The organism is Vibrio galatheae, from assembly GCF_000967545.1.
Taxonomy (GTDB): Bacteria; Pseudomonadota; Gammaproteobacteria; order Enterobacterales; family Vibrionaceae; genus Vibrio; species Vibrio galatheae.
Window position 1 is genome coordinate 173,015 of record NZ_JXXV01000011.1, and the last position, 54,946, is coordinate 227,960.

The 54,946-nt window shown below is 46.1% G+C and carries 69 protein-coding genes (2 of these 69 cut by a window edge); 54 read left to right on the forward strand and 15 right to left on the reverse strand.

The window, feature by feature from the left end; genetic code table 11:
* Positions 1-836: the 5' portion of an NAD(P)/FAD-dependent oxidoreductase gene (locus tag TW81_RS05325; RefSeq protein ID WP_045954682.1), read on the reverse strand. It extends 454 nt beyond the left edge of the window; only the first 836 of its 1,290 coding nucleotides appear in the window; its start codon is at positions 834-836; its stop codon lies off the left edge, out of view.
* Positions 837-1,324: 488 nt separating this feature from the next.
* Here TW81_RS05325 and TW81_RS05330 point away from each other — a divergent pair, with 488 nt between their 5' ends.
* From TW81_RS05330 to TW81_RS05345, 4 genes are all read left to right on the forward strand, one after another.
* Positions 1,325-2,539 carry an aspartate aminotransferase family protein gene (locus TW81_RS05330; protein WP_045954683.1) on the forward strand — a complete coding sequence of 405 codons (1,215 nt, stop codon included), beginning with the start codon at positions 1,325-1,327 and terminating at the stop codon, positions 2,537-2,539.
* A 217-nt stretch (positions 2,540-2,756) separates the two neighbouring features.
* Positions 2,757-3,776, forward strand: coding sequence for an arginine N-succinyltransferase (gene astA, locus TW81_RS05335; RefSeq protein ID WP_045954684.1), 1,020 nt, complete (start codon positions 2,757-2,759; stop codon positions 3,774-3,776).
* Positions 3,777-3,791: 15 nt separating this feature from the next.
* A complete protein-coding gene (gene astD / locus TW81_RS05340; RefSeq protein WP_045954685.1) occupies positions 3,792-5,249 on the forward strand; it encodes a succinylglutamate-semialdehyde dehydrogenase in 1,458 nt (485 codons plus the stop codon).
* Between the two features lie 156 nt (positions 5,250-5,405).
* Positions 5,406-6,197 (forward strand): DUF1338 domain-containing protein, encoded by a 792-nt coding sequence (locus TW81_RS05345; protein ID WP_045954686.1) that lies wholly within the window; start codon positions 5,406-5,408, stop codon positions 6,195-6,197.
* 165 nt (positions 6,198-6,362) lie between these two features.
* Here the strand turns inward: TW81_RS05345 and crp are convergent, their stop codons facing one another.
* From crp to TW81_RS05375, 6 genes are all read right to left on the reverse strand, one after another.
* Positions 6,363-6,995 carry a cAMP-activated global transcriptional regulator CRP gene (crp, locus tag TW81_RS05350; RefSeq protein WP_004410522.1) on the reverse strand — a complete coding sequence of 211 codons (633 nt, stop codon included), beginning with the start codon at positions 6,993-6,995 and terminating at the stop codon, positions 6,363-6,365.
* Between the two features lie 241 nt (positions 6,996-7,236).
* Positions 7,237-8,106, reverse strand: a complete 870-nt coding sequence (locus tag TW81_RS05355; RefSeq protein WP_045954687.1) for a phosphoribulokinase — start codon at positions 8,104-8,106, stop codon at positions 7,237-7,239.
* 90 nt (positions 8,107-8,196) lie between these two features.
* Positions 8,197-8,409, reverse strand: coding sequence for a YheU family protein (locus tag TW81_RS05360; RefSeq protein ID WP_045954688.1), 213 nt, complete (start codon positions 8,407-8,409; stop codon positions 8,197-8,199).
* A 36-nt stretch (positions 8,410-8,445) separates the two neighbouring features.
* Positions 8,446-9,423 carry a hydrolase gene (locus TW81_RS05365; RefSeq protein WP_045954689.1) on the reverse strand — a complete coding sequence of 326 codons (978 nt, stop codon included), beginning with the start codon at positions 9,421-9,423 and terminating at the stop codon, positions 8,446-8,448.
* A 14-nt stretch (positions 9,424-9,437) separates the two neighbouring features.
* Positions 9,438-9,917: a TIGR02444 family protein gene (locus TW81_RS05370; RefSeq protein ID WP_045954690.1), complete on the reverse strand. Its 480-nt coding sequence runs from the start codon at positions 9,915-9,917 to the stop codon at positions 9,438-9,440.
* Complete coding sequence (locus tag TW81_RS05375) at positions 9,914-11,836, reverse strand: ABC transporter ATP-binding protein (protein ID WP_045954691.1); 1,923 nt, start codon at positions 11,834-11,836, stop codon at positions 9,914-9,916. Before TW81_RS05375 ends, TW81_RS05370 begins: the two co-directional genes overlap by 4 nt.
* 188 nt (positions 11,837-12,024) lie before the next feature.
* Here TW81_RS05375 and kefG point away from each other — a divergent pair, with 188 nt between their 5' ends.
* The 38 genes from kefG (at position 12,025) to rplQ (ending at position 36,211) form a co-directional block, all read left to right on the forward strand.
* A complete protein-coding gene (kefG, locus tag TW81_RS05380; protein ID WP_045954692.1) occupies positions 12,025-12,612 on the forward strand; it encodes a glutathione-regulated potassium-efflux system ancillary protein KefG in 588 nt (195 codons plus the stop codon).
* The gene (gene kefB / locus TW81_RS05385; RefSeq protein WP_045954693.1) at positions 12,602-14,398 is read left to right on the forward strand and encodes a glutathione-regulated potassium-efflux system protein KefB; all 1,797 of its coding nucleotides are present in this window, start codon (positions 12,602-12,604) and stop codon (positions 14,396-14,398) included. Before kefG ends, kefB begins: the two co-directional genes overlap by 11 nt.
* A gap of 17 nt (positions 14,399-14,415) precedes the next feature.
* On the forward strand, positions 14,416-14,610 hold the full coding sequence (locus tag TW81_RS05390; protein ID WP_045954694.1) for a YheV family putative zinc ribbon protein: 195 nt from the start codon (positions 14,416-14,418) through the stop codon (positions 14,608-14,610).
* An 87-nt stretch (positions 14,611-14,697) separates the two neighbouring features.
* Positions 14,698-15,273, forward strand: coding sequence for a peptidylprolyl isomerase (gene slyD, locus TW81_RS05395; RefSeq protein WP_045954695.1), 576 nt, complete (start codon positions 14,698-14,700; stop codon positions 15,271-15,273).
* Between the two features lie 105 nt (positions 15,274-15,378).
* A complete protein-coding gene (locus tag TW81_RS05400) occupies positions 15,379-16,320 on the forward strand; it encodes an isoaspartyl peptidase/L-asparaginase family protein (RefSeq protein ID WP_045954696.1) in 942 nt (313 codons plus the stop codon).
* Between the two features lie 172 nt (positions 16,321-16,492).
* Positions 16,493-17,809 (forward strand): adenylosuccinate synthase, encoded by a 1,317-nt coding sequence (locus tag TW81_RS05405; RefSeq protein ID WP_045954697.1) that lies wholly within the window; start codon positions 16,493-16,495, stop codon positions 17,807-17,809.
* Positions 17,810-17,923: 114 nt separating this feature from the next.
* The gene (locus TW81_RS19225) at positions 17,924-18,112 is read left to right on the forward strand and encodes a hypothetical protein (RefSeq protein WP_156980918.1); all 189 of its coding nucleotides are present in this window, start codon (positions 17,924-17,926) and stop codon (positions 18,110-18,112) included.
* A complete protein-coding gene (gene motX / locus TW81_RS05410; protein WP_045954698.1) occupies positions 18,036-18,674 on the forward strand; it encodes a flagellar protein MotX in 639 nt (212 codons plus the stop codon). Before TW81_RS19225 ends, motX begins: the two co-directional genes overlap by 77 nt.
* Positions 18,675-18,899: 225 nt before the next feature.
* Entirely contained in the window at positions 18,900-21,362 is a 2,463-nt protein-coding gene (rnr, locus tag TW81_RS05415; RefSeq protein WP_045954699.1) for a ribonuclease R, read from the forward strand.
* A 23-nt stretch (positions 21,363-21,385) separates the two neighbouring features.
* A complete protein-coding gene (gene rlmB, locus TW81_RS05420; protein ID WP_045954700.1) occupies positions 21,386-22,126 on the forward strand; it encodes a 23S rRNA (guanosine(2251)-2'-O)-methyltransferase RlmB in 741 nt (246 codons plus the stop codon).
* 421 nt (positions 22,127-22,547) lie between these two features.
* Positions 22,548-22,859, forward strand: a complete 312-nt coding sequence (gene rpsJ / locus TW81_RS05425; protein ID WP_004410492.1) for a 30S ribosomal protein S10 — start codon at positions 22,548-22,550, stop codon at positions 22,857-22,859.
* 14 nt (positions 22,860-22,873) lie between these two features.
* The gene (gene rplC, locus TW81_RS05430; RefSeq protein ID WP_045954701.1) at positions 22,874-23,503 is read left to right on the forward strand and encodes a 50S ribosomal protein L3; all 630 of its coding nucleotides are present in this window, start codon (positions 22,874-22,876) and stop codon (positions 23,501-23,503) included.
* A gap of 17 nt (positions 23,504-23,520) precedes the next feature.
* Complete coding sequence (gene rplD / locus TW81_RS05435; RefSeq protein ID WP_038209089.1) at positions 23,521-24,123, forward strand: 50S ribosomal protein L4; 603 nt, start codon at positions 23,521-23,523, stop codon at positions 24,121-24,123.
* A complete protein-coding gene (gene rplW / locus TW81_RS05440; protein WP_031852906.1) occupies positions 24,120-24,422 on the forward strand; it encodes a 50S ribosomal protein L23 in 303 nt (100 codons plus the stop codon). Before rplD ends, rplW begins: the two co-directional genes overlap by 4 nt.
* 15 nt (positions 24,423-24,437) lie before the next feature.
* Entirely contained in the window at positions 24,438-25,262 is an 825-nt protein-coding gene (rplB, locus tag TW81_RS05445; RefSeq protein ID WP_004410474.1) for a 50S ribosomal protein L2, read from the forward strand.
* Between the two features lie 21 nt (positions 25,263-25,283).
* Entirely contained in the window at positions 25,284-25,562 is a 279-nt protein-coding gene (rpsS, locus tag TW81_RS05450) for a 30S ribosomal protein S19 (protein WP_004745876.1), read from the forward strand.
* A 10-nt stretch (positions 25,563-25,572) separates the two neighbouring features.
* A complete protein-coding gene (gene rplV / locus TW81_RS05455; RefSeq protein WP_004410462.1) occupies positions 25,573-25,905 on the forward strand; it encodes a 50S ribosomal protein L22 in 333 nt (110 codons plus the stop codon).
* Between the two features lie 19 nt (positions 25,906-25,924).
* Entirely contained in the window at positions 25,925-26,623 is a 699-nt protein-coding gene (rpsC, locus tag TW81_RS05460; protein WP_005471060.1) for a 30S ribosomal protein S3, read from the forward strand.
* An 11-nt stretch (positions 26,624-26,634) separates the two neighbouring features.
* A complete protein-coding gene (gene rplP / locus TW81_RS05465; protein WP_005379577.1) occupies positions 26,635-27,045 on the forward strand; it encodes a 50S ribosomal protein L16 in 411 nt (136 codons plus the stop codon).
* Positions 27,045-27,236 carry a 50S ribosomal protein L29 gene (rpmC, locus tag TW81_RS05470; protein ID WP_004410456.1) on the forward strand — a complete coding sequence of 64 codons (192 nt, stop codon included), beginning with the start codon at positions 27,045-27,047 and terminating at the stop codon, positions 27,234-27,236. The genes rplP and rpmC overlap by 1 nt, the downstream gene beginning before the upstream one ends.
* On the forward strand, positions 27,236-27,490 hold the full coding sequence (rpsQ, locus tag TW81_RS05475; RefSeq protein ID WP_006963213.1) for a 30S ribosomal protein S17: 255 nt from the start codon (positions 27,236-27,238) through the stop codon (positions 27,488-27,490). Before rpmC ends, rpsQ begins: the two co-directional genes overlap by 1 nt.
* Positions 27,491-27,656: 166 nt before the next feature.
* Positions 27,657-28,028, forward strand: a complete 372-nt coding sequence (gene rplN, locus TW81_RS05480) for a 50S ribosomal protein L14 (RefSeq protein ID WP_004745883.1) — start codon at positions 27,657-27,659, stop codon at positions 28,026-28,028.
* A 13-nt stretch (positions 28,029-28,041) separates the two neighbouring features.
* The gene (rplX, locus tag TW81_RS05485; protein WP_010445323.1) at positions 28,042-28,359 is read left to right on the forward strand and encodes a 50S ribosomal protein L24; all 318 of its coding nucleotides are present in this window, start codon (positions 28,042-28,044) and stop codon (positions 28,357-28,359) included.
* 23 nt (positions 28,360-28,382) lie between these two features.
* The gene (gene rplE / locus TW81_RS05490) at positions 28,383-28,922 is read left to right on the forward strand and encodes a 50S ribosomal protein L5 (protein ID WP_004410443.1); all 540 of its coding nucleotides are present in this window, start codon (positions 28,383-28,385) and stop codon (positions 28,920-28,922) included.
* 17 nt (positions 28,923-28,939) lie between these two features.
* Positions 28,940-29,245 (forward strand): 30S ribosomal protein S14, encoded by a 306-nt coding sequence (rpsN, locus tag TW81_RS05495; RefSeq protein WP_004745888.1) that lies wholly within the window; start codon positions 28,940-28,942, stop codon positions 29,243-29,245.
* Between the two features lie 29 nt (positions 29,246-29,274).
* A complete protein-coding gene (gene rpsH, locus TW81_RS05500; RefSeq protein ID WP_038209098.1) occupies positions 29,275-29,667 on the forward strand; it encodes a 30S ribosomal protein S8 in 393 nt (130 codons plus the stop codon).
* 12 nt (positions 29,668-29,679) lie between these two features.
* Positions 29,680-30,213, forward strand: coding sequence for a 50S ribosomal protein L6 (gene rplF, locus TW81_RS05505; protein WP_004745892.1), 534 nt, complete (start codon positions 29,680-29,682; stop codon positions 30,211-30,213).
* A 9-nt stretch (positions 30,214-30,222) separates the two neighbouring features.
* Positions 30,223-30,576 (forward strand): 50S ribosomal protein L18, encoded by a 354-nt coding sequence (rplR, locus tag TW81_RS05510; RefSeq protein ID WP_045954702.1) that lies wholly within the window; start codon positions 30,223-30,225, stop codon positions 30,574-30,576.
* 14 nt (positions 30,577-30,590) lie between these two features.
* Complete coding sequence (gene rpsE / locus TW81_RS05515) at positions 30,591-31,094, forward strand: 30S ribosomal protein S5 (RefSeq protein WP_004745894.1); 504 nt, start codon at positions 30,591-30,593, stop codon at positions 31,092-31,094.
* A 7-nt stretch (positions 31,095-31,101) separates the two neighbouring features.
* Entirely contained in the window at positions 31,102-31,278 is a 177-nt protein-coding gene (gene rpmD, locus TW81_RS05520; RefSeq protein ID WP_000201159.1) for a 50S ribosomal protein L30, read from the forward strand.
* 5 nt (positions 31,279-31,283) lie between these two features.
* Complete coding sequence (rplO, locus tag TW81_RS05525; protein WP_004410426.1) at positions 31,284-31,718, forward strand: 50S ribosomal protein L15; 435 nt, start codon at positions 31,284-31,286, stop codon at positions 31,716-31,718.
* A gap of 20 nt (positions 31,719-31,738) precedes the next feature.
* Positions 31,739-33,073, forward strand: coding sequence for a preprotein translocase subunit SecY (gene secY, locus TW81_RS05530; protein WP_045954703.1), 1,335 nt, complete (start codon positions 31,739-31,741; stop codon positions 33,071-33,073).
* Positions 33,074-33,112: 39 nt separating this feature from the next.
* Entirely contained in the window at positions 33,113-33,226 is a 114-nt protein-coding gene (rpmJ, locus tag TW81_RS05535; protein WP_000868186.1) for a 50S ribosomal protein L36, read from the forward strand.
* A gap of 148 nt (positions 33,227-33,374) precedes the next feature.
* The gene (gene rpsM, locus TW81_RS05540) at positions 33,375-33,731 is read left to right on the forward strand and encodes a 30S ribosomal protein S13 (protein ID WP_005435100.1); all 357 of its coding nucleotides are present in this window, start codon (positions 33,375-33,377) and stop codon (positions 33,729-33,731) included.
* Positions 33,732-33,749: 18 nt separating this feature from the next.
* Positions 33,750-34,139, forward strand: coding sequence for a 30S ribosomal protein S11 (gene rpsK, locus TW81_RS05545; RefSeq protein ID WP_001118870.1), 390 nt, complete (start codon positions 33,750-33,752; stop codon positions 34,137-34,139).
* 27 nt (positions 34,140-34,166) lie between these two features.
* A complete protein-coding gene (rpsD, locus tag TW81_RS05550) occupies positions 34,167-34,787 on the forward strand; it encodes a 30S ribosomal protein S4 (protein ID WP_045954704.1) in 621 nt (206 codons plus the stop codon).
* 24 nt (positions 34,788-34,811) lie between these two features.
* A complete protein-coding gene (locus tag TW81_RS05555) occupies positions 34,812-35,804 on the forward strand; it encodes a DNA-directed RNA polymerase subunit alpha (RefSeq protein ID WP_004410407.1) in 993 nt (330 codons plus the stop codon).
* 26 nt (positions 35,805-35,830) lie between these two features.
* Positions 35,831-36,211 carry a 50S ribosomal protein L17 gene (gene rplQ / locus TW81_RS05560; protein WP_004410405.1) on the forward strand — a complete coding sequence of 127 codons (381 nt, stop codon included), beginning with the start codon at positions 35,831-35,833 and terminating at the stop codon, positions 36,209-36,211.
* 132 nt (positions 36,212-36,343) lie between these two features.
* Here rplQ and TW81_RS05565 read toward each other — a convergent pair whose 3' ends face one another.
* Both TW81_RS05565 and TW81_RS05570 read right to left on the reverse strand, forming a co-directional pair.
* The gene (locus TW81_RS05565; RefSeq protein ID WP_045954705.1) at positions 36,344-36,841 is read right to left on the reverse strand and encodes a DUF2780 domain-containing protein; all 498 of its coding nucleotides are present in this window, start codon (positions 36,839-36,841) and stop codon (positions 36,344-36,346) included.
* A 104-nt stretch (positions 36,842-36,945) separates the two neighbouring features.
* Positions 36,946-37,566, reverse strand: coding sequence for a BamJ family beta-barrel-assembly machinery protein (locus TW81_RS05570; protein WP_045954706.1), 621 nt, complete (start codon positions 37,564-37,566; stop codon positions 36,946-36,948).
* Between the two features lie 233 nt (positions 37,567-37,799).
* Between TW81_RS05570 and TW81_RS05575 the strand changes: the two genes are divergently transcribed.
* Positions 37,800-38,372 (forward strand): LysM-like peptidoglycan-binding domain-containing protein, encoded by a 573-nt coding sequence (locus TW81_RS05575; protein ID WP_045954707.1) that lies wholly within the window; start codon positions 37,800-37,802, stop codon positions 38,370-38,372.
* On the opposite strand, the gene TW81_RS05580 is transcribed toward TW81_RS05575, so the two are convergent.
* The 4 genes from TW81_RS05580 to cpdB all read right to left on the reverse strand — a co-directional run bounded on the left by TW81_RS05580 (position 38,318) and on the right by cpdB (position 42,391).
* Positions 38,318-39,226, reverse strand: coding sequence for a DMT family transporter (locus TW81_RS05580; RefSeq protein ID WP_084715807.1), 909 nt, complete (start codon positions 39,224-39,226; stop codon positions 38,318-38,320). The genes TW81_RS05575 and TW81_RS05580 overlap by 55 nt on opposite strands.
* A gap of 2 nt (positions 39,227-39,228) precedes the next feature.
* Positions 39,229-39,681 (reverse strand): GNAT family N-acetyltransferase, encoded by a 453-nt coding sequence (locus tag TW81_RS05585; protein WP_045954708.1) that lies wholly within the window; start codon positions 39,679-39,681, stop codon positions 39,229-39,231.
* 71 nt (positions 39,682-39,752) lie between these two features.
* The gene (locus TW81_RS05590; RefSeq protein ID WP_045954709.1) at positions 39,753-40,316 is read right to left on the reverse strand and encodes a Crp/Fnr family transcriptional regulator; all 564 of its coding nucleotides are present in this window, start codon (positions 40,314-40,316) and stop codon (positions 39,753-39,755) included.
* 113 nt (positions 40,317-40,429) lie between these two features.
* Complete coding sequence (gene cpdB, locus TW81_RS05595; RefSeq protein ID WP_045954710.1) at positions 40,430-42,391, reverse strand: 2',3'-cyclic-nucleotide 2'-phosphodiesterase; 1,962 nt, start codon at positions 42,389-42,391, stop codon at positions 40,430-40,432.
* A 262-nt stretch (positions 42,392-42,653) separates the two neighbouring features.
* Between cpdB and cobA the strand changes: the two genes are divergently transcribed.
* The 5 genes from cobA to cysC are packed head-to-tail and all read left to right on the forward strand — an operon-like array spanning position 42,654 to position 48,314.
* Complete coding sequence (gene cobA / locus TW81_RS05600) at positions 42,654-43,523, forward strand: uroporphyrinogen-III C-methyltransferase (RefSeq protein WP_045954711.1); 870 nt, start codon at positions 42,654-42,656, stop codon at positions 43,521-43,523.
* 54 nt (positions 43,524-43,577) lie between these two features.
* Positions 43,578-44,486, forward strand: a complete 909-nt coding sequence (gene cysD / locus TW81_RS05605; RefSeq protein WP_045954712.1) for a sulfate adenylyltransferase subunit CysD — start codon at positions 43,578-43,580, stop codon at positions 44,484-44,486.
* 20 nt (positions 44,487-44,506) lie between these two features.
* Positions 44,507-45,934 (forward strand): sulfate adenylyltransferase subunit CysN, encoded by a 1,428-nt coding sequence (cysN, locus tag TW81_RS05610; RefSeq protein ID WP_045954713.1) that lies wholly within the window; start codon positions 44,507-44,509, stop codon positions 45,932-45,934.
* Positions 45,935-45,959: 25 nt separating this feature from the next.
* Positions 45,960-47,684: an SLC13 family permease gene (locus TW81_RS05615; RefSeq protein WP_045954714.1), complete on the forward strand. Its 1,725-nt coding sequence runs from the start codon at positions 45,960-45,962 to the stop codon at positions 47,682-47,684.
* A gap of 12 nt (positions 47,685-47,696) precedes the next feature.
* Positions 47,697-48,314: an adenylyl-sulfate kinase gene (gene cysC, locus TW81_RS05620; protein WP_045954715.1), complete on the forward strand. Its 618-nt coding sequence runs from the start codon at positions 47,697-47,699 to the stop codon at positions 48,312-48,314.
* A 61-nt stretch (positions 48,315-48,375) separates the two neighbouring features.
* Here the strand turns inward: cysC and TW81_RS05625 are convergent, their stop codons facing one another.
* Positions 48,376-48,837, reverse strand: coding sequence for a chemotaxis protein CheX (locus TW81_RS05625; RefSeq protein WP_045954716.1), 462 nt, complete (start codon positions 48,835-48,837; stop codon positions 48,376-48,378).
* Between the two features lie 17 nt (positions 48,838-48,854).
* Entirely contained in the window at positions 48,855-49,313 is a 459-nt protein-coding gene (gene zur, locus TW81_RS05630) for a zinc uptake transcriptional repressor Zur (protein ID WP_204243985.1), read from the reverse strand.
* A gap of 415 nt (positions 49,314-49,728) precedes the next feature.
* Between zur and dusA the strand changes: the two genes are divergently transcribed.
* The 6 genes from dusA to cysI form a co-directional block, all read left to right on the forward strand.
* Positions 49,729-50,733, forward strand: a complete 1,005-nt coding sequence (gene dusA / locus TW81_RS05635) for a tRNA dihydrouridine(20/20a) synthase DusA (protein ID WP_084715809.1) — start codon at positions 49,729-49,731, stop codon at positions 50,731-50,733.
* Between the two features lie 160 nt (positions 50,734-50,893).
* Positions 50,894-51,103 (forward strand): envelope stress response protein PspG, encoded by a 210-nt coding sequence (gene pspG, locus TW81_RS05640; protein WP_045954718.1) that lies wholly within the window; start codon positions 50,894-50,896, stop codon positions 51,101-51,103.
* A gap of 127 nt (positions 51,104-51,230) precedes the next feature.
* Positions 51,231-51,878, forward strand: a complete 648-nt coding sequence (locus tag TW81_RS05645; RefSeq protein ID WP_045954719.1) for a TIGR04219 family outer membrane beta-barrel protein — start codon at positions 51,231-51,233, stop codon at positions 51,876-51,878.
* Positions 51,879-52,029: 151 nt separating this feature from the next.
* Positions 52,030-52,260: a hypothetical protein gene (locus TW81_RS05650; RefSeq protein WP_045954720.1), complete on the forward strand. Its 231-nt coding sequence runs from the start codon at positions 52,030-52,032 to the stop codon at positions 52,258-52,260.
* 126 nt (positions 52,261-52,386) lie between these two features.
* Positions 52,387-54,240 carry an assimilatory sulfite reductase (NADPH) flavoprotein subunit gene (locus tag TW81_RS05655; RefSeq protein WP_045954721.1) on the forward strand — a complete coding sequence of 618 codons (1,854 nt, stop codon included), beginning with the start codon at positions 52,387-52,389 and terminating at the stop codon, positions 54,238-54,240.
* Positions 54,240-54,946, forward strand: partial view of an assimilatory sulfite reductase (NADPH) hemoprotein subunit gene (gene cysI / locus TW81_RS05660; RefSeq protein ID WP_045954722.1) — the 5' portion only. 1,030 nt of this gene lie beyond the right edge of the window; only the first 707 of its 1,737 coding nucleotides appear in the window; its start codon is at positions 54,240-54,242; its stop codon lies off the right edge, out of view. The genes TW81_RS05655 and cysI overlap by 1 nt, the downstream gene beginning before the upstream one ends.

Below are 54,946 nucleotides of genomic sequence, written 5' to 3' on the forward strand. Positions count from 1 at the left end.
TTCGGGTTACAAAGCTGCGGCACTTCAGCAATCGCAGCAGATCCTTTGAACGCTGGTAGGAACATCGCCATGCTGAATGGCAGTGTGTGTTCGAAATCGACCTCTTTTTTACGGTTGAGCTCTTGGATATACGCGTGGTCATTGTCAAACTTCTCAACTTGAGCATTACAGATCCACTTGATGCCGCGTTCGCGGAATTCATGCTCCATCAGCGCTTTTGAATCGCCTACACCGCCTAATCCCATGTGACCAATATAAGGTTCACTGGTGACGAAGGTGATCGGTACTTGGTCACGAATTTTGCGTTTTCTCAGTTGGCTTTCTAACGTTAAAACATACTCATAGGCGGGGCCAAAACAGCTTGCGCCTTGCATCGCCCCAACCAGTACTGGACCCGGTTGCTTAAGTAAATTCTGGTAGGCTTGAAACGCTTTTTCAGCATGAGAGACAGTACAAATTGATTGAGTAAATCCAGAGTCTGGCCCCGCGCCTTCAACGGCTTCAAAAGCCAGTTTTGGCCCGCTGCAGATGACGAGGTAGGTATACTCGTATTGCTGACCGTCGCTGGTGGTGACTTGTTTGTTGGTTGCATCGATATGGGTCACGCCGGTTGGGTTAAAGCTGACTTTAAACTTGTCTAAGTATGGGGTTAAATCAAGTACCACTTGCTCGCGAACTCGTTCACCCAGCGCAACCCAAGGGTTCGAGGGAATAAAGTGGAACTCGTGACTTTCATTGATTAATAAAACTTCATGCTGTGCTGGTAGTTTTTGCCGTAGCTCGTAAGCCACAGAGATTCCGCCCAGACCAGCGCCGATCACTATCGTCCTTTTCATGGTGTCTTCCTTTAATTAGCATTTGCTAATTTAATGCTAGTTAATTCCACGAAAAGTGCCACTTATTCAACCGACAAAGTTGCTACGCACACGTAAAGCGTAATTATCCGCCGCAATAAAGTCTGACGAAGATCACTTTTTTTAACATTTCTTTCATAATTCACGCGCTAGATATTATGTGAAAAAGTATGCGCAGAGTTTGGCTGGTCAACGCTTGAAGCCTTATTGATACTATGATTAACCACGGCTTATGTCAGCTATAAGAATATATTGCTTCATAAAAAGAGTGGCGTGATGCATAAATACTCATAGCTAGTAACGATTAGACTCCATAGTGATAAGTAAAAAGAATTAATCACTATTGAAATGGTTAATTAAATGTAAATACAATGCCGTGGTTGCTGAATGGCAAAACAATATCTTATTTCATCGAATCGAAGTAAGGACACCATATTCGCTAGGCATGCGGTATCGAGAGGGAATGTGCAATGACTGTAGAAAATAACGTAGAACGCGGTTGGTTTGATGAGGTAATGGTACCTTGTTACAACCCAATGGAAATGATCCCAGTGAAAGGCGAGGGCGCTCGTGTATGGGATCAGCAAGGTAACGAATACATCGACTTTGCGGGTGGTATTGCCGTGAGCTGTCTAGGTCATTGTCATCCTGCAATGGTGAAAGCGCTGACTGAGCAAGGTCAGAAGCTGTGGCACCTAAGTAACGTGATGACTAACGAACCAGCACTTCGTCTAGCGAAAAAGCTTACTGAAGTGAGCTTTGCTGAGAAAGTTTTCTTTGCTAACTCTGGCGCAGAAGCGAACGAAGCGGCACTTAAGCTTGCTCGTCGTTACGCAGCAGATAAGTTTGGCCCAGAGAAATCTGAAATCATCGCCTTCAAACAAGGTTTCCACGGTCGTACTTTCTTTACTGTGACTGTCGGTGGTCAAGCCGCTTATTCTGATGGTTTTGGCCCTAAACCAGGTGATGTGACTCATCTACCATACAATGATGTTGAAGCGCTACGTGAGCATATCTCGGATCGTACATGTGCCATCATGATGGAACCTCTGCAAGGTGAAGGCGGTATCATTTCTCCAACTGACGAGTTCGTGCAAACCGTGCGTGAGCTATGTGACAAACACAATGCACTGATGATTTTTGATGAAGTACAAACAGGCAACGGTCGTACGGGTAACTTCTATGCTTATCAAGGTCTAGGCGTGACGCCAGATATCTTAAGCACAGCAAAATCGCTCGGCGGTGGTTTCCCTATTGGCGCGATGCTAACGACGACTGAATTAGCTCAACACCTAAAAGTTGGCACACACGGCACGACTTACGGTGGTAACCCACTTGCGTGTGCGGTAGCTGAAGCTGTGGTTGATATCGTGAGTGCACCAGAAACACTCGCTGGTGTTGCTGAGCGCGAAGCACTGTTCCGTGACGGTTTAGCTAAACTGAATGATAAGTACAACATGTTTACAGAAGTTCGTGGTAAAGGTCTGTTACTTGGTGCTGCACTGAACGATGAATGGCAAGGCCGTGCGCGTGATGTACTTGTTGCTGCAGGTAAAGAAGGTCTAATGCTGCTTGTGGCAGGTGCAAACGTGGTTCGTTTCACGCCATCGCTCGTGATTAGCAAAGAAGAAATTACACAAGGACTGGCTCGACTAGACAAAGCTCTAGCGACGCTAGCTAAATAATAATTAAACCGGGAGCCTACTGTTCTGTAGGTCTCCCAATACCACTGCCCTCAGTCACATGTTCAGGTAGTTGCGCAGGAAATCGCTCAGACAAGGCGTCGCTTAGAGTGAGCTAGCTGGCCTAACTTCAAAAGCTACAACGCCTTTATTCGCGATTAAACCAGCAAACGAACAGAAGACTGGTGACAGTGGTATTCCGCATCTGGAGGGAGTATCGATGCTGGTTGTTCGCCCTATTGCAATGTCGGATTACGATGCGCTGCACACTTGTGCCGTCGAGTCGGGTCACGGATTCACATCTCTACCGGTTAACGAAGAACTGTTAACCAATCGAATTACACACTCAGAATACAGCTTCGCCAAGCCAGAAGTCACCGAACCGGGTGATGAAGGTTATCTTATGGTCGGTTTCGACAGCGAAACGGATGAAGTGGCAGGTTGTACAGGTATCGAAGCTTCCATCGGCTGGGATGTACCTTTTTACTCATATCACATTAGCACTGTGGTGCACTCTTCAAGAAAGTTGGGTGTCAACAACACAGTGAAGCTGCTGACCTTCGGCAATAACTACACAGGTTGTAGTGAAATTTGTACGCTGTTCTTGCGCCCATCTTTCCGTCAAGGTTTGAATGGTCGCTTGATGTCAAAGTGTCGCTTCTTAATGATGGCTGAGCATCCACACCGTTTCTCTAAAACGATTTTTGCTGAAATGCGTGGCGTGTCAGACGATGATGGCAACTCGCCTTTCTGGCAGTGGCTCCAAGAGCACTTTTTCTCAATCGACTTCACTATGGCCGATTATCTAACAGGTATTGGCGCAAAAGGCTTTATTGCTGATCTGATGCCAAAACTGCCTATTTACATCAACTTGCTGAGTAAAGAAGCGCAAGAAGTGATTGGCAAAGTACATGAAAATACTAAGCCAGCGCTACGTTTATTAGAGAAAGAAGGTTTCACTTGCCGCAATTATGTCGACATTTTTGATGGCGGCCCAACCGTTGAATGTGACCTGAGCAATATTGAGTCAGTGCGCCATTCTTTCCGTGGCAAGGTGACGGTTGCTGAGCATTCAAGCTCTCAAGATTACTTAATTTCGAACACTTCGTTTGAAAACTTCCGTGCAACCGCGGCAAAAGCTGCGTATGACAAAGAGTCTGACTCTGTGATTATTTCACCAGCTGTGGCGAAAGCGCTACAGGTTAATGACGGTGATTTTGTTCGTCTGTTGACGCAGTAAAAAAGGATATTAACTATGACACATTGGATTGCAGGAGAGTGGGTCGCTGGACAAGGCGAACCAATGAACTCAATCAGCCCATATAACAACGAAGTGATCTGGCAGGGCGAAAGCGCAACGCCAGAGCAAGTTGAGCAAGCGGTATCCGCTGCACGCAGTGCATTCGTTAGCTGGAAGAAAATGAGCTTTGCGCAGCGCGAAGCTGTGGTTGTGGCATTTGCTGAAAAAGTAAAACAGAACAGCGAACAGATCGCAGAGATTATCGCCAAAGAGACGGGTAAGCCAATTTGGGAAACTCGCACTGAAGCAGCGGCGATGGCAGGCAAGATTGCTATCTCCATTCGTGCTTACCACGATCGCACCGGTGAAGCGCAGCGTGAAGCCGCAGGCAACCAAATTGTACTGCGCCACCGCCCATTGGGTGTGATGGCAGTTTTCGGCCCGTATAACTTCCCAGGCCACTTACCAAATGGTCACATTGTTCCCGCTCTGCTAGCGGGTAATACTGTGGTATTCAAGCCTTCTGAACAAACGCCACTAACGGGTGAGTTTGCGATGAAACTATGGGAGCAAGCTGGCTTACCTAAAGGCGTGATCAACTTGGTACAAGGCGCTAAAGAAACCGGTATTGCCCTTGCTGACTCCAAAGGTCTTGATGGTGTGCTGTTTACGGGTAGTGCCAATACTGGTCATATCTTGCATAAGCAGTTTGCGGGTCAGCCGGGTAAGATGCTAGCGCTTGAAATGGGCGGCAACAACCCTATGGTGATTTCGGACAATTATGGTGACGTTGACGCAACGGTTTACACCATCATTCAATCCGCGTTTATCAGTGCTGGACAACGTTGTACCTGTGCGCGTCGTCTGTATGTTCCAGTTGGCGAAAAAGGTGATCAACTAGTGAGTAAGCTGGTTGAAGCGACTAACAAGATTCGAGTTGATCAGCCATTTGCTGAGCCTGCACCATTTATGGGGCCGCAGATCTCGAAAGCAGCGGCTGATTTTATTCTTGCTGCACAAGCGAATTTACACAACCTTGGTGGTGTCAGCCTAGTTGAAGCAAAAGCAGGTGAAGCGGCGTTTGTTACTCCGGGCATTATTGATGTTACTGCAATTGCCGAGCTACCAGACGAAGAGTACTTCGGCCCGCTATTGCAACTGGTTCGTTACCAAGGCCTAGAGCAGGCGGTAGAACTAGCCAATGATACGCGCTTTGGTTTGTCTGCCGGACTGGTTTCAACCGATGATGGCGAGTGGGAGTATTTTGTCGACCACATTCGCGCAGGTATTGTTAACCGCAACCGTCAATTAACCGGTGCCAGCGGTGACGCGCCATTCGGTGGCCCAGGTGCATCGGGTAACTTACGTCCAAGTGCGTATTACGCCGCAGACTACTGTGCTTACCCTATGGCTTCAATGGAAGGCGGAGAAACAGAGCTGCCGGCAACATTGAGCCCAGGTGTAGAACTATAAAAACCATTTCTGGCTTCGTCCTGCGATGAGGCCAGATAACGGTGACAAGCTGAAGGCTATCTGATCAGGGTTTCTGGACACTAGGATTGGGTAGCCTTTTTATAATAATAATCGCCCTAACCACAACGTAAACAACCCCCTATACAAGGAGGCGTTATGACGCCAGATGTTTTATTCCAACACCTATGGAATGACTATATTCAACGCTTATGTCCCTCTGCTGAAAAAGTTCATCAGTTGCTGAAAGAAGATGAAGCGCTGATCAACGATCACATTGCACTGCGCACGTTTAACGTCGAACCTCTTGGTATCGCGACGTTAGCGCAACCATTTTTGGATGTCGGTTATCAGCCTTGCGGTGACTATGTGTTTGAAAGTAAAAAGCTGGTTGCGAAACACTATGAACATCCAGATCCAAAACAACCAAAAGTGTTTATTAGCGAGTTAAAGGTTGAAGAGTGTTCTGCTGAGCTGCAAGCGATCGTCGCTAAGCTTGTTGAGCAATTAGACACCAGCAAGCTAAAAGGTCATGAATTCTTGTATGGCGGTCGTTTATGGGATCTGAGCTTTGACGATTTCCAAGCTTTGGCCCAAGAGAGTGAATACGCTTCTTGGCTTGCTGCTCACGGTTATGGGGCAAACCACTTTACAGTGAGTGTTAACCAATTGAAGGCATTTGACGAAGTGGTGGAAGTGAACAATCACTTGCGTCAGGCGGGTTTTACCATTAACGAGTTTGGCGGTGAAGTGAAAGGTACACCTGAGGTGTTACTGGAGCAATCTTCGACCATGGCTGATAAAGTTACTGTTCAGTTTAGCCAAGGCAGCGAAATCATCCCAGGCGGCTTCTATGAGTTTGCTAAGCGCTACCCTATGAGTAACGGCGAGCTTTACCCAGGGTTCGTCGCAGCATCTGCTGATAAGATTTTTGAAAGCACTAATGGCTAGTAAGTCTGCGGTTAGTGAGTGGTTACAGAATCTATTTCTCAGCTTAATTTAGTATAGATTCTAGATAGCTCGTTCCTCACTTCTGAAATGACAGAATGTAAAATAACAAAAAAGCCACCAATGTTCCCACTGGTGGCTTTTGAATTTTTATCTGTTAATCGAAAATTAACGCGTACCGTAAACTACGATAGTTTTGCCGTGCGCAGAAATTAGGTTCTGCTCTTCTAGCATCTTCAGGATACGACCAACAGTCTCTCGAGAACAGCCAACGATCTGACCAATCTCTTGACGAGTGATCTTAATCTGCATGCCGTCTGGGTGAGTCATTGCATCTGGTTGCTTCGCTAGGTTAAGTAGCGTTTGAGCAATACGACCTGTTACGTCTAAGAAGGCTAAGTCACCTACTTTTTGGCTAGTCACTTGTAGGCGGCTGGCCATTTGCGCAGAAAGGCGCATTAGGATGTCTGGGTTTACTTGGATTAGCTGACGGAATTTCTTAAACGAAATTTCTGCTACTTCACAAGGAGATTTAGCACGAACCCATGCGGTACGCTCTTGGTCTTCTTCGAATAGACCAAGTTCACCGATAAAGTCACCTTGGTTTAGGTAAGAAAGGATCATCTCCTTACCTTCTTCGTCTTTAATAAGAACCGCTACTGAACCTTTAACGATGTAGTACAAGGTTTCAGCTTTTTCGCCCGCGTGAATTAGCGTGCTTTTTGAAGGGTACTTATGAATATGACAATGTGAAAGAAACCACTCTAATGTAGGGTCGGTTTGAGGTTTACCTAGAACCATAATATCTCACTTCCTCTGCAGGGTACGCTTGCTGCTTTCCATATTTTAGCTAAGCCTGAATCAAGGCTTACTAGGATAAGAGCACTTTACTAATGCTGCAAGCAACTTATGTTTCGGTTTGAAATAGTATCCTTTTTCGAAAACGATTTCTTGATTTTAATCGGGTCGAATAGGGGTTTTACTACGCAAAACTGTGCACATGATCACGGTATGAAAAGTAATCGTGTTCTACCTGTGAGTCTTAGCCAATTTTTCCCATTTCAATCAACTGTTGAAGAATGGGGCGCATAATGAGTTCCATCGCAAAACTCATCTTTCCACCAGGGACTACAATCGTGTTATGGCGCGACATAAACGAGCCGTCAATCATTGCCAATAGGTAGGGATAATCGACGTTTTTAATCCCACGTAATCGGATCACGACAAAGCTTTCATCCAAGCTCGGGATGCCTTTGGCGTTAAGCGGGTTGGAGGTGTCTACGGTAGGAACACGCTGAAAGTTAATATGAGTGCGAGAAAATTGTGGTGTAATGTAGTTAAGGTAGTCATCCATCGAGCGTACGATAGAATCCATCACAGCCTCTCGCGAGTGACCGCGGTCGCGAGTATCGCGGACAAACTTTTGGATCCACTCTAAGTTAACAATCGGCACCATGCCGATGAGAAAATCGACATGTTGTGCGACGTTCACTTCACCATCGACAACGCCACCATGCAAACCTTCATAAAACAAGACATCGGAGTTTTCTGGTAGATCTTGCCACGGCGTAAAGGTCCCCGGCATTTGGTTATAGGGTACTGCTTCATCAAAGGTGTGTAGATAACGTCGAATCTGACCTGTACCATCTTGGCCGTACTTGCGGAAGAACTCTCCCAGACCATTAAAGTCGTTGGCTTGTGGGCCAAAATAACTGATGTGACGACCTTGCTCGCGTGCTTTGCGAATTTCGACATCCATTTCTGGACGAGTAAAACGGTGGAAGCTATCGCCTTCAACCCACGCGGGTTTGACATTCATCATGTTGAACATCTTGCGAAACGCTTCTGACGTTGTGGTGGTGCCTGCTCCTGATGAGCCGGTCACGGCAATAATTGGGTGTTTTGCTGACATGACAAACCTTGTCTGTGAATAACAATCCATTAATCGAACACCACTATAACATGCTTTAGTGGTGAGTCACTGTATGCTATTCGATATCTTTTAGAGCTGGCGTTTTAGTTGAATATCAACGGTTTCGTGTAATTCAGAGAACACGACAACAGCCTCACCGGACTCTAACTGAGTTCTTATTTGATCTATTTTGTCTTGCAAAGAGATTTCGACATCACCGTAGTCGGTCCCTTCACGCAGAACAAATTCACGAATTAGGTTTTCAAGCGTATCTGGCTCAATTTGTTGCCATGGAACGATCATAAATACCTCATTATTTTATGATTGAATCGCAGGGTGTTAGCGCGAAACGGCCAAGCTTTCGTAATAAGCTGGCAGGGCTTCTTCGAGCCAAAACCTCGGTTTGAGTGCACTGCCCGCGACAAAACCGACATGACCACCTTGGTCAAACAGGCGATAGTCAATATTGTCTGGCAGCACATACTTGGGTATCACATCATCGGTCATAAACGGGTCGTCTTTGGCGTGAATGATCTGAGTGGGCAGTGTGATCTCTTTTAGGCGATGGATACCGGAACAGCGCTGGTAATAATCTTGTGCATCTTTAAAACCATGCAAGGGCGCAGTGATGAGATCATCAAACTCATACAGCTTAGTTACGCGCTTAATGTGTTGGTAGCTAAGCCCTAACTCACCTTTGAGCAGGTGATGTTTCTGCAAGGCACTTTTCTTGAGAGAAGAGAGCAAGTAGGTTTTATACAGCTTGGAAAAACCTTGTTCGATGCGCTCTGAACAGGCCGAAAGGTCGAGTGGTGCCGAAACGATAGTGGCCGCATCAAGTAAAGGCGCTTGGTTATATTGAGCTAAGTAGTTGGCTAACATATTGCCGCCTAGTGAGATACCTACCGCGACTTTGGTCTGGTTTGGCAATCGCTTATCAAGCTGCTCTAGGAAAAAGCGTGCATCTTCGACCTCGCCAGAGTGGTAAGCGCGCGCAAGTTTGTTCGGTTTACCGCTGCAGCCGCGAAAGTGCATCATCACCGACAACCAGCCCTGTTTCGCAAAGGCGTTCATCAGGCCATTAGCATAAGGGCTGTAAAAGCAGCCTTCCAAACCATGAAAGAGAATAAAAATGGGTTTGCTTTGCGCTTCTTTGCTAGTGATATCTTCACTCCAAGCGATATCGAGGAAATCACTATCAGGGGTATCTAAGGTCTGCCAAATCGGCTCAAACAAGGCTTTTTTGCGAATAAAGCGCGGCGCAAGCGTTTGTAGATGCGGGTTGGCTAATCCTTTAGCGGCAACGAAATGAGTCATAGGCGTTCCAGGGCTTATTGATTGGCGATATTGTCGATAGGGTCAGAGAACGCCGTGTAGAGCTGTTCACCTCCTAACTGACGGCAGTATCTTAATGTCAGGGGTTCTGCATGATTGACGGTTAGTTCAATACTGTTAATGCAATCGACCAGATCGGACTGCTGCTGCTTTTCGAGCTGCAACTCAAATTGGAGTGATTCACGATAGACAGTGTCTGGGAGATGAAACTTGAGCTTGCGGCGTAATTCTCGGTAATCATGCAGCAGGGTTTCTGAACGACCAAGACACTCTTCGACCTTACGCCAGTCCTGCTCTTTAAAGCAGACCTGCTGCTCGTCAAGCCACTTGAGCAGCAGAAGAAGATTAACGTTGCCTTTGAAATGGTTTTGTAAGTGGAGGCACGCCTCTTTTACTTCTCGCACACTGTAGTATTGCAGGCTAAATTGCCACAAGCGCTCCAGCGTTAAAGAAATCGTGACGTGCTTTGAACTCATTGACTGTTGAACTCCTGCTCCATGTTCTCTAGCTCTTCCTGAAGAGCCATCCATTCCATTTCGATATCTTCTAGCGCACTCTTGCTGTCTGCCTGAACGGCTAATACTTGGTTAAGTTTAGCTTTATTTTCGGCATCATAAAGTGAGTTATCTGATAATTGGGTTTCTGCTTCCGCAAGTTTAGCGCCCAACTTATCCATTTTCTCTTCGAGTTTTGTCAGGTTTTTGCGAATTGGTGCCGTTTGTTTACGAAATTCTGCCTCACGACGTTTTTGGTCTTTTTTAGCCGCTGCGCTATTGAGCGAACTCTTTTCTGGTTGCTGAGCTTGAGCTTCACGACGCTCGGCTTTTTGCTGATCGGTCAGCCATTTGTAGTAATCGTTAAGATCACCATCAAACGGTGCCACCTGACGGTCATGGACTAAATAGAGGTCATCAGTGGTCGCACGCAGCAAGTAGCGGTCGTGGGAAACAATCACCATAGCACCTTCAAAAGTCTGCAGCGCCATCGTTAATGCTTGACGCATATCGAGGTCAAGGTGGTTGGTCGGCTCATCGAGTAACAATAGGTTGGGCTTTTGCCACACAATGAGTGCCAAAACTAGACGGGCCTTTTCGCCACCTGAGAACGGAGCGACTTTTTCGAGCGCTTTGTCACCTTGGAAGCCGAAGCTGCCAAGATAATTACGCAGCTCCAGTTCGTTTTTATCCGGTGCGATTTGCATCATGTGCTGTAGCGGCGTTTCTTCTGGGTGCAAAGTCTCTAACTGATGCTGAGCAAAGTAACCAATTTTGACCCCTTGTGAATAGGTTAGATCGCCCCCTTGAGGTTTTAGCTCACGCGAAAGCAGCTTGATCAAGGTTGATTTACCTGCGCCGTTACGACCGAGCAAACCAATGCGACTGCCTGGAACCAAATTGAGGCGAATTTTCTCAAGAATCAAATTGTCGTCGTAGCCTGCAGAAACCTCATCCATCATGATGATTGGGTTAGGCAAGGCGTTAGGCTCACGGAACTCGAAGCTGAAGGGGTTATCAAGCTGAGCAGGAAGTACTCTTTCCATTCGCTCTAAGGCTTTAATGCGACTTTGCGCCTGACGCGCTTTTGAGGCCTTGTAGCGGAAGCGATCGATGTAGCTTTGCATGTGCGACATCTGCTTCTGTTGCTTCTCATACTGCGCTTGTTGCAATATCAGTTTTTGTGCGCGCTGGTCTTCAAACGACGAGTAGTTGCCGGTGTATTCGTTGAGCTGCTGATTTTCAACGTGAATGATACGGCCAACGATCGGGTCTAAAAAGTCGCGGTCGTGCGAGATCAACACCAAAGTGCCCGGATAGTTTTGTAACCAACGTTCTAGCCACATCACCGCATCCAGGTCTAAGTGGTTGGTTGGCTCATCGAGCAGCAAAAGATCGGATCGACATAACAGTGCCTGAGCAAGATTAAGACGCATGCGCCAACCACCAGAGAATTGGGTTAGATTCCAGCTCATTTGCTCTTGACTAAAACCTAGACCATCAAGCAGTTCAGCTGCGCGAGCGCGAATGCTATAACCGCCAATGGTTTCTATTTTACCGTGGATTTCAGCAACCAGTGTGCCGTTGTCTTTTTGCTCTGCTGTCGCAAGATCAGCTTCAAGGCGGCGATATTCACGATCGCCATCAATGACGTATTCTATGGCACTGCGCTCTAATGCAGGCGTTTCCTGTGCAACCCAAGCCAACTCCCAATGTGCGGGTTTACTAAAGTTACCCGCATCGATGGAAAGCTCGTCTTTAATCAAGGCAAACAGGGTCGACTTACCACAGCCGTTTTTGCCGACTAAACCGACTTTATCGCCCGGATGAATGGTTGCAGAGGCTTGCTCAAGAAGTGGTTTTCCACCACGGAGAAGCTGAATGCCAGAGAAGGTAATCATAATCTTTTGCTTTGTCTTTACTCGTATTGCGACGAATAGTAGGGCACTTGATGGGCGATGTCGATCATTGCGTTATTGCCACTAACAACGTATAACAAACTGATAACGATATATAACCTTCATATCCAACTGTTTTTTTGGTTTAGCAATAAAATTAGATGCATGACATAAGGATTGGTGTCTAAGGAATGCAGACTTTATCATCCAACAAGCCCAAAGTGTTGGTGCTCTATTCCCACCCGGAGTCGCAGGCTTCTGTGGCAAATCAAATGATGATCAAGAAGATTGAGTCGCTTGATCACGTTACTGTGCATGATCTTTATGCGCACTACCCCGATTTTTTTATTGATGTTGCGGCTGAACAGAAATTGCTTAGCCAGCACGATGTGATTGTCTTTCATCATCCGCTGTATATGTATTCTTGTCCTGCTTTGCTTAAAGAGTGGTTAGACAGAGTACTCAGTAAAGGTTTTGCCTTCGGTAAAGGGGAGGCGATGAAAGGTAAGTATTGGCGCAGTGTGATTACCACCGGCGGTAAGCAAGAGGCGTTTGGTAAAACCGGCTACAACCGCTACCCACTTGATGAAATCCTTCAGCCATTTGAGTTAACCGCAGCCTTGTGCCAAATGCATTGGATTGAGCCTTTGGTGCTCTATTGGGCGCGTAACGTTAGTGAGATGGAGCGTTATCAACACGCCGAAGATTATCGCCAGTGGCTGACCAACCCTATCCCTCAAGATTTACAGCAAACCAGCGGAGGTGAGCATGGCGCTTGAGAGTGATTTCCTGCAAAGCAGTGTGATATTCCTTACCGCTGCTGTGGTAGCTGTCCCTTTGGCGCAGCGACTCGGCTTGGGCTCCGTTCTGGGCTACTTGTTAGCTGGGGTAGCGATTGGCCCGTGGGGATTAGGTTTAATCAGTGACGTTGAAGCTATTTTGCATTTTGCGGAATTTGGCGTGGTGTTGCTGCTGTTCTTAATTGGATTGGAACTGAATCCGAAAAAGCTGCTGCAAATGAAAGGGCCGATATTAGGTCTTGGTGGCGCGCAAGTGGTGGTTACGACCTTGGTCTTAGCCTGTGTTGCCTACACCGTTGGCTCCACGTGGCAAACCAGTTTGATCATAGGTATGGGGTTGGCGCTCTCCTCGACGGCGATAGCACTGCGGGTTATCGATGAGCAAGGACTCGCCGGCAGTGAAACCGGGCAGTCAGGCTTTGCAGTATTGCTCTTTCAAGACATCGCCGTGATCCCTATGTTAGCAATATTACCAGTACTGGCTGGTAATACCGCGGGAAACTGGTTTGATGCGTTGTGGATGCTCGCTGGAGTAGGTGGCTTGCTGGTCGGTGGCCACTTCTTGTTGCGGCCACTGTTTCGCTATGTCGTTCTTAGTGGCGTCAGAGAGCTGTTTACGGTAGCGGCCTTACTGCTCGTTATCGGTATCGCTTTGTTAATGAAGTACCTCGGACTGTCTATGGCGTTGGGCACCTTCTTAGCTGGCGTACTGTTGGCTGAAAGTGAATATCGCCATGAATTAGAAATCGCCATAGAGCCATTTAAAGGTCTGCTGCTTGGCTTGTTCTTTATTGCGGTGGGGATGGCGGTTAACCTAGGCTTAATTGCACTCGAACCTATTTTAGTGCTGTCGACCGTTATTGGCCTTGTGGTGGTTAAAGGGATTATCTTGTATTTGCTTGCACGTGTTGCAGGCAGCAGTGCTAAAGCGCGCAGTAAAATGGCGGCGATATTGAGCCAAGGCGGGGAGTTTGCCTTCGTTATCTTTACCGCGGCGAGCAGTGAAGGTCTGATTAATCAAGAACAAACCGCGTTTTTACTGGTGGTGGTCAGTTTATCTATGGTGACGACACCTTTGCTCTTGATGGCACAAAATAAATGGTACGCTCACGGTTTAAATGCCGAGACGAGTGAAGCGTTAAAAAGTGATGTGGTCAACAAGCAGCCACGCGTGATCATCGCGGGATTTGGTCGTTTTGGTCAAATTATCGGGCGCTTGATGTACGCCAACAAAATCAAGGTCACCGTACTGGAAAGCGATGCGAGCCAAATTCACCTGCTGCGCAAGTATGGCTATAAAGTGTTTTATGGTGATGCCACTCAGCTAGATTTATTGCGTGCCGCCGGCGCAGATAAAGCCGAAGCCATGATTATCTGTACCGATTCACCTGATGAGATCGTGAAAATCATCGAGCTGTGCCAAACTCACTTCCCCGATCTAAAACTGCTTGCTCGGGCGAGAAGTCGCGTCGAGGCCTATCAACTATTGAGCCATGGTGTCGACAGCTACTCGCGAGAAACTTTCCTTGGCGCCTTGGATCTTGGTCGTCAAACCTTAATTAAACTCGGCATGCACCCATATCAAGCCAAGCGAGCTGAGGCACATTTTAGAAAGCTTGATAATGCTATGCTCAAAGAGCTGCTTCCTCAGCACAATAATGACAAACAACTGGCCCAAAGAGCGAAAGAGGCCCGTAAAGAACTGGAAGAGATATTTGGTCGAGAGCTAGAAAGTGATCAACAAGCCAAAAACTTCTGGGAATAATTGAGTGAAATAAAGAAATGAAAAAAAGATTTATTGCTGGTGCTAGCTGTCCTAAGTGTTCTGCCCAAGACACGTTACGCTGGTGGATAGAGAATAATATTGAGTTAGTAGAGTGTGTTGAATGTGGTCATCAAGATCAACGTCAGCCTCAGTCTGTAGAAAAAACCGAACATAGCGGTCAAGAAATGATCGGCATTTTTAAGCCCGATTGATTGTGTTTCTATAAATGATCCCCATAATACCCCCAATAGTAAGTTTGCAGACCTTAACTCAGGTCTTTTGTTCTCCTTGGAGTAAATATGAAAATTGAAAAGAACGTAGTTGTAAGCCTTGCTTACCAAGTGAAGTTGGAAGACGGTGTTGTTGTTGATCAGTCTACAACTGATGCGCCACTAGATTACCTACACGGCAACAATAACCTAATCACTGGTCTGGAAACGGCACTAGAAGGTAAGGAAGCGGGCGCTAAGTTCTCAGTGACGGTTTCTCCAGAAGAAGCATACGGTGAACACAACGATGCACTTGTACAACGTGTTCCTGCCAATGTATTCCAAGGTGTAGAGCAAATTGAAGTGGGTATGCGCTTCCTAGCTGATACTGACCAAGGTCCTATTCCTGTTGAAGTTACAGAAGTGGATGGCGACGAAGTTGTTGTTGATGGCAACCATATGCTAGCTGGTCAAACACTGACTTTCGACGTGGAAGTAGTTGCCCTACGTGAAGCGACGGCAGAAGAAGTTGAGCACGGCCATGTTCACCAAGCGGGCGGTCACGACCACGATCACGAAGGTGGTTGTTGTGGTGGCGAAGGCCATGACCACGGTGATGAGAAAAAAGATGGCTGCTGCGGTGGCGGTAGCTGCGGATCTCACTAATTCCCCTCGCTATCTAACTAAATTAGAAAGGTGTTTCCTGCTGTACGGGAAACGCCTTTTTTGTTATTTAGTCGTTAGTTAACTTGCTGCTTGGAGAGCAATATCATGACCCAACCCTTTTCTATCGCGATACATGGTGGTGCGGGAACCATACTACGCGAGCAAATGAGCGACGCGCTCAAAGCGTCTATCTTGGCGGATTTAGAAAAATCAGTGCGTGCAGGACATCAGATTTTGGCGCAATCAGGGGATGCGCTAGATGCGGTGGTTGCAGCAGTTAAAGTATTGGAAGACTCGCCAAACTTTAATGCGGGTAAAGGCTCGGTGTTGACCAATAAAGAGATGGTCGAGATGGACGCCTCTGTTATGCATGGCAAAGAGAAAAACGCTGGCGCAGTGGCGGGTGTGCTTCATATTAAAAACCCTATCGAACTGGCGCGTGATGTGATGTACAAAAGCAATCATGTGTTGATGATTGGCGAAGGCGCGGAAGAGTTTGCTTTTGAGCAAGGTCACCAATACACCGAGCAAGATTATTTCTTTACCGAGCGTCGCTATGAGCAACTGCTGTCGATGAAAGAGAAAGGTTTGTTTGCTCTGTCTGAAGCAAAATACCCAGACGATAAGAAATACGGCACGGTTGGCGCAGTAGCGCTTGATCAACACGGCAATCTTGCGGCAGCGACCAGTACTGGTGGCGTAACTAACAAAAAGTATGGTCGTGTTGGTGATTCTTCAATTATTGGGGCGGGTACCTATGCTGACAATGGCACGGTCGCTGTTTCAACAACCGGAATGGGTGAGTACTTTATTCGCCAAACCGTTGCGGTAGATGTTGCTGCTCGCATGCGCTATTTGCACGAGGATCTATCGACTGCGTGTGACACCATCATCCAAGGTGAGCTCAAACAGATGGGCGGAGAAGGTGGGCTGATTGCGGTTGATGCAAAAGGTCAACTCCATTTTGCGATGAATAGCACGGGCATGTATCGAGCTGGAATCGATGTTAATGGTCACTTTAGCGTTAAAATTTACGCTGATGAGTAGCCTGACGAGACGAGTAATTGTCGGCTCGAGAATTAAGTTGCTGATATATTTCAGGGTTGTTTAATCACGGATTTAATTTAAACAGTATTGCACTCTGATGATTAAAAAATGACTGCAAGAAATGTGATTCAGTGCTAGAATCCATTTTTAACTAGCAACAGATACTGGAAAGATGGGAAATAACGTAGTCGTTCTGGGCACCCAATGGGGTGACGAAGGTAAAGGTAAAATCGTTGACCTTTTAACTGAAGATGCAAAGTATGTAGTTCGTTACCAAGGCGGACACAATGCAGGTCACACTCTTGTAATTGACGGTCAAAAAACCGTTCTTCACTTAATTCCATCAGGCATCCTACGCGATAACGTCAAATGTGTTATCGGTAATGGCGTTGTTCTTTCGCCTGACGCACTCCTTAAAGAAATGAAGCCTCTTGAAGAGCGCGGTATTCCGGTTCGTGAGCGTCTTTTCGTTTCTGAAGCTTGTCCTCTAATTCTTCCTTACCATATCGCTATTGATAACGCACGTGAGCTTGCGCGCGGTAAAAAAGCAATCGGTACGACTGGTCGTGGTATCGGTCCTGCGTATGAAGATAAAGTTGCTCGTCGCGGCCTACGCGTTGGCGACCTTTTCGATAAAGAGATGTTCGCAGAGAAGCTAAAAGAAGTGATGGAATTCCATAACTTCCAGCTAGAGCACTTCTACAAAGCAGACACAGTAAGCTATGACGAAGTTCTTGAGCAATGCATGAGCTATGCAGATCTACTGACTTCAATGGTGATTGACGTTACTGACGAACTAGACGCAGCACGTAAACGCGGCGATAAGATCATGTTCGAAGGTGCGCAAGGTACTCTACTTGATATCGACCACGGTACTTACCCGTACGTAACCTCTTCTAACACAACTGCTGGTGGTGTTGCTGCAGGTTCTGGTTTCGGTCCTCGTCACATCGGTTACATCCTTGGTATCACTAAAGCTTACTGTACTCGTGTTGGTTCTGGTCCATTCCCGACTGAGCTATATGACGGTCTAGACAAGCAAGACCCTGTTGGTAAACACCTAGGTGATGTTGGCCAAGAGTTTGGTGCAACAACAGGTCGTCTACGCCGTACAGGTTGGTTCGATGCGGTTGCGATGCGTCGTGCAGTTCAAATCAACTCTATCTCTGGTTTCTGTATTACTAAACTAGACGTACTAGACGGTCTTAAAGAGCTAAAAATCTGTACTGGTTACAAGATGAAAGATGGCTCTATCCTAGAAGTTTCACCAATGGCTGCTGAAGCGTTTGAAGAAGCAACACCAGTATACGAAACAATGCCTGGCTGGTCTGAAACTACATTTGGTGCTAAGTCTCTAGACGCGCTTCCACAAGCAGCTCTCGACTACATCAAACGTATCGAAGAGCTAACGGGTGTACCAGTTGATATTATCTCTACTGGTCCTGACCGTAACGAAACAATCATCAAGGTTCACCCATACGCAGGTTAATCTCTGATTGCACAGATATTTTTAAAAACCGGCGATTATCGCCGGTTTTTTTATGTCCAATTTTCCTTGCGAATCTCATCACTTACGGCAACAATTTGCCCAATAGCGGCAAATATGATTAAAGAGTCAGCTCTGATTGCCGATACTAATATCAAGCTTGCCGTGTGTGCGGCAAATCAGATGTTGACTGAAGAAACATCATTGATCGAAGTGAAGAGTGCAGAACATGAAGCTAAGAAAATTAGCGGCTTCGATGGTGTTGGCGTTAAGTGCCTCTGTGGTACAGGCAAATACATTGTCTGATATTGGAGAGCCGATACCTATTTATACTGAAGCTGAACTAATTAAACTGATTAATAACAACCAACATTTAGAGCGTGTTAAAGCCGATAACTGTCAGCTGGTTGAAGATATTGTTGCTCGTGCAACTCGCATCAGCTTGCCTGCGTATGAATTTTTGTACGGAGATATGTTGGCGTGGGGCGTGTGTGTTAACCAAGATGTCGAGCTTGGTCTTTACTATATGGAGAATGCCGCTCATCAAGGTTTACCTGCTGCGCTTGAGCAGATTGGTCGCTACTACTCGCGTGGGACATTGGTTCAGCAAGATAAAGAGCGCGCCATTCCTTACTTACGCGAAGCGGCAGCAATGGGTAACCTCAACGCTCGTATTCACCTAGCTGAGCTACTGCTACGAGATTATGGTAGCCCATTGGATTATGAAGATGCCTACCGTTGGCTCTACAACTCGGTTACGGCGGATCAGCGTGTCCACAAACGAATCAGTGTATTACGTCAAGGCCTAGAAAGGCGAATGCCACAGAATATTATCGCCAGAGCGAAAAAGCGCGAAACGTTTTGGTAATAAAGTCGACAACGCTCCTTACTGCACTCGGGGGCGGATGTATAACAAGAAATGCCCAGCAAACGCTGGGCATTTCTTGTTTAGGCGAGTCATTTTTGCCAGCAATATTGCATTCCAAGCTAAAGATATTGAAAAATAGCGAAATTAAAGCGACTTACCTGTAGCTTACTTCGGGACTCAGATATACTTGTGTTAAATCCCTTCCTTTGTGAATTAGGCGTGCCTATGTCAGACAATACCCATAATGACCCATTTGCTGCTCGTGAATCGGAAAATTATGAAAACCCGATCCCAAGCCGTGAGTTTATCTTAGAGTACCTCAGCCAAGCTGGTGTTCCGATGAATCGCAACGATCTCTTTGATGCATTAAAACTGCAAGGAGAGGACCAGTATGAAGGGCTGCGTCGTCGATTACGCGCTATGGAACGTGATGGCCAGTTAGTATTTACCCGCCGTCAGTGCTATGCATTGCCGGAAAAACTGGAAATGATCAAAGGCTATGTGATTGGGCACAAAGATGGGCACGGCTGGGTGCGCCCTGAAGGCAGTGTTGGTAAAGACAATGATATTGTCCTGCCTCATCATCAGATGAAGAACATCATCCATGGTGATTATGTATTGGTGCAGCCGACAGAAAACTCCAAGCGTGGCCGCAAAGAAGGGCGTTTGGTACGTGTACTTGAAGAGCGTCAAAGCCAGATTGTTGGCCGCTTCTTTATGGAATACGGTTACTCTTATGTGGTACCGGATGATTCACGTATCCATCAGGACATCCTAATTCCTAATGAGCTTAGAGCGGGTGCGCGAATGGGTAACGTGGTGGTTATTGAGATAACCGATCGCGGTTCACGCTCACGTGGAATGATGGGTAAAGTTATTGAAGTTCTTGGCGAAAATATGGCGCCTGGGATGGAAACGCAAATCGCTATTCGCACTCATCAGATCCCACACGACTGGCCAGAAGCGGTCAACAAGCAGATTGAAGGACTAGGGGAAGAAGTACCGGAAGAGGCTAAAGTTGGTCGGGTTGATCTGCGTCAGCTACCTTTGGTCACCATTGATGGCGAGGACGCGCGTGACTTCGATGATGCGGTTTTCTGTGAGAAGAAAAAAGGCGGCGGTTGGCGTTTATGGGTAGCAATTGCGGATGTGAGCTATTACGTTCGTCCAGAGTCAGCGTTAGATAAAGAAGCCATTAACCGTGGTAACTCGGTTTATTTCCCATCGCAAGTTGTGCCTATGTTGCCTGAAGTGCTTTCTAATGGCCTGTGTTCACTCAACCCACAAGTGGATCGCTTGTGTATGGTGTGTGAGATGACGATTTCAGAGACAGGAAAGTTGTCGGGATACAAACACTATGAAGCGGTGATGAATTCTCATGCTCGCTTAACCTATAATAAAGTCCACGATATTCTCGAAGGTGACGAAGAGCTACGCGAGCGCTATGAGCCAATCGTGCCGCATCTTGAAGAGCTGCACAGCATGTACAAAGTGCTCAAACATGCGCGCGATAATCGCGGGGCGATTGAGTTCGAAACCATAGAAACTAAATTCATCTTTAACGCTGAGCGTAAGATTGACAGCATTGAACCTGTGATTCGCAATGATGCGCACAAGATTATCGAAGAGTGTATGATTCTGGCCAATATCGCCTCGGCATCATTGGTGGAAAAAGCCAAAGAGCCAGCCTTATACCGTATTCACGAATCTCCGGGTGAACTTCGCCTACAAGGTTTCCGTGATTTCTTAGGTGAGCTGGGACTGCATCTCAACGGTGGTTTAGAGCCGTCACCAACCGATTATGCCGATTTGGTCAGACAAATTGGTGAGCGTGCGGATAAAGAACTGATCCAAACCATGCTACTGCGCTCGATGAAGCAGGCGGTATATAATGCTGATAACTGCGGGCACTTCGGCTTGGCACTAAAGCGCTACGCGCACTTTACTTCACCGATTCGTCGCTACCCAGACTTACTTCTTCATCGCGCAATCAAGTATCTGATCGCGAAAGAAAACGGAACTCTGCGTGACCGTTGGACTCCGACTGGCGGTTACCACTATTCGTTTGATGATATGGACTTCTATGGTGAGCAGTGCTCGATGACTGAGCGCCGTGCAGACGATGCCACCCGAGAAGTGTCTGATTGGCTTAAATGTGAGTACATGCAAGACCATGTCGGCGAAGAGTTGGATGGTGTCATTGCTAACGTGACCGGATTTGGTTTCTTCGTTCGCCTGACTGATCTGCACATAGATGGTTTGGTGCATATCTCAGCACTGGCTAACGACTACTATCAATTTGACCCGATTGGTCAAAGACTTATCGGTGAAAGCTTTGGTGCCATCTACCGCTTAGGTGACGCAGTGAAAGTCAAAGTGCTGTCGGTTAATCTTGATGATCGCCAAATAGACTTTGAATTAGTCGAAACAAGTCGTAAGCTACGCGGCGAAGGCAAAACGGCCAAGAAGCGCGCGGCGGAAGCGAAGCGTAAAGCCAAGGATAAAAAGCGCGCGGCAACCAAAGGTGAAAGATCAGAACGCAAGGCTGCGCCTGACATCGAGCCGACCAAGCGTCCGGAACGTGCCGAGTCTAATGCTAGCAAAAAGCCTAAAGTAACCAAGGCGCGCAAGAAGAAACCGGGTGCTAAACCAAAGAAAACCAAACGCGCTAAGAAACCAGCGCAGTAAAAATCAGACCAACAGGTTTTTAAATGAGTAACGAATTTATTTACGGTATTCACGCTGTAAAAGCAGTTTTAGAGCGTGAGCCAGAACGTTTTATTGAAGCGTTTGTCTTAAAAGGTCGTCAAGATGACCGCTTAATGCCTATTCTAAATGATCTGCAAATGTGTGGAGTGTCAATTCAACAGATGACACGTAAGACATTAGATGACAAGGCTCGTGGTGCCAACCACCAAGGTATCATGGCGCGCGTTAAGCCAGCTAAGCAACTTAACGAAAACGACCTCGATGACATCCTTGCTAAGCATGAATCGCCACTATTGCTGGTACTCGATGGTGTTACTGACCCACATAATTTGGGGGCGTGTTTACGTAACGCTGATGCAGCGGGTGTTGCGGCCGTGATTGTGCCAAAAGATAAGTCCGCTAATATCACTGCGACAGTTAGTAAAGTCGCTTGTGGCGCAGCAGAAACCGTGCCTTTGGTACGAGTCACCAATTTGGCTCGCACAATGCGCGCGCTACAAGAGCAAGGGATCTGGTTTGTCGGCACTGCGGGTGAAGCTACTCATGATATCTATCAAGCTAAACTGACTGGCCCATTGGCTATTGTGATGGGTGCAGAAGGGGATGGTATGCGTCGTTTAACTCGTGAAACATGTGACGATTTAATCAAAATACCAATGGCGGGCAGTGTCTCAAGCTTAAACGTATCAGTGGCTTCTGGTGTCTGTTTGTTTGAAGCTGTACGCCAAAGACTCTGTTGCTAGTTCCTACTTGCTAGTTCCTCTTTTCCGGGAACTAGCAACTCTCTCTTCTCTTCTTTCCCCTCTTTTTTATCCGACTATTTTTCAAACAAGCCTTGCAAGTGAAATTGTGATCTGTATAATGCAGCGCACTGGTTAAGCCAGTTGTGAACCAATGAGCGAAGAGGAGCTAATAAATCATCGATTTATTAGGTAATGTAGACTCAGCTTATGTTCGCGGTTAATACAATTAGCTACTTATTCTTCGGAATAACTATCCCCAGACGTGATTCTGGTACATAGGGGTAGTTAATCGAAAATTAACTGACAATACTTCCTAATCTTGGGAGTTACGGTTTCACATAAATCAATCGGCATTCTCTCGTCTTAACGAGTCTGAGTGGCGATATTGTTTGTGTAATTTTTAATATTGGAGCTCTGTCTCATGCAGAACCAACGTATCCGTATCCGCCTAAAAGCTTTCGATTACAAACTAATCGATGCTTCTACAGCGGAAATCGTTGAAACAGCTAAGCGCACTGGCGCACAGGTTCGTGGTCCAATCCCACTACCTACTCGTAAAGAGCGTTTCACAGTTCTTATCTCTCCACACGTTAACAAGAAAGCACGTGACCAGTACGAAATCCGTACTCACAAGCGTCTAATCGACATCGTTGAGCCAACAGACAAAACTGTTGATGCTCTAATGCGTCTAGACCTTGCTGCGGGCGTTGACGTTCAAATTAGCCTAGGTTAAGGGAGATTAGAAGAATGATTGGTCTAATCGGTCGTAAAGTGGGTATGACCCGCGTATTTACTGAAGAAGGCGTTTCTATCCCAGTAACTGTTGTTGAGGTTGAAGCTAACCGTGTTTCTCAAGTGAAAACTCTTGAAACTGACGGCTATGCAGCAATCCAGGTTACTACTGGTGCTAAGAAAGCTAACCGCGTATCTAAGCCAGAAGCAGGTCACTTTGCTAAAGCAGGTGTTGAAGCTGGTCGTGGTCTTTGGGAATTCCGTTTGGAAAACGATGAAGAGTTTGCAGTTGGCGCTGAGCTAACAGTTGAACTATTCAACGATACAAAGAAAGTAGACGTTACTGGTACATCTAAAGGTAAAGGTTTCCAAGGCGCTGTTAAGCGTTGGAATTTCCGCACTCAAGATGCTACTCACGGTAACTCATTGTCTCACCGTGCTCCTGGTTCTATCGGTCAATGTCAGACTCCAGGTCGCGTATTTAAAGGCAAGAAAATGGCAGGTCACATGGGTGCAGAGCGTGTAACGACTCAAAACCTAGAGATCGTACGTGTTGACGCTGAGCGCAATCTGCTTCTTATTAAAGGTGCAGTCCCAGGCGCAACTGGCGGCAACGTGATCGTTAAACCAGCTGTTAAAGCATAACGTCTCAGGAGTAAGTAATGGAACTAATGGTTAAAGGTGCTGATGCACTAACTGTTTCCGAAACTACTTTCGGACGTGAGTTTAACGAAGCTCTTGTACACCAAGTAGTTGTTGCATACGCAGCAGGTGCTCGTCAAGGTACTCGTGCTCAAAAAACACGTTCAGAAGTTTCTGGCGGTGGCGCTAAGCCATGGCGTCAAAAAGGTACTGGCCGTGCGCGTGCTGGTACAATCCGTAGCCCAATCTGGCGTACAGGTGGTGTTACTTTTGCTGCGAAACCTCAAGATCACAGCCAAAAAGTAAACAAAAAAATGTACCGTGGTGCTATGAAGAGCATTCTTTCTGAGCTTGTTCGTCAAGAGCGTCTAATCGTTGTTGATAACTTCTCAGTAGAAGCACCAAAGACTAAAGAACTAGTTGCTAAGCTTAAAGAGCTTGAGCTAACTGACGCTTTAATCGTGACTAGCGAAGTAGATGAGAACCTATTCTTAGCTGCTCGTAACCTATACAAAGTTGACGCACGTGACGTAGCTGGTATCGACCCAGTTTCTCTAATCGCGTTTGACAAAGTTGTAATTACTGCTGAAGCAGTTAAACAAGTAGAGGAGATGCTAGCATGATCACTGAAGAGCGTATCCTAAAAGTTCTACGTGCACCGCACATCTCTGAAAAAGCTACTATGGCAGCTGAGAAAGCGAACACTATCGTTTTCAAAGTAGCAAAAGATGCTACTAAAAAAGAGATCAAAGCAGCTGTAGAAAAGCTATTTGAAGTTGAAGTTAAGTCTGTAAATACTCTTATCACTAAGGGTAAGGCCAAACGTCAAGGTCTACGCCAAGGTCGCCGCAGCGACGTTAAGAAAGCGTACGTTACTTTGAAAGAAGGTCAAGATCTTGACTTCGTTGGCGGCGCGGAATAACAGGAGTAGTTAAGAATGGCTATTGTTAAATGTAAGCCGACTTCCCCTGGTCGTCGTCACGTTGTTAAAGTTGTTAACGCTGACCTACACAAGGGCAAGCCATACGCACCTCTTCTAGAGAAAAACTCTAAGAACGGTGGTCGTAACAACAACGGTCGTATCACAGTACGTCACATCGGCGGTGGTCACAAACACCACTACCGTGTAATTGACTTCAAACGTACTAAAGACGGTATCCCAGCGAAAGTTGAGCGTCTTGAATATGATCCAAACCGTAGCGCTAACATCGCTCTAGTTCTGTACGCAGACGGTGAGCGTCGTTACATCCTAGCACCTAAAGGTGTTAACGCTGGTGATGCTATCCAGTCTGGTGTTGATGCACCAATCAAAGCTGGTAACACGCTTCCAATGCGTAACATCCCAGTAGGTTCAACTGTACACAACGTTGAACTTAAGCCTGGTAAAGGTGGTCAGTTAGCTCGTTCGGCTGGTGCATATGCTCAAATCGTTGCTCGCGACGGTGCATACGTAACTATCCGTCTACGTTCTGGCGAAATGCGCAAAGTACTTTCTGAAGGCCGTGCAACAATCGGTGAAGTTGGTAACTCTGAGCACATGCTACGTGAACTTGGTAAAGCTGGTGCTAACCGCTGGCGCGGTGTTCGTCCTACCGTTCGCGGTGTGGTAATGAACCCAGTAGACCACCCACACGGTGGTGGTGAAGGTCGTACTTCTGGTGGCCGTCACCCAGTTTCACCATGGGGTCAGCCAACTAAAGGCTTCAAGACTCGTAAGAACAAACGCACTGACAAGTACATCGTACGTCGTCGTAACAAGTAATCTATTTAAAGAGGAATCGCCATGCCACGTTCTCTCAAGAAAGGTCCATTTATTGACCTACACTTGCTGAAGAAGGTAGAGAAAGCGGTGGAAAGCGGAGACAAAAAGCCTATTAAGACTTGGTCCCGTCGTTCAATGATCATCCCTACGATGATCGGTTTGACCATCGCTGTCCATAATGGTCGTCAGCACGTACCAGTATTCGTAACCGAAGAAATGATCGGTCACAAACTGGGCGAATTCGCACCAACACGTACTTACCGCGGCCATGTCGTGGATAAGAAAGCTAAGAAGCGTTAAGGAGTAGAAAATGGAAGCATTAGCTAAACATAACTTTGCTCGCATTTCGCCTCAGAAAGCTCGCTTAGTTGCGGATCAAATTCGTGGAAAATCTGTAGACCAAGCTCTAGAAATCTTGACTTTCAGCAACAAAAAAGCTGCTGAACTAATCAAGAAAGTTCTTGAGTCAGCTATCGCTAACGCGGAGCACAATGAAGGCGCAGATATTGACGATCTAAATGTCGCAAAAATCTTCGTAGATGAAGGCCCTATCATGAAGCGTATTATGCCTCGTGCTAAAGGTCGTGCGGATCGTATCTTGAAGCGTTCAAGCCACATCACTGTTGTTGTAGCAGATCGCTAAGAGACTAGGAGAGTAAGCAATGGGTCAAAAAGTACATCCTAATGGTATTCGTCTAGGCATCGTTAAGCCTTGGAATGCTACATGGTTTGCTAACACCAAAGATTTCGCTGACAACCTAGACGGCGACTTCAAGGTACGTCAGTTCCTTACAAGTGAACTGAAAAAAGCATCTCTTTCACGTATCGTTATCGAGCGTCCAGCTAAGAGCATCCGTGTGACTATTCACACTGCTCGTCCTGGCGTTGTAATCGGTAAGAAAGGTGAAGACGTAGAAAAACTACGCGCAGCTGTAGCTAAAATCGCAGGTGTACCAGCGCAAATTAACATCGCTGAAGTACGTAAGCCTGAGCTAGATGCACAGCTTGTAGGTGATAGCATCGCGTCTCAGCTAGAGCGTCGTGTTATGTTCCGTCGTGCTATGAAGCGCGCGGTACAAAACGCTATGCGTCTAGGCGCTAAAGGTATCAAAGTGGAAGTAAGCGGTCGTCTAGGCGGCGCTGAAATTGCACGTTCAGAGTGGTACCGTGAAGGCCGTGTGCCTCTACACACTCTACGTGCTGACATTGATTACGCAACTTCTTCGGCTCACACTCAATACGGTGTGATCGGCATTAAAGTTTGGATCTTCAAAGGTGAGATTCTAGGCGGTATGCCAGCAGCTAACGCTGTAGAGCCTAAAGGCGATAAGCCTAAGAAGCAGCGTAAAGGCCGTAAGTAAGGAGTCGACAGATGCTACAACCTAAACGTACTAAGTTCCGTAAGGTTCAGACTGGTCGTAACCGTGGTCTAGCTAAAGGTACTGATGTAAGCTTCGGCGAATTCGGTCTTAAAGCTGTTGGCCGTGGTCGTCTGACTGCTCGTCAAATCGAAGCGGCACGTCGTGCAATGACACGTCACGTTAAGCGTCAAGGTAAAATCTGGATCCGTGTGTTCCCAGACAAACCTATCACAGAAAAACCACTTGAAGTTCGTCAAGGTAAGGGTAAAGGTAACGTTGAGTACTGGGTAGCCCAAATCCAACCTGGTAAGGTTATGTACGAAATGGGTGGTGTACCTGAAGAATTGGCTCGTGAAGCGTTCCGTCTAGCGGCGCGTAAACTGCCATTCAAAACTACATTTGTAACTAAGCAGGTGATGTGATGAAAGCACAAGATCTACGCGAAAAAAGCGTTGAAGAGCTTAACGCTGAGCTTTTGAATTTGCTACGCGAACAGTTCAACTTGCGCATGCAAGCTGCGACTGGTCAACTACAGCAAACTCATACTCTGAAAGCTGTACGTCGTGATATCGCACGTGTGAAAACCGTATTGACTGAGAAGGCAGGCGCATAATGAGCGACAAAATTCGTACTTCATTTGGTCGTGTAGTTAGCAACAAGGCTGACAAGTCTATCACTGTTGCTATCGAGCGCATGGTTAAACACCCAATTTACGGCAAGTTCGTAAAGCGCACGACTAAAGTTCACGCACATGACGAGAACAACGAGTGTGGCCTAGGCGATACTGTTGAGATTCGTGAATGTCGTCCACTGTCTAAGACTAAGTCTTGGACTTTGGTAAAAGTTGTAGAAAAAGCTAAAGGTTAATCCCTTAGTTAATTCTATGAATTTAAACGGCTCCAAAATTATTTTGGGGCCGTTTATTTTTTGACTACCCAATCACAAAAAAGGGTGGTACAATTCGCGTCCCTTTTAAAGAGGCAGCCCGACCCGAGAGGGTCTAGTTTTTTTTATATTTAGCGGAGCACTAACAATGATCCAAATGCAAAGTACACTTGACGCAGCTGATAACTCAGGCGCGCGCAAGGTAATGTGTATTAAGGTCCTGGGTGGCTCACACCGCCGTTATGCACATATCGGTGACGTTATCAAAGTTACTGTGAAGGAAGCAATTCCTCGCGGTAAAGTTAAAAAAGGTGACGTTCTGAAGGCGGTTGTTGTGCGCACTCGCAAAGGCGTTCGTCGTCCAGACGGTTCTGTCATTCGCTTCGACCGTAATGCTTGTGTATTGCTTAACGACAATACTGAGCAACCAATCGGTACACGTATCTTTGGCCCTGTGACACGTGAGCTTCGTGGCGATAAGTTCATGAAGATCGTTTCACTGGCTCCAGAAGTTCTGTAAGGAGCACGAAGAAATGGCAGCTAAAATCCGTCGTAATGACGAAGTAATCGTTCTTGCTGGTAAAGACAAAGGCAAGAAAGGTAAAGTAACTAAGGTTCTAGCAACTGGTAAAGTTATCGTTGAAGGTATCAACCTTGTTAAGAAGCACCAAAAGCCTGTACCGGCTCTAGGTCAACAAGGTGGCATCGTTGAACAAGAAGCAGCAATTGATGTTTCTAACGTTGCAATCTTTAACGCAGCTACTGGTAAAGCTGACCGTATCGGTTTCCGTTTTGAAGATGGTAAGAAAGTTCGTTTCTTTAAATCTAACAACGAAATCGTTTCTAACTAATAGAAGTAATTTGGAGTTCTACTATGGCGAAACTGCATGATTACTACAAGTCGTCTGTAGTCGCTGAACTGACCAAACAGTTTAGCTACACAAGCGTCATGCAAGTCCCTAGAATCGAGAAAATCACCCTAAACATGGGTGTTGGTGAAGCAATTAACGATAAGAAACTGCTAGAAAACGCAGCAGCTGATATGGCAACGATCTCTGGTCAAAAGCCACTAATCACTAAAGCGCGTAAATCTGTTGCAGGTTTCAAAATCCGTGAAGGCTACCCTATCGGTTGTAAAGTAACCTTGCGTGGCGAACGTATGTGGGATTTTCTTGAGCGTTTAATTAACATCGCTCTTCCACGAGTACGTGACTTCCGTGGTGTTAGCGCTAAGTCTTTTGACGGACGCGGTAACTACAGCATGGGCGTTCGCGAGCAAATCATCTTCCCGGAAATCGACTTTGATAAAGTTGATAAAGTACGCGGTCTAGACATCACTATTACGACGTCTGCTGGTACTGATGAGGAAGGCCGTGCTCTGCTGGCTGCCTTTAACTTCCCATTCCGTAAGTAAGGTGAAGGGTTACTGTTATGGCTAAAAATTCAATGAAAGCACGTGAAGCAAAACGTGCGAAGCTAGTAGCTAAGTTCGCTGAAAAGCGTTCTGCGCTTAAAGCTATCATTAGCGATGTAAACGCATCAGAAGAAGATCGTTGGAATGCGGTTCTTAAACTGCAATCTCTTCCACGTGATTCAAGTGCATCACGTCAGCGCAACCGTTGCAACCAAACTGGTCGTCCACACGGTTACCTACGTAAGTTCGGTCTAAGCCGTATTAAGGTTCGTGAAGCTTGCATGAAAGGCGAGATTCCGGGTCTTCGTAAGGCTAGCTGGTAATTGCCACTTAATCATTTGGAGTAAATCATATGAGCATGCAAGATCCGATTTCGGATATGCTGACCCGCGTTCGTAACGGTCAGGCAGCAAACAAAGTTGCTGTTAAAATGCCTTCTTCAAAGCTTAAAGTTGCAATTGCTGCACTACTAAAAGCTGAAGGTTACATCACTGATTTCGCTGTTGAAGGCGAAGTTAAACCTGAGCTAGAAGTTACTCTTAAGTACTTCCAAGCTAAACCGGTAATTGAGCAACTTAAACGTGTTTCTCGTCCAGGTCTACGTGTTTACAAGAAGAAAGATGAACTTCCTTCTGTAATGGGTGGTCTTGGTGTTGCTATCGTTTCAACTTCCAAGGGTCTTATGTCAGACCGCGCTGCACGTAAAGCAGGTCTTGGTGGTGAAATCATCGCTTACGTAGCTTAATAGGAGTAGACTATGTCTCGTGTTGCTAAAGCACCTGTCGCTATTCCAGCTGGCGTAGAGGTGAAACTAAACGGCCAAGAAATCACTGTAAAAGGTGCTAAAGGCGAACTATCACGCGTTCTTAACGCAGCGGTAGTTGTTGCTCAGGAAGAAAACAATCTTACTTTCGGTCCACGCGAAGGTGTTGCTAACGCATGGGCACAAGCTGGTACAGCTCGCGCTCTAGTGAACAACATGGTTGTTGGCGTTACTGAAGGCTTTACTAAGAAGCTAACTCTTAAGGGTGTTGGTTACCGTGCTGCTATTAAAGGCAATGCAGTAGGCCTAACTCTTGGCTTCTCTCACCCAGTTGAGCATGAATTGCCAGCGGGTATTAAAGCTGAGTGTCCAAGCCAAACTGAAATCGTGATCACTGGTTGTGACAAACAACTTGTTGGTCAGGTTGCGGCTGACATTCGTTCTTACCGTGAGCCTGAGCCTTATAAAGGCAAAGGTGTTCGTTACGCAGATGAAAATGTGCGTACTAAAGAAGCTAAGAAGAAGTAAGGTAACACTATGGATAAGAAAGCATCTCGCATCCGTCGTGCTACACGCGCACGTCGTAAGATTGCAGAACTGGGTGCAACTCGCCTAGTAGTACACCGTACTCCTCGTCACGTGTACGCTCAGGTTATCGCATCAAACGGCTCTGAGGTTATCGCATCAGCTTCTACTGTAGAAAAAGCGATCCGTGAGCAAGTTAAGAACACTGGTAACATCGATGCAGCTAAAGCAGTAGGTAAAGCTGTTGCTGAGCGCGCTCTTGAAAAAGGCGTAGAGTCAGTTGCATTTGATCGTTCTGGTTTCCAATACCACGGTCGAGTGGCGGCGCTAGCAGAATCTGCTCGCGAAGCTGGTCTGAAATTCTAAGGTAGGGTTGGAAGATGGCTAAAGAACAACAAGTTCAAGCGAATGATTTGCAAGAAAAGCTAATCGCAGTTAACCGTGTATCTAAGACGGTTAAAGGTGGTCGAATCATGAGCTTTACTGCACTAACTGTAGTTGGTGACGGTAACGGTCGTGTAGGTTTCGGTTACGGCAAAGCTCGTGAAGTACCTGCAGCGATCCAAAAAGCAATGGAAAAAGCGCGTCGTAACATGACTACGATCGCTCTAAACGAAGGTACTCTTCACCACCCAGTGAAAGGTCGCCATTCGGGCTCTAAAGTTTACATGCAGCCTGCTGCTGAAGGTACTGGTGTTATCGCAGGTGGTGCGATGCGTGCAGTACTAGAAGTTGCTGGTGTACACAACGTACTATCTAAAGCATACGGTTCTACGAACCCTATCAACATCGTTCGTGCTACGATCGATGCACTAGGTAGCATGAAGTCACCAGAAATGGTTGCTGCTAAACGTGGTCTAACTGTTGAATCTATTTCGGAGTAAGAACACCATGGCAACTATTAAAGTAACTCAAACTAAAAGCTCAATTGGTCGTCTGCCAAAGCACAAAGCTACTTTGCGCGGTCTAGGCCTTCGTAAAATCAACCACACAGTAGAACTTGAAGATACTCCGTGCGTGCGCGGCATGATCAACAAGGTTTACTACATGGTTAAAGTTGAGGAGTAATCAGAATGCGTTTGAATACTCTATCACCAGCTGCTGGTGCTAAGACTACTGCTAAGCGCGTAGGTCGTGGTATCGGTTCTGGCCTAGGTAAGACTGGTGGCCGTGGTCACAAAGGTCAAAAGTCACGCTCTGGCGGTTCAGTTCGTCCAGGTTTTGAAGGCGGTCAAATGCCTTTGAAACAACGTCTACCAAAATTCGGTTTCACTTCTCGTAAGAGCCTAGTGTCTGCTGAAGTTCGTCTAGCTGAGCTAGCGAAAGTAACTGGTGACGTAGTTGATCTAAACAGCCTTAAAGCTGCTAACGTTATCACTAAGAACATCGAATTCGTTAAAGTTGTTCTATCTGGTGAAATTAACAAAGCAGTGACTGTTAAAGGTCTACGCGTGACTAAAGGCGCTAAAGCTGCAATCGAAGCTGCAGGCGGTAAAATCGAGGAATAATCTCGAGGAACGAGGTACAGATGGCTAAGAAACCAGGACAAGATTTTCGTAGTGCTAAGAGCGGTTTAAGTGAATTAAAGTCGCGCTTGTTATTCGTAGTAGGTGCACTTTTAGTATTCCGAGCAGGCTCTTTTGTTCCGCTCCCTGGTATTGACGCTGCTGTACTTGCCGATTTGTTCGAACAGCAAAAAGGTACCATCGTTGAAATGTTTAACATGTTCTCCGGTGGTGCTCTTGAGCGTGCATCTATATTAGCGTTGGGCATCATGCCGTATATTTCGGCATCGATTGTTGTCCAACTGCTAACTGTAGTTCATCCAGCGTTAGCTGAACTCAAAAAAGAGGGTGAAGCAGGCCGTCGTAAGATCAGCCAATATACACGCTACGGCACGCTTGTACTTGCAACATTCCAGGCTATAGGTATTGCAACAGGCTTACCAAACATGGTCGATAATCTGGTTGTTATCAACCAAACCATGTTTACGCTAATTGCTACCGTAAGTTTAGTAACCGGCACCATGTTCCTGATGTGGTTAGGTGAACAAATTACAGAGCGTGGAATCGGTAACGGTATTTCGTTACTGATTTTTGCAGGTATTGTTGCTGGATTGCCTTCAGCAATCGGTCAAACAATCGAGCAAGCGCGTCAAGGTGAATTGCATGTACTTCTTCTGCTGTTGATTGGTGTACTTGCTTTTGCAGTTATTTATTTCGTTGTTTTCATGGAACGTGGTCAACGTCGAATCGTTGTAAACTACGCGAAGCGTCAACAAGGTCGTAAAGTATTTGCTGCGCAAAGCACTCACTTGCCACTTAAAATTAATATGGCAGGTGTTATTCCAGCAATCTTTGCATCAAGTATTATCCTGTTCCCAGGAACACTGGCACAGTGGTTTGGTCAGAATGGTGAGAGCAGCGCGTTCGGTTGGTTAACTGACGTGTCTTTGGCTCTTAGCCCAGGTCAACCTCTGTATGTAATGCTTTATGCAGCAGCGATTATTTTCTTCTGTTTCTTCTACACGGCGTTGGTATTCAACCCGCGTGAAACAGCAGATAACTTGAAGAAGTCCGGTGCATTCGTACCCGGCATCCGCCCAGGTGAGCAGACAGCTAAGTATATTGATAAAGTAATGACGCGTTTAACCTTAGCAGGTGCGTTATACATTACCTTTATCTGTCTGATTCCGGAGTTCATGATGGTCGCGTGGAACGTACGTTTCTACTTCGGCGGTACATCACTACTTATCGTAGTGGTTGTTATCATGGACTTTATGGCACAGGTACAGACTCATCTGATGTCACAACAGTATGATTCTGTGTTGAAGAAGGCAAATCTGAAAGGCTATGGCCGTTAATTCGGCGGTAGACTCAGATTTCATTTACGGAGTTTAGCAATGAAAGTTCGTGCTTCCGTTAAAAAAATCTGCCGTAACTGTAAAGTTATCAAGCGTAACGGTGTTGTTCGCGTGATTTGCAGTGAGCCAAAGCACAAGCAGCGCCAAGGCTAATTAAGCAGAAATTTTTACTTGAAATATAAGGTAGTGTCGAGTATATTCCTCGGCCTACCTTTTGCGTGCAAAAGAAGTAGTATTCCGCAGCGTATCCATAACGGGCTTTGCTGCGGCTAATTCTTTTATGAAACACTAGGAGTGAATAATGGCCCGTATTGCAGGCATTAACATTCCTGATCAAAAACATGCTGTGATTGCACTAACGTCAATCTACGGCATCGGTAAAACTCGCTCTCAAGCTATTCTAGCTGAAGTGGGTATTGCTGAAGATGTTAAGATCAGTGAACTAACTGAAGAGCAGATCGATCAACTGCGTGATGGTGTAGCTAAGTACACTGTAGAAGGTGATCTACGTCGTGAAGTATCAATGAACATCAAGCGTCTTATGGACCTTGGCTGTTACCGTGGTCTTCGTCATCGTCGCAGTCTACCACTACGTGGACAGCGTACTAAAACCAATGCTCGCACCCGTAAGGGTCCGCGTAAGCCGATCAAGAAATAATCGGGAAGGTAGAGTACAATGGCTAAACAACCAACTCGCGCTCGTAAGCGCGTACGCAAGCAAGTTGCAGATGGCGTAGCGCACATCCATGCATCTTTCAATAACACAATCGTAACCATCACTGACCGTCAAGGTAATGCTCTTGCATGGGCTACTGCAGGTGGTTCAGGTTTCCGTGGTTCTCGTAAGTCTACTCCGTTCGCTGCACAGGTTGCTGCTGAGCGTTGTGCTGAAATGGCTAAAGAATACGGTCTAAAGAACTTGGAAGTTATGGTTAAGGGTCCAGGTCCAGGTCGTGAATCTACTGTTCGCGCACTGAATGCTGCTGGTTTCCGCATCACTAACATTGTTGATGCTACACCAATCCCTCATAACGGTTGTCGTCCACCTAAGAAACGTCGCGTATAACGTTTTTTAGATAACTGGAGAAAGATCATGGCAAGATATTTGGGTCCTAAGCTGAAGCTTAGCCGTCGCGAAGGTACTGACTTATTCCTTAAGTCTGGTGTACGCGCGATCGATACCAAGTGTAAAATTGATAACGCACCAGGTGTACACGGCGCTCGTCGCGGTCGTCTATCTGAGTATGGCGTTCAGCTTCGTGAGAAGCAAAAAGTTCGTCGTATGTACGGCGTTCTAGAAAAACAATTCCGTAACTACTACAAAGAAGCTGCTCGCCTTAAAGGCAACACTGGTGAAAACCTACTTCAGCTTCTTGAAGGTCGTCTTGATAACGTAGTTTACCGCATGGGCTTTGGCGCTACTCGTGCTGAATCTCGTCAGCTAGTTAGCCACAAAGCTATCCTAGTTAACGGTAAAGTTGTAAACGTTCCTTCTTTCAAAGTTGCGGCTAACGACGTTGTTTCTATCCGCGAGAAAGCTAAACAGCAATCTCGTATCAAGGCTTCTCTAGAAGTTGCTGAACAACGTGAAAAACCAACTTGGATTGAAGTAGATGGTGGTAAGATGGAAGGTACGTTCAAGCGTATGCCTGAGCGTTCAGATCTATCTGCTGACATCAACGAACAATTGATCGTCGAGCTTTACTCTAAGTAAGGTTTAAACTAAAGAGAGGACACAATGCAGGGTTCTGTAACAGAATTTCTTAAGCCACGTCTTGTTGACATCGAACAAGTTAGCACGACTCACGCAAAAGTAACTCTTGAGCCATTAGAGCGTGGTTTTGGCCATACTCTTGGTAATGCACTTCGCCGTATTCTTCTATCTTCTATGCCAGGTTGTGCTGTAACAGAAGTAGAAATTGAAGGCGTACTTCATGAGTACAGTACTAAAGAAGGCGTTCAGGAAGATATTCTTGAAATCCTACTAAACCTTAAAGGTTTGGCTGTACGCGTTGCCGAAGGCAAAGATGAAGTGTTCATTACTTTGAACAAATCAGGCTCGGGCCCTGTGGTTGCAGGTGACATCACCCATGATGGTGATGTAGAGATCGCTAACCCTGAACACGTAATTTGTCATCTAACAGATGACAACGCTGAGATCGCAATGCGTATCAAAGTTGAACGTGGTCGTGGTTATGTTCCAGCTTCGGCTCGTATCCATACTGAAGAAGATGAGCGTCCTATTGGTCGCCTACTGGTTGACGCTACGTACAGCCCAGTAGATAAGATTGCTTACTCTGTAGAAGCGGCTCGTGTAGAGCAGCGTACAGACTTAGACAAGCTTGTTATCGACATGGAAACGAACGGTACTCTAGACCCTGAGGAAGCAATCCGTCGTGCAGCTACTATCCTAGCTGAACAATTGGATGCGTTCGTAGATCTTCGTGATGTACGTGTACCTGAGGAGAAGGAAGAGAAGCCAGAATTCGATCCGATCCTACTGCGTCCTGTAGACGATCTTGAACTAACAGTTCGCTCTGCTAACTGTCTGAAAGCAGAAGCGATTCACTACATCGGTGATCTTGTACAGCGTACTGAGGTTGAGCTACTTAAAACGCCTAACCTGGGTAAAAAATCTCTTACAGAGATCAAAGACGTACTTGCATCACGTGGCCTTTCTCTTGGCATGCGCCTAGAAAACTGGCCACCAGCGTCTATCGCTGAAGATTAATCGATAATAGTTAGAAGGATTAGGTCATGCGCCATCGTAAGAGTGGTCGTCAACTCAACCGCAACAGCTCACATCGTAAAGCGATGTTTAGCAACATGGCTAGCTCTCTAGTACGTCATGAAGTTATCAAGACTACACTGCCAAAAGCAAAAGAGCTACGTCGCGTAGTTGAGCCTTTGATTACACTAGCTAAGACTGACAGCGTTGCTAACCGTCGTCTAGCATTTGCACGTACTCGTGACAACGAAGTAGTTGCAAAACTATTTAACGAACTAGGTCCACGTTTTGCTGCTCGTCAGGGCGGTTACACTCGTATCCTAAAAGCTGGTTTCCGTACTGGTGATAAAGCTCCAATGGCTTACATTGAGCTTGTAGATCGCCCAGCTGCTGAAGAAGCTGCTGAGTAATCAGGTTCGTAAGAACGAGAAAGCCGAGCATAGCTCGGCTTTTTTGTATCTAAAATAAACATACCTTTACCAGTCCCTCGTATATTCTTGTCATTATTCACCGTGAATAAACAGCTGGCTAGGTTAGTCCTGCTATTGCCATAACGTTGATAGCGCTTGGACTAAGCTTGAACTTGCCCCTTGGCTTTGTAGTGCGCTTATCACAATCGGCGCGAATGTACTCACCATCGACGGGTCCATACCTAATGCCGAAAAAGCACTGTCTAACGCACCGCTGTTGGTGATCATTGACGATAGCCCGCTACTTTCCAGTTGATCATAACCAGGAATTAGTTCGCCCAGTTCGCTATTTTGACTTTCACCGAGTGAGCTTTGAGCGAGAGCGAATAACGAGCCAATACCACCTGCGGCTTGTTCGGAGGTTACCCCTGTTGCTTGCTGGATTGACGACGTCAGATCTTCAGAGCCGTTTTGTTGCCCCCACATTTGCAGTGCCCCCGTAAGTGCCGTTGACGCTAGATCGCTATAGGCACTATTCGTCGATGTTGTTGATGGCTCGCTTGAACCTGTTGCCTGACACCCTAAAAGCGAAACACTGAGTATGCTGAGTAGTAAGACGTGTTTTTTCATATCCTTTCCTTATTAATTCTCTTTGCATCATTCATTAGCATATACAAAAAACGGCGATACTAAAGTATCGCCGTTGCAATTAAAGGTTTTAATCTAAATTTAGATTAAAGGATGTCGAGAAGTTCTACTTCAAATACTAGAGCTGCAAATGGAGGGATAGCAGCACCAGCACCGCGCTCGCCGTACGCTAGGTCTTGAGGGATGTACAGTTTCCACTTAGAACCAACAGGCATTAGCTGAAGTGCTTCAACCCAGCCCTTGATCACGCCAGTTACTGGGAATTCAGCAGGTTGGCCACGAGATACAGAGCTATCGAAAACTGTACCGTCAGTTAGTTCGCCGTGGTAGTGAACGCGAACTTGCTTATCTGAAGTAGGAATTTCGCCGTTACCTTCAGTGATGATTTCGTACTGAAGACCAGACTCAAGCACAGTTACTTCTGGACGTAGAGCATTGTCTGTTAGGAACGCTTCACCGTCAGCTGAGGCTGCTTTAGCGGCTTCTTGACGAGCAGATTCTACACGGGTGTGCAGCTCTTGAAGTGCGTTATTGATTTCATCGATTTCAATTGCTGGTTGCTCACCAACAAGTGCTGTCGCGATACCTGCAGCGATAGCGTCAACGTTTAGACCTTCAAGACCAGAACCAGCAAGTTGCTGACCCATTTGTAGACCGATACCGTAGCTTGCTTTTTGTTCTACAGTCTCAAATTTAACTTCAGACATGGTGTCTCTCTATATATGGTGTATAAAGGGTAAAGGATACCAGTTATGGCCTTATGATGAAACGGTAGAGCCTAGATAGTCTGCGACTCGACGCTTTGTGAGATTGAGATCGAGTTTTGAAGACGTTTTATTTAAAATTTACTGTGCTATCACTTACCGTGACTAAAAATCCTATACTCATATGCGCTTGGTTTTTATACTTATAGCGAAGGCCGTTTGGAGACTAAGACGCGATGAATCGCAGAAAGAAAAAGAAACAGCAGCAGGTGGATTACGTTGGAGTTGCGAAAGCAAAATTCAACCAAGTTGATTGGCAGGTCATGATACAAGCAGTAAAAGGTAGATGGCGCTTGCTACCTAAATTGCATCAGCGTGCACTGATGATAATTACTCCGTTACTGCTGATATTACTTATAGTTCCCGTTCCTGATTCCCAAACGGAGCCTGAAAACGACACAGCGATTAACTCCCAGCGGGTCGCCGTAGACATTAATACTCGTAGTCTCAGCGAACAAAAAGGGGCCGAGCAAGACTCACTTGCAGCAAAAGCGTGGAATGAGTATGAAGTCAAAAGCGGTGATACGTTAGCCCAAGTTTTTCGTAGCAATGGACTCGCGATGTCGGATCTTAACGCTTTAGTGCAAGTTGAGGGTGCAGATAAACCTCTCAGCCATATCAAACAAGGTCAATTAGTACGTTTCAAGTTGGCTGAAAATGGTCAGCTCGACATATTACAGCTCGAAAAAAGTAATCAATCGGTGATGTTCTTCCGTCTTTCTGACGGGGGATTCGGACGCAGTAAATAGCGGTTTTGCGTCTGCTTTAATATTACTTTCCACGGCAATAGGGGTAGGACTATCATCACTATTCCTAGTGCCGTAAGCCAACTTGGCACCTCGCCAAACCACATCACTCCAAACAGTGCGACAAACATTAAGCCCGAGTTTTCAGCCACGGCGATTGAACTGGCCGGCGCCCGTTGATAAGCCATAACTGCGAGACCGTTGTAAGTCAGAATGAGCCCTGCACTGATTAATATCAACAGAATCTGAGGCAGAGATATGGGTTGCCAGTAGATAAGGGCTAACGTTGCTGAAATTGGCAACGAAAGAACCGATGTCCAAAATAACGTACTGACCACGCTTTGTTGAGACGGTAGCTTACGAGCAGTGAGATTAAATAGGGCAAGTGTGACGGTTGTTCCTAGTGCAAACAGCGCCGACCAATGAAACTCAGACGGTCTCAATACGACCATCACGCCAACAAATCCAAATATCGTCGCCGCGATACGTTGAATGCTAGGTCTTTCACCCAACAGCACAATAGCTAATGGCAACATGACCAATGGCGCAGCGTAAAAAACCGCGTTGGCCGTCGCCAGTGTTAAGTGGGTGATGGCAACGACCATGCACCCACTGCCGATGATGATCAGGTGCGCTCTGAGCAGGTTCAATTTAGGGCTGAGCATCTTACGTTGTGTTGGTGCCTGCTTCAGCCAGAGTGGCAAAATCACCATTGTCGAGAGCAACTGGCGAAGGAATACATACTGAAATGTGGCAACCTCACCATCTAGTAACTTCACCGCTACATCGGATAATGAAGCGGTGAAATTGCCGATAACGAGTAAAAGAATCGCAAAGTAGAACGGTGAAAGAGCCATTACTACTTGGCCAGCTTCATATCGATGTGGGGGATGTCATCTTCCAAATACATGGCTGAGGTTTGAACGAAACCATGTTGTTGGTAAAAGCCTGCTAAGTGCTCTTGTGCGCCAATCTCTATTGATTCCCCTGGCCATAATGCTTCACAGTGTGTCAATGCTTGGTTGAGGAGTTGATGGCCTAATCCACCACCACGTCTGTTCTGAGCGCTAGCGACCCGACCTATACTGACCGAGGGATAACTTATCCCTTTTGGTAATAATCGTGCACAGGCGACCAAATCGTCACCCACATATCCGAGTAAATGATGAACATCTGGTTGATGGTCTTTATTGTCCAGCTCCGGATAGGGACACGCTTGCTCGACAACAAACACATCGACTCTGAGTTTGAGTAGCTGATAAAGCTCTAAAGTTGTTAATTGAGAAAAGGTTTTTATTTGCCACGTAATCATGGGGTATCAGTTTTGCTATCAATCATGTTTGGCAATGTAGCAAGACATAAACTGCCCAGCATTAACAAATGTTAACTTTGGCTACGCTTTTTGATGCGACTCAGACTAATGGGAGTAATTCCAAGGTAAGCGGCAATTTGGTAGTCGTTGAGTCGTTCAATTAAGTGAGGGAAATGTTGGCAGAACAGTTGGTAGCGCTCCTCTGGACTATAGAGCAACATAAAGCGCTCTTTGTTCTCTTTGAACATCAGTTGTGCTTCCAGCAATTTGAGGTAGATGCTGTGCTTATTGTTACGCCAATCACGCAGCGTAGCTATTGGCAGTGACAAGATGGAACAAGGGGTCAGAGACTCGAGAAGATAGGGCGAGGGTTGTTGTTTAATCAGCCCTTCAAAGCCAATGATCCAATCGTTCTCCCAATAAAACTCTTTACTGAACGCTTTGCCTTTTTCCGTCAGATAGGATGAATGGCAGATACCATCGAGGAGAAAATAAATCTCACCAGCGACTTCGCCTTGATTAAGTAAAATATGGCGAGTGGGCAGTTCAATTAAGCGCGCGACAGATTCGAGTTGTGAGATCTCTTGCGTGGTAAAGCCATTATTTGCCAATTGTTGTTGGAAAGCTGCAAACATCGTACTGATTCAAAATAGAGAAGTGATGAAGAGGAGTGTAACCAAATTCTTTGCGGCTAGAAATGAAAATGCCGCAATCTTGATTGCGGCATTGGCTTTATCTACTGAGCTGATTATTTTTGCATATCGATTTGGTAAACGCCAAAACCAACATCATCTGTTGCCACACGCTTCATTGGGTACTGACCTTTCTCCTCAATAAACTTGGCTGCTTTTTCACTTGGTGATGTTTCAAAGCGAATATCAAGTTTGTTGTCGGATTGAATCGGAGCAAATGACCAGTTGTTGTCTGCACTTGGTGTAACTTCACCTTTTTCTTGGCTAACACGAGAGATGTACGCTGCGATCACTGAACGGTTTTCGTCTGGCGAATCAAATGCGACAAATTCTGAACCTGTGCCAGGGAACTTGTTGCTGTATGCGCGGTAGTTGTTAGTTGCAATGATGAAGTCTTGCTTGATATCAATTGGCTTACCTTGGAAAGTCAGACCGACGATACGTTCCGCGTCTTGGTTAATCACTTTACAGTTGCCATCGTACTTAGCTGGCTTAGTGACATCAATTTGATAGTTTACGCCGTCGATAACATCGAAGTTATAAGTACGGAAGCCATCCCAATCGATCAGTTGTTGTGGTGCCGTGCTGTTGACGTCAATTTGCTTAAACTGACCAGCCGTGCACTCTAACCACTCTTTGACTTCTTTACCGGTTACCTTCATCGCTACTAGAGTGTTCGGGTACAGGTAAAGGTCAGCAGCGTTACGGAAAGTCAGTTGACCCGATTCAACTTCAGTGAAGTTACCTGGATCGTTCTTACGGCCACCGGCTTTAAAAGGCGCTGCGGCAGAAAGTACGGGAATATCAGATAGGTCAGGGTCGCCTTGAATAAAGCGCTCGACATAATCTTTCTGTGCTAGGTTGACGATTTGCACCGTTGGGTCATCTTGTACCAACGCCAAGAAGCTGTACATGACGTCATTCGCTTTGCCTATCGGCTGATTGACGAAATCACGTGTTCCTTTATGGTCAGCTTCGAGTGCTTTTAGCATATCGGAATCGGCTTCAACAATCGGTTTTTTGGTCGCGCTGTCAAAGATAGGGCGTGCTTGTGACTGGCCATTGACCACTGCCCATTTGCCATCTTTCTGTTGCAGTTCTAAGTCGATGACACCGACGTGGCTACCCCAACGTCCTGGCATTACTGCCGCGACACCATTGATCGTACCTTTTTGGTTGTCGACCCCTTGAATGTTGTCAAAACCTTTACCCGGGAATACCGCGTGAGAGTGACCAAACGCAATCGCGTCAATGCCTTCTACTTCTGCTAAGTAGTAAGTTGAGTTTTCTGCACCCTGCTTGTAAGGATCAGAGGCAACGCCTGAGTGAGGGATCGCAACAATAACGTCAGCACCTTCCGCTTTCATTTGTGGAACTAGCTGCTCGGCCGTTTCTTTAATGTCTTTCGCGAACACCTTACCTTCGAGGTTTTTCTTATCCCACACCATGATTTGTGGAGGGACGAAACCGATGTAACCCACTTTGATTTCGTGCGCTACACCATCAACATCTTTAAAGGTGTGAGACTTGATAATGTACGGCTTGAAGTAGTGTTCGCCTGTTTTTTTGTCGAACACGTTAGCGCTGATATACGGGAAATCAGCGTCGTTGATGGTTTCGGCTAGGAATTCAAGACCGTAGTTGAACTCGTGGTTACCAATGTTGCCGACATCGTAGTGGAGTTGGTTCATCGCTTTATAAACAGGGTGAACTTCGCCCTTTTCGATGCCTTTGGCTGCCATATAGTCACCCATAGGGCTACCTTGGATCAGGTCTCCGTTGTCAACCAACACACTGTTTGCAACTTCTGCGCGAGCCTGTTTGACAAGAGTAGCAGCACGAGTCAGACCGATTTTCTGTGACGGCTTGTCCTTGTAGTAGTCATAATCCATGACGTTGGTGTGAATATCGGTGGTTTCGACGATACGAAGTTTGATCGTATCTGCCATTGCTGGGCCTGCCATGGCCAACATGCCACCCAGTACAGCAAGAGACAAAGGTTTCACTGCTACTTTCATTTTTTATGCTCCAATAACGTTTAGTAAGATGTTGCTTAATGTAACAAAACTAGATGAAACAATGATTTCAGTGGAAGATAAAGTGTGATACTGGGCAATTGCTTTATGGCATTCTGCTGAGAATCTCTCAAAAACGGATAGGTTTTGTACAGCAACAAAATAGTCGCTTATCAGAAATTGATATAAAAAATGAAATTTTAGAATTTCAGGTAATATGACTAGAGCGCCATAATGCCATCATAGATTCGGTAAGGGTGACATTATGGCGAGCAAGGATACGATTTCTCACTTTCCTCTGAGCAATCAGCACGCACAGCGCAACAAACAAGCAGACCTCAACACTGTGGGGCAAAGCATTTTAGGCCGCGGTGAAGTCGCACTGGTCGGTGCTGGCCCGGGTGATGTAGAGCTTCTAACTCTTAAAGCGTTACGTTTTCTCCAACAGGCAGATGTTGTGCTGTATGACTACTTGGTCTCTGATGACATCATCTCATTGGTACCCAGCGATACCATTTTGGTGTGCGTAGGTAAGCGTGCTGGTCACCATAGTGTTCCGCAAGAAAAAACCAATCAATTGTTACTCGACTTTGCTTTGCAAGGCCACCGTGTTGTGCGCATCAAAGGCGGCGATCCTTTTATCTTTGGTCGTGGAGGAGAAGAGCTCGAAGTGTTGGCGGAAGCTGGAGTGTCTTTCCACGTAGTTCCCGGTATTACTGCGGCTGCGGGAGCAACGGCATACGCTGGCATCCCGCTTACCCATAGAGATTACGCTCAGTCAGCGATGTTCATTACTGGCCATTTGAAAGCAGAGAGCGATCAAATGGATTGGTCGACACTGGCCCGTGGTAACCAAACATTAGTGATCTACATGGGATTGATGAAGTCGGATTACATTCAGAGTCAGTTGATTGAACATGGCCGTCACCCCAACACACCTATCGCGATCATTGAGCGCGGTACGCAGAGTCAACAAAAAGTATTTAAAGGTCAGCTTGCCGAGCTCGCTGATCTCGCGCAAGACGCCGAGTCTCCTTCACTCATTGTTGTGGGAGAAGTGGTTGCGCTGTCAGAGAAATTGGCTTGGTTTGAAACTCAAGCATCACAGACAACGACCCAGCGTCAGTCAGCCTAGCGCCATTATTTAGATTAGCCATAGGCTCAGTGAGCCATAAAGGAAGCAACTAACATGGACCAAGAACGTTTAACCCACCTTAAGCAGCTTGAAGCGGAAAGCATTCACATTATTCGTGAGGTGGCCGCCGAGTTCGATAATCCCGTCATGATGTATTCAATTGGTAAGGATTCATCGGTCATGCTGCATTTGGCACGCAAGGCTTTTTACCCAGGTAAAATTCCTTTCCCACTCCTGCATGTCGATACCGATTGGAAATTCCGCGAGATGATTGAATTTCGGGATCGCACCGCTGAGAAATACGGATTTGAGCTTTTGGTGCATAAGAATCCTGAAGGTATTGCGATGGGCTGTAGTCCATTTGTTCACGGTTCGTCTAAACACACCGACATTATGAAAACTCAAGGTTTGAAGCAGGCGTTGAACAAATATGGCTTCGATGCCGCTTTTGGTGGCGCAAGACGCGATGAGGAAAAATCTCGTGCGAAAGAGCGTGTCTACTCGTTCCGCGACAAAAACCATACTTGGGATCCGAAAAACCAACGCCCAGAGTTATGGAAAACCTATAACGGCCAAATTAACAAAGGCGAGAGTATTCGTGTGTTCCCGCTATCAAACTGGACAGAGCTCGATATCTGGCAATACATCTACCTAGAAAACATTGAAATTGTGCCTCTTTATCTTGCGGATGTACGCCCCGTGGTTGAGCGCGATGGCATGTTGATCATGGTTGATGATGAGCGAATGGAGCTGGAGCCCGGCGAAAAAATCGAACAGAAAAGCGTGCGATTCAGAACACTAGGCTGCTACCCACTGACAGGTGCGATCGAATCTGAAGCCAACACACTGACAGGCATCATCGAAGAGATGCTGGTAGCGACATCGAGTGAACGTCAAGGCCGAGCGATCGACCACGATCAGTCAGGATCGATGGAATTGAAAAAACGCCAAGGTTACTTCTAATTAGGATCTAAGGAAAGAAAATGAATAGCGCAGTTGAAGCTCAGCTCGAAGAGCTTGGTATTGAAGGGTACCTAAAACAACACCAATACAAATCACTACTTAGATTCCTAACTTGTGGTTCGGTTGATGATGGCAAAAGCACCTTGATTGGTCGCTTACTGCATGACTCAAAACAAATTTATGAAGATCAGCTAGCGGCGGTACATAACGATAGTCAACGTGTCGGCACGACAGGTGAACGTCCAGACTTAGCTTTGTTGGTTGATGGCCTGCAAGCGGAGCGAGAGCAGGGCATAACCATAGACGTTGCTTACCGTTACTTCTCGACCCAGAAACGTAAGTTCATTATTGCCGACACTCCGGGGCATGAGCAGTACACGCGTAATATGGCGACTGGTGCGTCGACCTGTGATCTCGCGGTGATCTTAATTGACGCACGTAAAGGTGTATTGGATCAAACCCGTCGTCACTCGTTTATCTCCAACTTGATTGGTCTTAAGCACTTTGTGGTTGCGGTAAACAAAATGGACTTGGTGGATTACTCGCAAGAGCGTTTTGAGCAGATCCGTGATGAGTACCTTGAGTTTTCTAAGAACCTGCAAGGTGAGACAGACATTCAAATTATCCCGTTGTCTGCCCTTGAAGGCGATAACGTGGTTGAGCCAAGTGCCAATATGGCATGGTTTGAAGGGTCTCCGCTGCTTGAAATTCTAGAAAACGTCGATGTTGACCAAGAGAAAGAAGTCGGAGAGTTCCGCTTCCCTGTTCAATACGTTAACCGTCCGAACCTCGATTTTCGTGGCTTTGCCGGTACGATAGCGTCTGGCAGCGTCAACGTTGGTGATGAAGTGAAAGTCTTACCGTCGGGCAAAAAGTCTAAAGTTGCGCGTATTGTCACTTTTGACGGTGACTTAGAGCAGGCTCAGGCTGGCCTAGCGGTGACTTTAACTCTTGAAGATGAGATTGATATTAGCCGTGGTGATTTGATTGTTCTGGAAACAGCTCAAGTTGAGTCAAGTAACCATCTATTGGCTGATGTAGTGTGGATGACGGAACAACCGCTGCAACCGGGTCGCGAATACGACATCAAGATCGCAGGTAAAAAGACCGTGGGTCGTGTTGAGGCGATTCGTCACCAATATGATATCAACAACCTCTCTAGCCATGCAGCGGTTGAGTTACCACTCAATGGTATCGGTCTATGTGAATGGACACTGACGGAGTCGGTGGCGTTAGATAACTACCTAGATAGCCAAGATACTGGCGGATTCATTGTCATTGACCGTTTAACTAATGTCACCGTTGGGGCGGGTTTAGTTCGTGAAAGCCTATCTCGCGTTGAACTTCAGACTAGTGATATCTCTGCGTTCGAACTTGAGCTCAATGCGCTTGTTCGCAAGTACTTCCCACATTGGGAAGCAAAAGATATCGGCCAGTTGCTGAAGTAATCAGCATAGATAGCGGGGAAGCGTTATGTGGCAGCAAGGGTTTGTGTTGGCAATATTATTGGGCATAGTGACCTGTCTATTGGTAACACGAATAAAGCCAAGTTATATTTTCGCAGGAGCGGCATTTATTGCGTTTCTTGGCGGAATGATTGAACTTGGTGATGTTGCCACTAACTTCACCAACTCTTCGCTGCTGACTCTAGTGCTGTTGATCTTAGCCTCGGCAGCACTAGAGAAGACCCGTTTAGTCAGTTGGGTCAGCCGTTCTCTGTCGAAAGGGCGTTTGGCTACTGTAGTTGCGAAGCTCGGGGTTTCAACTGCTTTGCTCTCTTCATTTACTAACAATACGGCGGTTGTTGTATCCTTAATTGGTGCAATAAAGCGCAATCAACAGCATGCGCCTTCCAAATTGTTAATTCCGCTCTCTTATGCCGCGATCTTAGGCGGTACGCTGACTTTGATCGGCACATCGACCAACTTGATCATCAATAGCTTCGTCGAAGATGCTGGGCTACCGAGTCTTGGTTTTTTTGCCCCAACAATGATCGGTTTATCGGTTCTCGTCGGTGGCTTATTTATCTTGATCCCATTGAGTTATTTGTTACCTAACTATGAAGACCAAAGCCAGGATGAACTGCCTTATTTCCTAGAAGCACGCGTAGAGCCAGGTTCACCTTTGGTGGGACGTAGCATTAGTGAAAATAACCTCCGCGCACTGCGTAAGTTATTTTTAGCTGAAGTGGTTCGCGATGGTCAGACAATGTCTTCTGTCGAGCCTGACTTTGTTCTGCAAGCCCGTGACCGATTACTGTTCTGTGGTGACATAGAAAGCGTTGCGACGCTGCAAGAAATTCAGGGGTTAACCTTGTTTGGCCAGCACCACTTAAACGGCCAAGGCTTTGTTGAAGTCGTTGTCAGTTCTTCAGCGAGTTTTTGCAACAAGACACTGAAATCGAGCCATTTTCGAGATCGATTTGATGCGGTAGTGGTAGCGATTCGTCGCGGACACGAGCGTCTGCAGGGTGGGCTAGGCAACATTACCCTCAACGCAGGTGACACCTTAGTGCTTGTGCCTGGCAAACGTTTTGAGCAAGAGCGTCGACTGCATCGAAAAGAGTTTGTACTAATAAACGATCTGGATTCAAGTGCTCGTTTAGACTTAAACAAGTCGACCTTAGTTCTACTTGGATTTGCCGCTGTCATCGCCTTAGCACTGCTCGATATGGTGCAATTAATCAAAGGCTTATCGGTATTCCTCTTAGCTGCGCTATTTTGTGGCGTGGTTCAGTTAGGCGAGCTGCGTCGTCGCTTTCCTGTCGATATTGTCGTGATTGTTGGATCGGCGCTTTCGATTGCTCAGTTAATGCTCTCTTCCGGGTTGTCCGTCAGCTTAGGTCAGATGTTTATAGAGGGCTTTAATGGCTGGGGCGTGTTTGGTGCGCTGGTGGCGACCTATCTTCTGACCTTAATTCTGACGGAACTGGTGACGAATAATGCCGCCGCCGCACTCTCTTTTCCAATTGGCTACAGTATGGCCATTGGCTACGGAGTGGATCCTATGCCGTTCATTATGGCGGTGCTGTTTGGTGCCAGTGCGAGTTTTATCTCTCCTTACGGCTACCAAACCAATCTCCTTGTCTACAGTGTAGGCAATTACAAACTAACCGATTATGTACGAGTGGGAATTCCTTTATCGATTGTTTACTCCGTATTGGTGTTAACGCTGATCCCACTCTTCTTCCCGTTTTAAAAGGACTGATTTATGACTACGGAAACGCTAGCGAAAGATGAAAATGTAGTGTGGCATCAGCACTCAATCGATAAAGCTTTTCGCGCACAACTTAAGAAGCAAAAACCTGTCGTACTTTGGTTTACTGGGCTCTCTGGCGCAGGGAAATCGACGGTAGCAGGCGCGCTGGAGACACGCCTCGCTGAATCAGGCTATCATACCTATTTACTCGATGGTGATAATGTCCGTCATGGCTTGTGCCGTGATCTTGGATTCTCTGAACAAGATCGTCGAGAGAACATTCGTCGTATTGGTGAGCTAGCAAAACTGATGGCTGATGCGGGGTTAATTGTGTTGTCGGCCTTTATTTCGCCGCATCGTGCTGAGCGTCAACTCGTTAGAGACATGTTATCTGCTGGGGAGTTTCTCGAAGTGTTTGTCAATACTTCACTGGAAGTGTGTGAACAACGTGACCCGAAAGGTTTATACAAAAAAGCCCGTGCAGGAGAAATTACTAACTTTACTGGCATTGATTCAGATTATGAAGCGCCGCGAAATCCTGAAATTAACTTGCTCGCAGGTGATAAGACGATAGACGTATTGGTTGAAGATTGTCTGCAGGTGTTAAAAGAGAGACAAATTATTGCCTAAACGAAAAACGCTTCCCTCGGGAAGCGTTTTTGCTAATGTGGAGCACTATTCTCGCTAGACTTTACTCGAAACAAATTTCGATAAATGCATTACCCCATTGAGATGAGAATGGCATGATGATGATTGAGCCTTCACATTTGTGACGAATAGTATGACCTTTACCCGATACCACAACTGGGGTCGCCATATCGAAATCGAAGCCACTCTCTGCCAGGATTCGTTTGGCTCCACCCGTGACCATGTTAGTGATCTCACCAACCATATCCGTCACTTCGTCGTTAAGACCGTTTGGGCGTTCACCAAGCATATTCTGCATGATTTCTAATGCTAGATTTTCATCAAATGTTATAGACATAGAGCCACGACTTTGTGGACCAACCATCCCTATTAAACCTGATACATCTCCACGTGCGATTTCATCCTTCTTCACACGAGGCTTCTGTGGCTTCAGTTCCAGTGAAGCCATCGTTTTTAATACATTCATCAATGAAGCTAAAAACGGGTTTACAAATTCAGCGCGCATAATCTTCTTCTATATCTTCATTTCGCATTGTCAGAGGTACATTTCTGACAAATACCGTGTGATTCAATCACGTGGTTATTGATGGTAAATCCATGTGCTTCAGCGTTGCTAGCAAGTAAGGCTACCAGACTATCATCTTGCAGTTCAATAACGCTGCCGCATTTATCGCAGATCAATAGATGCGAGAAGTGTTTATGAGCATTACAAGAAACACATTGGATGTAGCTATTGGTTGACTCTACCCGATGAATAAAGCCTTGCTCTAATAAAAAATCCAACGCTCGATAGACGGTCGGTGGTTTTGCCTGAGGCTCACTTTGCTTTAACTCTTCTAACAACTCATAAGCGCTTGACGCCTTTGAGCTAGCACATATTAATTCAAATACGCGCTTGCGCTGAGTTGTTAGACGTACGCCTCGGGAAGAGCATATATCTTCAATTTGCTTTACTAACTGCAGGTCCAAACTTATCACCATTACCATTGGACAATGTTAATGATATACCATTTCTTGCGGTTTATCGTCGCTTTGTAGGTAATATCTTTTAGCTTTGTCAGTATGTTACTCATTCAATAAGTAAATGCATAGCAGACTGCTCTGGAAGGCTATAAGTTACCCTATCTACTTAAAAAACGATACTAATAACCGCTACTGAGGTGACTCATGTCCCTTCATTGAGTATCTCTATGTCTATCCGTCGCTAAGAGAAGCATTGTCAACGTGGTGCTCTCGAACAAACCAAGCCCTAGCTGTTTTGGTTTGCGGTCTGACGCGGCATGCATTTATCCTGATTCTTTTTCTTCACCAGTGTATAATCGCGCGATTATTTCTGAGACCGCGTTAGGAATAGGGACGTTTTTGTAAGCGGTACTAACTGTGTAGAGGTAGCTTCGTGTCTAACACTGAAACGAAACAACAATTTCCGTTGCAGCGCTTTTCTATTGCGCCTATGCTCGATTGGACGGATCGCCATTGCCGATACTTCCATCGTCTTCTGACCAGTGAAACTTTACTGTACACCGAAATGGTGACGACAGGGGCGATCATTCACGGTAAAGGGGACTTCTTAGCCTATAACCAAGAAGAGCATCCTGTCGCTCTTCAGCTTGGAGGTTCGAACCCGCAAGATTTGGCCACCTGCGCCAAATTGGCTGCGGAACGTGGCTATGATGAGATTAATCTCAATGTTGGCTGCCCGTCCGATCGCGTACAAAACGGTCGCTTTGGGGCTTGCTTGATGGCGGAGCCAGAGCTGGTGGCAGAGTGCGTTGCTGCGATGCGCGATGTTGTTGACCTACCCGTAACAGTAAAAACGCGCATTGGTATTGATGATCAAGATTCTTATCAGTTTCTGACCGATTTCGTCTCGACAGTGTCAGATAAGGGCGGCTGTGAACAATTCACTATTCATGCGCGCAAAGCTTGGTTGTCAGGATTAAGCCCAAAAGAGAATCGTGAGATCCCGCCACTTGATTACCCGCGTGCTTATCAGCTCAAAAAAGATTTCTCTCATTTAACCATTGCGATTAATGGTGGAGTGAAGACGCTTGATGAGAGCCAAGAGCACCTTAAGCATCTTGATGGGGTTATGGTTGGTCGAGAGGCGTACCAGAACCCATATATGCTCGCCAATGTTGACCAAGAGATCTTTGGTTTGGATAAGCCAAGCAAAAAACGCACTCAGGTCGTTGAAGAAATGTATCCGTACATTGAACAGCAATTATCTCAAGGCGCGTACCTTGGCCATATTACCCGCCACATGCTGGGTTTATTCCAGAACATGCAGGGGGCTCGTCAATGGCGTCGTTACATTAGTGAAAATGCGCATAAACCAGGTTCGGGCATCGAGGTCGTAGAAGCGGCATTAGCAAAAATTCCTAAAGAACTGGATGTGTAAAAAATACCAGTAGATTTGGTTAAATTTACCACTTGGTTAGACTAAAAAGAGCGTTCAGATCGAACGCTCTTTTTTATTCTTTATATTTCAATTAATTACGACTACCTGCGAGGTTGGCACATATCCTGATAGATAGCTTGTATAAACTAAGGAGAATCATATGTTTGAACTGATTTTTATCATGGTATTTGCGGCGACTTTGCTTGTTACGGGGGTTACTATGGTGACTGTCATTGCTGGGGTGGCGTTCTCTTTGTTGGTCATGATACTTCTTGGCATGCTTGGTGCGGTACTGAAGCTACTGCCTTGGTTGATTGTGATTGCCATTGGTATCTGGTTCTTTAAGTCTTGCGTGGCTCAGCCTCGATAATTGTGATTGAAAGACAAATACTTGATGGCGAGTCACATCAATATGCTTTAATATTTGACGCATAAAGTATCTAGCTAGGGTAGCGACATATCCGTCTGCCTATCGTGATTATCGGAGAGTTAAATTCATGGGATTAAAAACCACAATGGCACTTGCTACGCTTGTTTCCACATCAGCGTTAGCAGAGTCATCACTAACAACGAAGTTTGGCGCTGAAATGTGGTTCCCAAGAACGGAAGTGAACGAAGTCGACCGAGGCAATGAAGCGACTCCAAGCTTTTATGCTGCGGTCGAACACGATGTAAAATATCTTCCCGATGCACGCGTTCGCTATTCGACAGTTGATGCAGAGTTCATGTCGTTTGATAAATTAGATTTGACCCTTTACTACCGAATCCTTGAGCATGACTTAATGCATTTTGATGCGGGTGTGAGCGTAAGTGATTTAAGCAACACTAAGTATTTAAACCCAGAAAATGGCGACCGTACTACGTTTGATGAAATGATTTGGGCATGGTATGGATACGCAGAAATTACGGTTCCAAAGACAAATTTTGATGTAATTGGCGAGATGAACTTCGGTGACAGCAGTGGTATTAAAAGCACAGATTTAATGGCGGGGATACAGTATCGACTACCGCTCAGAAACAACACTTTAGCATTTCGCGGTGGTTACCGCGTAATTGATCTTGAATCTGAAGAGTTCCCTAATACTAAGGGCGACCCATTTGTGTTCGCCAACGGTTTCTTTGTCGGTGCAGAATTTTCTTTTTAAGTGTAAATAACGTCAATGTTATACAACGCCGACTTCTAAAGCGGCGTTTTTTTATATCTATTTTTCATATCAAAGCTTTTCAGTTCGCACTTTCTCACCAATTGTCCATGCTTATTAAGGACTAATGTTTCTAGCCAGAGAAAGGAATCTCATGACTATAAATGAGCTCAGACATCTTTACCGAGAGCAACAGCTTATTGAAGCGATTATTGAACCATCTGCGCAGGAAGGCAGTTGGATCGTGGAATTCCGTCATGCTCGAGGTGGACTTGTGTTATTAACAGACTCCCACGGTGAAGAGTGCCACTACATGAATTTGGAACTCGCATCAAAGTCAGCCATGGCGGTTGGCTTTAAGCAGGTAAGAGTAGAGGCAAAATAGTCGAGCCGGGTTAATTTATCGCCTTTCTTTAATTCTAAAAGTTATAAAACATTCACTTCTATTCTTTCTTGTTATTAAAGAGAGTGGTTAATCTATCATCACGCAATGAATAGGGATGTCGAGACCATGTCTTTGAACAAGAACGTGTCCTCTCAAGGAAACACGCCACAAGAATTACCATCAATCGCAGCACCTCTTAATGATCAGCAATTGAGCTCGCTGCAACAAACCGTTACTGAACTGTCACCTCAGCAGTTAGCTTGGGTGAGCGGTTACTTTTGGGGGCTAGCTCAGTCTCAGCCTATGGCTGCCTCTGCGCCAATTAGCCAAGCTGCGGCTGCGGTTGCCGCGAAGCCAGCAGGAAAATTATCCATCATATTTGCTTCGCAAACCGGTAACGCCAAAGGTGTAGCTGAGGCGCTAGAGCAAGAAGCAAAAGCCCAAGGCATTGCGGTAGAGTTATTTGACGCCAGCGATTACAAAGGCAAGAACCTCGCGAAAGAAACGCACGTCATTTTCGTTGCATCGACGAATGGCGAAGGTGAGGCTCCTGATAATGCCCTTGAATTACACGAGTTTTTACAGTCTAAGAAAGCGCCAAAACTACCAAATCTTCAGTACGGAGTGATTGGCTTAGGTGATTCTAGCTACGAGTTTTTCTGTCAAACGGGTAAAGACTTTGATGCTTTCTTGTCAAAACTTGGAGCGACGCCGTTTATCGAGCGTGTTGATTGTGATGTTGATTATGAAGCGCCTGCTACAGAGTGGCGTGCGTCGGCACTAGAGAAGGTTAAAGAGTCCCTCTCTTCTGGTGCAGAAGCGGATGTGGTTCAATTACCTGTTGGGCAAGCCGCCCCAGGTCATTCACCATACAACAAGCAAAACCCATATACAGCTACTTTGCTTACCAGTCAAAAAATTACCGGCCGTGATTCAGGGAAAGATGTTCGTCACATCGAAATCGACCTTGAAGAGTCGGGTTTAAGTTACCAGCCTGGTGACGCTCTTGGGGTGTGGTTCGAGAATAGCTCTGACTTAGCCAATGCTATTTTGGGTAAAGTCGGATTGTCCGGTGTGGAAAGTGTTGAAGTTGATGGTGAGAGCCTTTCAATTCACAGTGCTTTAGTCAGTAAATTCGAAATTACCTCTGCGAATCCTCAACTTGTCACTAAGTTTGCTGAACTTGCGGGTAGTAAAAAACTGCAAAAGCTGGTGGAAGACAAAGACAAACTGCGTGAATACGCAGGCAATACTCAGGTTGTTGATGTCCTTGCTGAGAAGAAAACAAAATTGTCGGCCGAAGAGTTAATTGGCTTATTGCGTCGTCTTACCCCACGTCTTTACTCTATTGCGTCAAGCCAGAGTGAAGTCGAGGAAGAAGTTCACCTTACTGTTGGGTTGGTCGAATATGATAAAGATGGTGAAAAACGCTATGGCGGCGCATCGAGCTTCTTATCACAGCGTTTGGAAGAAGGCGGCGAAGTAAAAGTATTTATTGAAAACAATAATAACTTCAAATTACCGCAAGACGATAACACGCCAGTCATCATGATTGGTCCTGGTACTGGTATTGCACCGTTCCGTAGTTTCATCCAAGAGCGTGATAACCGTGATGCTGAGGGAAAAAACTGGTTGTTCTTTGGCGACCGCACGTTCACACAAGACTTCCTATACCAAGTTGAATGGCAGAAATATCTCAAGTCTGGGTTATTAAATCGCTTAGATGTGGCATTCAGTCGCGACCAAGCAGAGAAAGTCTACGTTCAACACCGTATCCTCGAAAATGCACAGCAAGTGTGGCAGTGGATTCAAGAGGGCGCGTACATCTATGTCTGTGGTGACGCAACAAGAATGGCGAAAGATGTCCATGAAGCATTGATTCATGTTGCCGAGCAGCAAGGCCAATTGTCACGCGATGACGCGGAAGAATTTATTAACGAACTACGTAAAGCGAAACGTTATCAAAGGGATGTGTACTAATGACTTTTTCTACTGAGAATAATAAGCAGGTTGTATTAGGCGAAGAGTTAGGAAAGTTGTCTGATAACGAGCGTCTTAAAACGCAAAGTAACTTTCTACGCGGTACGATTGAGCAAGATCTTCAAGACAGAATCACGGGTGGATTCACCGCTGATAATTTTCAGTTGATCCGCTTTCATGGCATGTATCAACAAGATGATCGTGATATCCGTAACGAGCGTGCTAAGCAAAAGCTAGAGCCGCTACATAATGTGATGTTACGTGCGCGCATGCCTGGTGGGATCATCAAACCCGAGCAGTGGTTAGCGATTGATAAGTTTGCAACTGAGCACTCTCTCTATGGCAGTATTCGTCTGACGACGCGTCAAACGTTTCAGTTCCATGGTGTGCTTAAACCAAACATTAAGTTGATGCACCAAACGCTGAATAGTATTGGTATTGATTCGATTGCGACGGCAGGGGATGTTAACCGTAACGTACTATGTACGACCAATCCAATTGAGTCTGAATTACACCAAGAAGCGTACGAGTGGGCGAAGAAGATCAGTGAGCATCTGCTACCAAAAACCAAAGCATACGCAGAGATCTGGTTAGATGGTGAGAAAGTAGAAACAACAGAAGATGATGAGCCAATCTTAGGCAAGACTTATCTACCGCGTAAGTTCAAAACCACGGTTGTGATCCCTCCGCAGAATGATGTGGATGT

Bases quoted from the DNA above. Each gene is read 5' to 3' on its own strand.
- cysN (WP_045954713.1), top strand. From the start codon at position 44,507: ATGAATAGCGCAGTTGAAGCTCAGCTCGAAGAGCTTGGTATTGAAGGG.
- TW81_RS05405 (WP_045954697.1), top strand. From the start codon at position 16,493: ATGGGAAATAACGTAGTCGTTCTGGGCACCCAATGGGGTGACGAAGGT.
- secY (WP_045954703.1), top strand. From the start codon at position 31,739: ATGGCTAAGAAACCAGGACAAGATTTTCGTAGTGCTAAGAGCGGTTTA.
- crp (WP_004410522.1), bottom strand. From the start codon at position 6,995: ATGGTTCTAGGTAAACCTCAAACCGACCCTACATTAGAGTGGTTTCTT.
- rpsC (WP_005471060.1), top strand. From the start codon at position 25,925: ATGGGTCAAAAAGTACATCCTAATGGTATTCGTCTAGGCATCGTTAAG.
- rpsJ (WP_004410492.1), top strand. From the start codon at position 22,548: ATGCAGAACCAACGTATCCGTATCCGCCTAAAAGCTTTCGATTACAAA.
- rpmC (WP_004410456.1), top strand. From the start codon at position 27,045: ATGAAAGCACAAGATCTACGCGAAAAAAGCGTTGAAGAGCTTAACGCT.
- cysD (WP_045954712.1), top strand. From the start codon at position 43,578: ATGGACCAAGAACGTTTAACCCACCTTAAGCAGCTTGAAGCGGAAAGC.
- TW81_RS05655 (WP_045954721.1), top strand. From the start codon at position 52,387: ATGTCTTTGAACAAGAACGTGTCCTCTCAAGGAAACACGCCACAAGAA.
- kefG (WP_045954692.1), top strand. From the start codon at position 12,025: ATGCAGACTTTATCATCCAACAAGCCCAAAGTGTTGGTGCTCTATTCC.
- TW81_RS05375 (WP_045954691.1), bottom strand. From the start codon at position 11,836: ATGATTACCTTCTCTGGCATTCAGCTTCTCCGTGGTGGAAAACCACTT.
- slyD (WP_045954695.1), top strand. From the start codon at position 14,698: ATGAAAATTGAAAAGAACGTAGTTGTAAGCCTTGCTTACCAAGTGAAG.
- TW81_RS05575 (WP_045954707.1), top strand. From the start codon at position 37,800: ATGAATCGCAGAAAGAAAAAGAAACAGCAGCAGGTGGATTACGTTGGA.
- rpmD (WP_000201159.1), top strand. From the start codon at position 31,102: ATGGCAACTATTAAAGTAACTCAAACTAAAAGCTCAATTGGTCGTCTG.
- rpsS (WP_004745876.1), top strand. From the start codon at position 25,284: ATGCCACGTTCTCTCAAGAAAGGTCCATTTATTGACCTACACTTGCTG.
- motX (WP_045954698.1), top strand. From the start codon at position 18,036: ATGAAGCTAAGAAAATTAGCGGCTTCGATGGTGTTGGCGTTAAGTGCC.
- rpsK (WP_001118870.1), top strand. From the start codon at position 33,750: ATGGCTAAACAACCAACTCGCGCTCGTAAGCGCGTACGCAAGCAAGTT.
- TW81_RS05400 (WP_045954696.1), top strand. From the start codon at position 15,379: ATGACCCAACCCTTTTCTATCGCGATACATGGTGGTGCGGGAACCATA.
- rplX (WP_010445323.1), top strand. From the start codon at position 28,042: ATGGCAGCTAAAATCCGTCGTAATGACGAAGTAATCGTTCTTGCTGGT.
- rpsN (WP_004745888.1), top strand. From the start codon at position 28,940: ATGGCTAAAAATTCAATGAAAGCACGTGAAGCAAAACGTGCGAAGCTA.
- rplN (WP_004745883.1), top strand. From the start codon at position 27,657: ATGATCCAAATGCAAAGTACACTTGACGCAGCTGATAACTCAGGCGCG.
- rplB (WP_004410474.1), top strand. From the start codon at position 24,438: ATGGCTATTGTTAAATGTAAGCCGACTTCCCCTGGTCGTCGTCACGTT.
- TW81_RS05590 (WP_045954709.1), bottom strand. From the start codon at position 40,316: ATGTTTGCAGCTTTCCAACAACAATTGGCAAATAATGGCTTTACCACG.
- rplE (WP_004410443.1), top strand. From the start codon at position 28,383: ATGGCGAAACTGCATGATTACTACAAGTCGTCTGTAGTCGCTGAACTG.
- TW81_RS05565 (WP_045954705.1), bottom strand. From the start codon at position 36,841: ATGAAAAAACACGTCTTACTACTCAGCATACTCAGTGTTTCGCTTTTA.
- rpsQ (WP_006963213.1), top strand. From the start codon at position 27,236: ATGAGCGACAAAATTCGTACTTCATTTGGTCGTGTAGTTAGCAACAAG.
- TW81_RS05390 (WP_045954694.1), top strand. From the start codon at position 14,416: ATGAAAAAAAGATTTATTGCTGGTGCTAGCTGTCCTAAGTGTTCTGCC.
- TW81_RS05360 (WP_045954688.1), bottom strand. From the start codon at position 8,409: ATGATCGTTCCATGGCAACAAATTGAGCCAGATACGCTTGAAAACCTA.
- TW81_RS19225 (WP_156980918.1), top strand. From the start codon at position 17,924: ATGATTAAAGAGTCAGCTCTGATTGCCGATACTAATATCAAGCTTGCC.
- rplC (WP_045954701.1), top strand. From the start codon at position 22,874: ATGATTGGTCTAATCGGTCGTAAAGTGGGTATGACCCGCGTATTTACT.
- pspG (WP_045954718.1), top strand. From the start codon at position 50,894: ATGTTTGAACTGATTTTTATCATGGTATTTGCGGCGACTTTGCTTGTT.
- cysC (WP_045954715.1), top strand. From the start codon at position 47,697: ATGACTACGGAAACGCTAGCGAAAGATGAAAATGTAGTGTGGCATCAG.
- rplQ (WP_004410405.1), top strand. From the start codon at position 35,831: ATGCGCCATCGTAAGAGTGGTCGTCAACTCAACCGCAACAGCTCACAT.
- astD (WP_045954685.1), top strand. From the start codon at position 3,792: ATGACACATTGGATTGCAGGAGAGTGGGTCGCTGGACAAGGCGAACCA.
- rpsE (WP_004745894.1), top strand. From the start codon at position 30,591: ATGGCTAAAGAACAACAAGTTCAAGCGAATGATTTGCAAGAAAAGCTA.
- rplW (WP_031852906.1), top strand. From the start codon at position 24,120: ATGATCACTGAAGAGCGTATCCTAAAAGTTCTACGTGCACCGCACATC.
- kefB (WP_045954693.1), top strand. From the start codon at position 12,602: ATGGCGCTTGAGAGTGATTTCCTGCAAAGCAGTGTGATATTCCTTACC.
- TW81_RS05345 (WP_045954686.1), top strand. From the start codon at position 5,406: ATGACGCCAGATGTTTTATTCCAACACCTATGGAATGACTATATTCAA.
- astA (WP_045954684.1), top strand. From the start codon at position 2,757: ATGCTGGTTGTTCGCCCTATTGCAATGTCGGATTACGATGCGCTGCAC.
- TW81_RS05585 (WP_045954708.1), bottom strand. From the start codon at position 39,681: ATGATTACGTGGCAAATAAAAACCTTTTCTCAATTAACAACTTTAGAG.
- rpmJ (WP_000868186.1), top strand. From the start codon at position 33,113: ATGAAAGTTCGTGCTTCCGTTAAAAAAATCTGCCGTAACTGTAAAGTT.
- rplO (WP_004410426.1), top strand. From the start codon at position 31,284: ATGCGTTTGAATACTCTATCACCAGCTGCTGGTGCTAAGACTACTGCT.
- rplR (WP_045954702.1), top strand. From the start codon at position 30,223: ATGGATAAGAAAGCATCTCGCATCCGTCGTGCTACACGCGCACGTCGT.
- TW81_RS05645 (WP_045954719.1), top strand. From the start codon at position 51,231: ATGGGATTAAAAACCACAATGGCACTTGCTACGCTTGTTTCCACATCA.
- rnr (WP_045954699.1), top strand. From the start codon at position 18,900: ATGTCAGACAATACCCATAATGACCCATTTGCTGCTCGTGAATCGGAA.
- cobA (WP_045954711.1), top strand. From the start codon at position 42,654: ATGGCGAGCAAGGATACGATTTCTCACTTTCCTCTGAGCAATCAGCAC.
- TW81_RS05330 (WP_045954683.1), top strand. From the start codon at position 1,325: ATGACTGTAGAAAATAACGTAGAACGCGGTTGGTTTGATGAGGTAATG.
- TW81_RS05580 (WP_084715807.1), bottom strand. From the start codon at position 39,226: ATGGCTCTTTCACCGTTCTACTTTGCGATTCTTTTACTCGTTATCGGC.
- TW81_RS05365 (WP_045954689.1), bottom strand. From the start codon at position 9,423: ATGACTCATTTCGTTGCCGCTAAAGGATTAGCCAACCCGCATCTACAA.
- cpdB (WP_045954710.1), bottom strand. From the start codon at position 42,391: ATGAAAGTAGCAGTGAAACCTTTGTCTCTTGCTGTACTGGGTGGCATG.
- rpsM (WP_005435100.1), top strand. From the start codon at position 33,375: ATGGCCCGTATTGCAGGCATTAACATTCCTGATCAAAAACATGCTGTG.
- rpsD (WP_045954704.1), top strand. From the start codon at position 34,167: ATGGCAAGATATTTGGGTCCTAAGCTGAAGCTTAGCCGTCGCGAAGGT.
- rplD (WP_038209089.1), top strand. From the start codon at position 23,521: ATGGAACTAATGGTTAAAGGTGCTGATGCACTAACTGTTTCCGAAACT.
- TW81_RS05625 (WP_045954716.1), bottom strand. From the start codon at position 48,837: ATGCGCGCTGAATTTGTAAACCCGTTTTTAGCTTCATTGATGAATGTA.
- TW81_RS05615 (WP_045954714.1), top strand. From the start codon at position 45,960: ATGTGGCAGCAAGGGTTTGTGTTGGCAATATTATTGGGCATAGTGACC.
- rpsH (WP_038209098.1), top strand. From the start codon at position 29,275: ATGAGCATGCAAGATCCGATTTCGGATATGCTGACCCGCGTTCGTAAC.
- TW81_RS05355 (WP_045954687.1), bottom strand. From the start codon at position 8,106: ATGTCAGCAAAACACCCAATTATTGCCGTGACCGGCTCATCAGGAGCA.
- TW81_RS05370 (WP_045954690.1), bottom strand. From the start codon at position 9,917: ATGAGTTCAAAGCACGTCACGATTTCTTTAACGCTGGAGCGCTTGTGG.
- zur (WP_204243985.1), bottom strand. From the start codon at position 49,313: ATGGTGATAAGTTTGGACCTGCAGTTAGTAAAGCAAATTGAAGATATA.
- rlmB (WP_045954700.1), top strand. From the start codon at position 21,386: ATGAGTAACGAATTTATTTACGGTATTCACGCTGTAAAAGCAGTTTTA.
- rplV (WP_004410462.1), top strand. From the start codon at position 25,573: ATGGAAGCATTAGCTAAACATAACTTTGCTCGCATTTCGCCTCAGAAA.
- rplP (WP_005379577.1), top strand. From the start codon at position 26,635: ATGCTACAACCTAAACGTACTAAGTTCCGTAAGGTTCAGACTGGTCGT.
- TW81_RS05650 (WP_045954720.1), top strand. From the start codon at position 52,030: ATGACTATAAATGAGCTCAGACATCTTTACCGAGAGCAACAGCTTATT.
- rplF (WP_004745892.1), top strand. From the start codon at position 29,680: ATGTCTCGTGTTGCTAAAGCACCTGTCGCTATTCCAGCTGGCGTAGAG.
- TW81_RS05555 (WP_004410407.1), top strand. From the start codon at position 34,812: ATGCAGGGTTCTGTAACAGAATTTCTTAAGCCACGTCTTGTTGACATC.
- TW81_RS05570 (WP_045954706.1), bottom strand. From the start codon at position 37,566: ATGTCTGAAGTTAAATTTGAGACTGTAGAACAAAAAGCAAGCTACGGT.